Below are 57671 nucleotides of genomic sequence, written 5' to 3' on the forward strand. Positions count from 1 at the left end.
CATCAGACACAACCCCCTTTTCATTCTTTTTTATTCGAGTGAACATTTTTAAACCAAAATCACAATTTTTCTTATATTTTTCGATCGAATTTGTTTTAATAATAGGAGAACAACTAAACTATATGCTCATCTTTATGTTGCGCGTTCTATGACGCAATCATTTTAATGGCTGTATTATTTCGCTCTAACAGCGATTAAGGACTTATATGCATTACTCAAATTTTATCTTGCTTGGGTTGTTAACTGCTGGAGCATGTTCATCAGTAGTCGCACAAGACACTCCTAGCGATTCAGCCAATCAAGCTAATGCTGTAACAAGCCAAGTCACTGCTGAGCAAAAAACCTCTACGATTCAAGCTATCAAAGATTTAAAACATCTGACCAAAGATGACTTAAAAGTAAATGCGAATGCAGCACAACCTGATTCTGTTAAAGACCCTTTACAACCATTGAATCGCCAAGTCTATGCATTCAATGACATGTTAGACCGTAACTTATTAAAGCCTATTGCAATTCAATATGTTGCTAAAGTGCCAGAACCTGTGCGTAGTCCTTATCGCCAATTTCGCAAAAACTTAGGTGAACCTTGGAATGCAGTTAACCAGTTAATGCAAGGTCGCCCAACGCGCGCCGCAAAAACTTTAGGCCGTTTTACAGTGAATACTTTAACGACTTTGGGTTTTGCTGATCCAGCACGTCGTTTGGGTTTAAGCACTGAAGAGGAAAGTTTTGGTGTGACTCTAGGCTATTATGGTGTTCCATCTGGTCCTTATGTGATGTTGCCTTTCTTTGGTCCAAGTACATTCCGTGATGGTTTTGGTTTAGCCGCCGATAGCTATGGTCGTCCACAAAAATACTTATTAGATGATCATGAAGGTATTTATTGGTCAACCAATGTATTACAGGCAGTTGATGCACGTTCTCAAATTCTTGATATTGAAGAAAGTCTAAAAGGTGACAAGTACGCAATGATTCGTGATTTCTATTTACAACGTAAAGCTTTCCAGATCGCAGAAAAGCGTGGCGACTCAAATGATGTTTCTTTCATTAGCGATGAAGATGACACTGATGACAGCTCTTCCCATGAAAAATGATTAATTTAAAATAATGTTTTACAAACTTATGTATTGCCAGAGAATTTAAACTCTGGCAATACTATATCCAAGGTCATCTTTCATCTATGATGAATTTTAAATGATCATACAAAGGATTGGCTATTCATCTATGTATTTCATACAACCCACGCGTTCCGTACCTTGTTTAGATCAAGCTTTAACTGAGTTACCGAGTTTGCAGATCATTCAAATTGACGATTTGGATTTGTATGATCAAACCATCATTGCAATTGCCGATGTACAAGACTTTTTAAAATATCAGTGGAAACTCCCAACAATTGTACTTGCATTTGAACATGAAGGCACAGCGTTAGCACAAGCATGGGAACAAGGTGCATTAGCAGGTTGGATTTGGGATAGTCTGCCAAAAAATCCGATTCATTCTTTGTTTAAAATAGATGCTCAATACAAACGCAATCAAGATAGCCGAGATCTACCCTCTGCTGCCGAATTACAAAAGCGTCTTTTACCAAATCCAATCGAATTGCCAAATTATCAATTTGAATCCCTTTTTCAACCATCTGCTTATTTATCTGGGGATTGGTATGATTATTGGCGTTTAAATGATGAAGAAGTATTGTTCTATCTGGCTGATGTTTCAGGACATGGCGTCACCAGCAGTTTATTAACCTCATGGATGGCAGCCTTTCATGGCCGTTCAAAAACACCAAGTCAATTGATTCAAAAGCTGAATGCAATGTTGGTGCAAGAGAATATTGAAAAACACATTACCATGGTGGCTGGGATATTAAACTTAGTCACCCATGAAGTGCGTTGGTCAAGTGCAGGACATTACCCTCCCCCCATTATTTTTGAACCGAATCAACCGCCTCAGATTTTAACGACCAGCAGCTTTCCACTTGGCCTGACTGAAGAGCTTGAAGTCGAAGAACACCACTGTAAATTAAGTCGCCATGCGCGGTTCATTTTATGCTCTGATGGTGCCTTGGAACCATTTGATGGTGGTCTGAACGATCAGTTTAATCAATTGGTCGAACATCTTCAAAATGACTCATTCAAAGCCCCTGAACATGTAGCAGATGACATTGCAATTTTGAGCATATGCCGAATGAATTAACAATAAAATCAATACCTTAATTAAATCACACTCTCCAACCACTTGTGTCTCCAATATCACTATGGGATAATTTCATATCCTTTCTCTGAAAATGGCATTTATATGTCAACAGGTCATGTTGAATATGCAAGTTTGAACGGAACGCATATTTTCAAGCTTATTGGCGAAGTGCGTGCTCACTCTTGTATAAGTCTAGACAAACTACTCAATCGAATTGAACAACAGCAAAATGTTGTTGGTGCAATCGTTGACTTAACCGAAACCACGTTTATTGACAGTACTGTTTTAGGTATATTGGCAAAACTAGGTTTAAAGCTTAAGCAAGTTCATCACATACAAGCCGTTATGCTCTCGACAAATCCAGATATTACAACCTTGGCCAATAGCATGGGGCTTGGGCAAGTATTTGTGATTTTAAACTACTGTGGTGATCCAAGTGTATGTACATTGGAGCTTACAGAAGAGCAAGTGACGCATAGCGCAATGCTCAACACTGTGCTCGATGCACACAAAACACTGATGCACTTGAACGAAAACAACCAAAATATGTTTGAACCATTGGTTAAGCAATTGCAAAAAGAGCAAGATTGCTTAAATCTCGACGTACAAAAACAAAATGCTTGATCGTTAAACTCAGTATCGTGATCTCCCTATGACCTTACTTTCTGTTGCGCAGATGAATTCTCAAAATGACATTGAAGCAAACTTCGATGTCATCGAATCATTACTTCAACAAAGTAAGGCTCAAGGCGCTGAGCTGATTGTTTTCCCCGAGAATTTTGTTTGCTTTGCTGCAGGTAAGCAGCGCGAAACTGCAGCACAATTCGAAGCAATTCAAGCACGCTTAGAACAATTAGCGCATCGTTATCAAATCTGGATTGTTGCAGGTACACTCCCATGCCCTTTCCGTCCAGATGGCTCGGTCATTCAAGATGGTCGTGTTCGCACGGTCAGCTTATGTATTAGTCCTGAAAGGACTGAAGCACGTTATGATAAAATCCACTTGTTTGATGTACAAGTTGGTGATGCTGTAGGTGGTTATCAGGAATCTAAATTCTTTGAACCAGGCGATCAAGTGGTGGTTGCCAAAACTCCTTTTGGCAATATCGGACTCATGGTCTGTTATGACTTACGCTTTCCTGAACTTGCTTTAAGTCTGCGTCAACAAGGTGCAGATATTTTAACGGCTCCTGCGGCATTTACTTACACCACAGGTCAGCTTCACTGGCAACTGTTACTACAAGCACGCGCCATGGACAGCCAGTGTTATGTCTTAGGCGCCGCTCAGCAAGGCTGGCACGGCGAACAGCGTCAAACTTGGGGACATGCAGGTATTACGGATAGTCGTGGACAACTGTTGCAAAGTATCGATACAGATGGACACGGTTTAATTAGCACAGCATTTGATCTTGAGACACAAAACAAACTTCGTCTTGCAATGCCGTTAATGCAGCACCGTAAGATTATTGCCTATTAACTCCCTCTTCATCTTTACACCACTTTCAACACACTGCTGTACAAAATACAAACACATAAGATCAATCTGACTGCAATGATCAACTTTTATAAATGCCTGATCTATAGAATCATGATTTAATACAAATTATTGATCATAGTAGAACAAAGTCAGCCAATTTTGGGCTAGCTATGATGTAACATCATCCGTTAATTCTTATTAAGTTTTATACATGTTTAGATTTATTGTTATTTTCTTTTTTTTGGGGATGGCTGTACAACTTCACGCGACATCTGTGGATGTAGATGGTGATGAATCAACTCAATCATCTCGTGTTTTGTCTACGCCGCAAAACTTATCACTCAATGCTTTTGGGCAATGGATTATTGGCTGGGGAACAGGTGCTGAAGGCGCAAGGCAGAGATTAGACAATATTCAACGTGAAGACGTTATGGTCATTAAACAAAAAGGCACAACCTTAGAAATGATCAAAGCATGGCAGCAACATTTTGAACTTGAAGCTCAAAATAATCTCAATAACCCCACCGCGCGTTACCGAGCAAGATTGATGAAAAAAATTGCTGAACTTTGGTAATTGTCAATTTAAGTGAGCGATAGAAAGCATAAGTTTTTACAGCTTGTGCTTTTTCATTTGAATTGATACTGAAACTACTTAGGTAATCGATTAGACCAAGATATACTGCATCTATTCAATTATTATTTGAGGACTGCATGGGCGAAGAACATCCGCAACTGTTATTAGATAATCAGTTATGTTTTCTGATTTATTCGACCAATCTTGCATTGAATCAGGTTTATCGCCAATTACTCGCACCACTTGGCTTAACCTATCCACAATATCTAGTGATGTTAGTCCTATGGGAAAAAGATCGGCTCACCGTCTCGGAGATTGGTGATCGTTTATTCTTAGAGTCTTCAACATTGACCCCGCTCCTTAAAAAACTTGAAATAGCTGAACTCATTACCCGCACACGATCCAGCAAAGATGAACGCCAAGTGATTATTACCCTGACCCCACAAGGTCAAGCTTTACAATTACAAGCGACTGATATTCCAAACCAACTGGCTCAAGCCGCCTCGTGTACACCTGCAACCTTATCCGAGTTGAAAGCGCAACTTTCAGAACTGCGTACTAACCTAAACAAATAAGTTTAAAATTTACACAACAGCAACTTGCTTTTTAATTTATATCGTGTACGATTTAATTGTACTCAATATTATTTAGGAATAATAATCATGTCTTTAGAACAAGTCGTTTATCGTGCAAAAGCGAAAGCAACAGGTGGTCGTGATGGTCGTGCAACGTCCTCTGACGGTGTTTTAGATGTGCAATTAGGAGTGCCAAAAGAAATGGGCGGTGCAGGTGGCGCAGTCACTAATCCAGAACAATTGTTTGCTGCTGGCTATTCTGCATGTTTCTTAGGTGCAATGAAGTTTGTAGCGAATCGCGATAAATTTAAAATTAGCAAAGATGCCTATGTTGAAGGTGAAGTCGGCATTGGTCCGATTCCAAATGGTTTTGGTATTGAAGTGACCTTGAATGTGTATTTAATTGGAATGGAACAAGCAGAAGCAGAGCAATTGGTTGCGGCTGCACATATCGTTTGCCCTTATTCAAATGCAACACGTAACAATATCGACGTTACTTTCAATATCGTGACGACTGCATAATCCGAATACTCAAACAAAAACAGCATGGTTAAACCATGCTGTTTTTTATTCGTGAATCGATTTATTCTTCCGCAGCTTCATTGGTGACACGAAGTACTTCTTCTAATGTGGTTTTTCCAGCCAATACTTTAAGTAAACCATCATCACGAATCGATGCAGCATGACGACGTGCATAATTTTCCAATTCATACTCAGCGGCATTGCCATGAATCAAACGGCGCATCGATTCATCGACTGGTACAATTTCATAAATTGCGGTTCGCCCACTAAAACCAACGTGTGAACATTTTTCACAACCATGTGGTTCAGGCAATTCCATATGTTCATCAACTTTGAGATGCTGAAATACTTGTCGCTCAAAATCATCAGCCTTACGCCACGTGACACAATGCGGACATAAAGTGCGAACCAGACGCTGCGCAATCACCCCAATTAGTGAACTAGCAAGTAAGAACGGTTCAATTCCCATATCTTTTAGACGTGTTACCGCACCAATTGCCGTATTAGTATGCAGTGTGGATAACACCAAGTGACCAGTCAAAGAGGCTTGTACTGCAATTTCCGCAGTTTCCAAGTCACGAATCTCCCCGACCATCACCACATCTGGATCTTGACGCAACATCGCCTTGAGCGCACGTGCGAAGGTCATATCCACTTTGGTATTGACCTGTGTTTGACCAATACCTTCCAATTGATATTCAATCGGATCTTCGGCAGTCAAAATATTACGCGTATGGTCATTCAAATCTGACAATGCTGCATACAAGGTGGTGGTTTTACCTGAACCCGTTGGACCTGTCACCAAGATAATGCCATGTGGTCGATGAACCAGTTGCGTTAAACGATCATAGTCATTTTGCATCAAGCCCAAATGAGTCATGTTCAAGCGTCCCGCTTGCTTGTCCAGCAAACGCATGACCACACGTTCGCCATGCGAAGACGGTAAAGTTGAGACCCGCACATCCACTTCACGCCCTGCGAGACGTAATGAAATACGACCATCTTGTGGAACACGCTTTTCCGCAATATCCAGTTTCGCCATAACTTTGATACGTGACACCAACAATGGCGCTAATTCACGGCGTGGCTGAACAATTTCACGTAGTTGACCATCGACACGTAAACGTACCGAGAGTTTTTTCTCAAAGGCTTCAATATGAATATCGGAGGCACTGACACGAATCGCTTCGGACAATAAAGCATTGATTAAGCGAACAATCGGTGCATCATCTTCCTGATCCATCAAGTCTTCCGCTTCAGGTACTTGATCCGCCAAACTCAATAAATCTGGATGATCTTCTAAGCCTGCTGCAACCTGCTGCGACTCCCCAGTATCCCCTGCATAACTGGAACTCAGTAAGGCATGAAACTCTTGATCAGTACAAAGTTGATCATGAGCTGATTTCCCCAAAATTCGACGAGCTTCCTGCAAAGCAATACGCGCGGTGTCCTTGCGTCGTACAATAAAAACTTGATCGCCTTCATAACGTAACAAAACGCCATGTCGTTTAGCGAAACTATAAGGAATTTGTATTTGTTTAAGTATTTGCATCACACAAATAATGATAAAAGAAAGCAGTGAGTGTACTCTAAGCAGATTACAGCGTGAAGTCTGTTTAGCATACTCACACAGGAATTTTGCATCTTGTCTCAAAATAATCAATATCAAGCTCCCCATTCTGACGCTCTGAAATGGTGGGGCGAACAACAATTCGAAATTCAACAGGCCAAAGCGTGGCAATTCGGTTCATTGCTCTTTCGTCTCACCCGCGGCATCAAAGAATGGCGTTTGGAATATCATCGCCCTCAATTTCAGTATGACTATGAGCAGCAGTGGCGAATATTGAATGATATCGAATTTGCCATGCCGCCTCCGGCAAAAATCGAACGCTATATGTTCCACAAGACCAATGGTACCTTCCATTTAATGCCGCGGTTGGCGGATCGCTCAGTGGTGATTCGACCTGTTGACCCGATTTATATTCCTGCGGGTCAGCGTGGCACCCTGTATATCAGTACCCCCTTGTGGATTGCGGGTTTGGTTGACGGTCTTTCTGAACCTCTATTTGATATTCCCGTGATTCAACCGAAAGATACTTGGTTTGGTAAAGACCCACAAAATGGTGAGATTTGCTACGCGACCTCTGTAGATGGTCGTATTGATTTGAATCTCCTCAAACCGCGTGCTTTCCGTGCGGTGACCCCGATTGAATTCCACAACACCAGTCACCATCAACTGCGTTTTGATCGCATGAATGTACCCGTCCCTGCACTGCCATTATTTTATAGCGAAAGTACAGGCCGTTTATGGACCTCACAAATCAAAGTCTATTATGAGGGTACTGATCATCCAGCGCGTATTCGTATTGAAAATAAGACTCCAACCCAAGCGGGTGAAGTCACCTATGTGCATCCCCCTCGTGCACCAGGCAGTACTTTATTCAATATGTTTGATTCATTTTTTTAAGGGGGTCGCGATGCCAAATTCGAATATTCCCAAAGATGTTGCCGGCAGCCTAACCAGTGTTTTCACCAACATTAACTTTGAGCGACTCAGTGAAATCGTGGTCGCCATTATTTTATGTTTTATCGGCTTCCTGATTGCACGTTTGGTTTCAAATGCCTTTATTCGCACGGTAGGTAGCCGCTTTAATGCGCATCAGCGTTTGTTATGGCGTCGGGGTATTTTTTACTTCATCTTCTTGCTATTCATTATGACCAGCCTCAGAGAAGCTGGTTTTAAACTCAGTGTGTTTTTGGGTGCAGCCGGGATCTTAACCGTTGCCTTAGGTTTTGCCTCACAAACCTCTGCCAGCAACTTGATCAGTGGTCTATTCTTGATTGGTGAAGGCTCATTTGAAGTCGGTGATACCATTCAAATTACCTTAATTCGAGGTCAAACCATCGAAGGTGAAGTGATTTCAATTGATTTACTCTCGGTGAAACTGCTCACACTGGACAATGTTTATATTCGTTTGCCGAATGAACAACTTATCCGAACCCCTGTGATGAACTTATCCAAATACCCGATACGGCGTATTCCAATCACTTTGGCAATTAACTTTCACGAAGACATTATTAAAGTGCGACATGTTCTATTAGAAGTGGCAGCCAAATACCCGCTGGTGATGGATGACCCCAAAGCCACGGTCACAGTGACAGCGTTTAGAGAATCATCCATTGAGCTTCTATTCGCGGTATGGTGTCGTCAGGAAAACTCGCTCAAAGTACGCGATGAAATGCAGGAACGCATCCGCAATGGCTTCTTGGAAAATGAGATTGAGATTCCTGTACCGAAGATGGGCCTGATTGACCGGCCCCTGCCCTTAGAGAATGATGAAGTTGATCAATATGCCAATCAAAAAGAACTCAAAAAGGAACAGAAAGAGAGTTAACTCTCTTTCTGAGTCTGTTCTATCGCAGGAGGTAAAGGTGCCAGATAAGCAATCACTAGCATGACAGCCCCCGAACCAATAAATGAAATCACACGGGTTAAGGTGCCGCTTTGCGATAGATCCAATAACAACAGTTTCGCTACCACAATGGCTAACAAGGCCGCACCAACAAACCAGATTTGTCGGATGTGGCGGCGGCTGGAAAAAGTCATCAGAATAAAGGCCAAAATCACCCATAGCAGTGTCAAACTCAGTTGCACATCGCCATTCGACCAGATTGCTGTCCCCCAGAATGGTGTGCCCAGATAATGGTGCATGGCACGTACCACCACACTGCTCAATACCAATAAGCCAATCAAAATGGTGGTGACTTTAAAGCCCCATTCCATCGAGCGCTCTGCACTAAAGTCATGCTGATAAATGATCCAGATCAGGCCTGCAAACACCAGTAAAGACAAAAGATCGGTAGGATTGAATAGCGGTAAAGCATAATACTGTTCAGCCGAATACGGATCTAGACTGACCAAGACGAGCCACAACAAACTAAGACACCAAACAGGAGGCTGATGTAACAGCTGAGTATTTTTGGTCGCTAGTAAAAATATTGTAAAAACTACTGGAATTATGGCAAATCCAATCAATGGCATAATTGGGAAAAAAGCCAAACCTATAATCGCTAAATTGAGCCAAAAAATTGTTGCCCAAATCCCAAATCTACGCTGATCAACATTAATAACAATAGAAGCCAAAATAATCGTTGCCACAGAAAACTTTGCTTGCTGTAAACCTGTTGGCCAATGTAATTGCTGATAAATATTTACAGCGAAACTTTCAACATAAGCCAACGCAACCAGTGCACCAACAAATAATAGCTGCAAAGCATCCCACGAAGTTTTTGCATAACGTTTTACAATGAGACTAAAAACTGCAAGTAATCCACTTGCAACCATTAGATAAGGGCTCAAACCATGCCCTTGCCAATGCCTAAACTCAACCCAAGCGATTGCACCAGCATACATTCCCAAGGTAAGAAAAACGCCACTCAACATTTTGGCGCTAAAATATTTTTCCACTTGCTGATAGCTGAGTAAATAAAATGCCGAAATAAATTGAGCAAGCGCAAAAATCGCGGTACTTAAAATTGGAAAATGATCGTTTGACCACACTTGGAACAGCAGCGCCACTGAACTTAATAACACCAGTGCCACACCAACATAACGGCTTAAACGATATCGCTCGGTCACGCCCCAGACAATCAGTGCAGTTCCCTGAATTACCCAACCTGTTGAAGTCCAATGCGCCCCTTTGGCCAATGGGAAAATCAACGCAACGAAGACCACAGCAAGAATAAAGAAACTTTTTGCCAAAATTGATAATTGTGGATGCTGGCGTTTAATCCAGATATTTAAACTGATATAGACAATCGCGAGTGCAACCGCTCCCCAAGTGAGTGCTGAAGTCGAGTTATGCATTAAATAAGCATGTAGCGAAAAGCCCAGTACAGGAACACTAAAAATCAGACCTACATCTAAAATAGGTTGTAAACGCTCAGGGGGCTGAGCTGTTTGTTGCTGCTCATTCTGAGCTCGCAACATCAATTGGCTATAACGAATACTCAGCCAGATAAATAAAGCAATATGCAGCCAGAGAATGATATCCAAGGTATCAAACTGTGCAGTTTTTGCATAAATCCCGATAGTCGAACCACCAATAAACATGGTGGCGAAGAAAGCAATTTGATGCAGAATTTTCCAGGGTTGAATAAAATTCAACGCTGCCACGGCTAAGTTAATGACAAAGTAATAGCCAAACAAGAAAATCACATCAGGATGGTTTTGTGGAATGACCAACGGAGCTAGATAGGCCATGGTCAATGCCAACATGGCTAGATACAAAGCGTGTTGTTTTAAGCTTAAGTAAACGGTCGCCAATAATAAAATCACAAATAAAATACTAGCCGTGATTAAGCTGGCAATCACTGCAAAATGGTGTGAAAAAATTAAGGTCAAGAATACAACTGCTAGACCGACACCTTGTAGAGCCACCGCAAATAATTGATTTTTCTTTTGCAGTAAATATCCTGCAACAGTAGTCGCAATCCCAGCAATCGTAATAAAGCCCAGTTTCACACCTAAGCTAAGTTGCCAATGTTCACTGGCAAAACGTAAGAGTAAAATCACACCGACCATTAAAATGGCGACAGCAACACGGAGAATCGGATTGCCATGTATCATCCAGTCCAATGCAGGCTGCCACCAAGCAGGTTGTTTGGACTCAGAAGAATGAGCAGCAGAGGTAGAGTTCTCAAGTATTGGACTTTGAACTGATTCAGGTCGAGCCTGCATCCAAGCTGGCTGCTGCTGTTCCACAATTGCAGAGTTTGAAGCTGTCGTTTCAACCCATTCAGCAGATTGACCAATACTTGAGGTTTGTTGTTGTGGCTGAATAGAAATATCTGGATTGAGTGATTGTGTTGCAACCTGCTCTAAATGCAGCAATCGGGTTTGAAAAGCACTGATGGTTTGGATCAAACACAACAACAAAACCAATAAAGCGCCACCCGCCAACCACATCCATGTATTGGCATAGGCAAATAGTGCGACGAGTGCTGCGCCATATATCACAATTTTTTGTACGCCAATACCAGCCCCTAATGCAGAATAGCTCGGTGCAGCTTGTTCGAGTTGAAGCAAACGCCGATGAATTTCAGACAGAATGTGCACAATTACAACGGTCAGGCCGATTGCAGCGGCGACAATCGTCCCTTGCCATTTAAAGGCAATTGCACAAGCGAGCAATACAGTCAGCGCAATTAAAACAATGACGATTCCCTGTTTGTCTTTTTTATACATAGACTTATATCAATTATGATAGCTTCATTGCCGTCATCTTACTTGATCACTAGATAAGCAGGTATTGTTACATACAAAATACTGCAAATTTTCAACGACACAGCTAGCCGTACTCTTCCACGTTCAGATAAGACAGCCACGGCTTTTTCACGTAAAATACCAATTAATTTATAATTAGGATTTGCGCAATGCCACCTTTTGTCTTGGTAGACGGGTCTTATTTCTTGTTTCGTGCTTTTCACGCCTTACCACCATTAACCACGTCGACTGGCTTACATACCAATGCAATACGTGGTGCAATTTCAGCGATCCAAAAACTGATGCGTCGCACTCAGCCTACCCATATGGCTGTGATTTTTGATACGCCAGAACCAACCTTCCGTCATAAATTATCTCCAATCTACAAAGGTGATCGCCCAAGCATGCCTGAGGAGTTATCTCAACAGATTCCTTATTTACATGCGTTGATCAAAGCGCAAGGTATTCCTTTGTATTTTCTCGCAGGTGCAGAAGCGGATGACATTATTGGGACTTTAACCAAGCGTGCCTTGGCAGAAGGTCATCATGTTCTCATCTCGACGGGCGACAAAGACATGGCGCAGTTGGTCAATGAACATGTCAAACTTGAAGATAGCTTCAAAGAGCGTGTGTTGGATGAAGCGGGTGTTTTTGAAAAGTTTGGTGTACATCCAAATCAAATTATCGATTACCTTACCCTGATGGGCGATGCGTCTGACGGGATCATGGGCGTTCCGGGTGTTGGCGCAAAAACAGCGGCGAAGCTGCTAAATGAATACGGCACATTGAACAATATTATTGCCAATGCTGATCAGCTTAAAGGCAAACTCAGCCAGAATATTAAAGATAATGTAGACAACATCAAAGTTGATCATCAACTTGCCAGTATTGTCTGTGATCTCGATCTTGCCTTAGATTGGCACGACCTTAAACTCGCCAATCCTAATGTGGATCAACTCCGCGAGCTCTATACTGAACTAGAATTCCGTAATCAGTTACAGTCGCTGGATCACCCCAACAATCCAAATAGCTCTGCTTATCAACAAACCTCGCAAAGTATTGCCAAAGCTGAACAAAAAGCAGAACCTGTGGTTGCTGAGGATCACGCCAATCTGTCTAGCCAAGATGATCAACTCGGTAATGCGACTTATCATACGGTATTGAACCAACAAGATTGGGATGCCTTATTGCAGCGTATGCAGCAAGCCGATCATTTTGCGATTGATACAGAAACCACCAACCTCGATTATCGTGTAGCGGAACTGGTGGGTTTCTCTGTCGCATTTGATGCCAAAGATGCCTATTACGTTCCTGTTGCACATGATTATGAAGGTGCCCCTGAGCAACTGAATCGTGAACAGCTTCTCGCTCAGATCAAACCGATTCTTGAAAATGAACAAGTACGGAAAATTGGTCATCATCTCAAATATGATGCGCATATCTTTGCCAATCACGGTATCACCATTCAAGGCTGGTATTTCGATACCATGCTCGCTTCATATGTATTGAATGCTGCGGCAACGCGACATGGTATGGATGATGTCGCTCGACTTTATCTCAGTCATTTGACCACGACTTTTGAACAGATCGCTGGTAAAGGCGCAAAGCAAAAAACCTTTAATCAAATCGAACTTGAAGTCGCAGCACATTATGCAGCCGAAGATGCGCATGTCACTTATCGTTTGTATGAAGTACTCGCAGCAAAACTGAAAGCCCATCCGGAACTGGTCAATATTCTGCATAATATTGAAATGCCTGTTGCTCGAGTGCTCACAGGCATGGAAGAAGATGGCATTAAGCTCGATCATCAATTCCTCGATCAACTCAGTGTCGAGTTTTCAGAAACCATTCAAACGCTGGAAGCTCAAGCAGCAGAACTAGCAGGTGAAGCCTTTAATGTTGCCTCACCAAAGCAAGTCGGTGAAGTCCTGTTTGAAAAGCTAGGACTCAAAGGGGGTAAGAAAACTGCAACAGGTCAATACAGTACCAGTGAAAGTATTTTAGAGAAAATCGAACATCCATTGGCTGAAGTCATTTTGGAACATCGTGGCTTGGCAAAACTCAAAAATACCTACACCGATCGCCTGATTGAACAATCGCATGACACGACACATCGTGTACATACCAGCTATCATCAAGCTTTAACTGCAACAGGTCGCTTGTCTTCAACCGATCCAAACCTGCAAAACATTCCAATTCGGACTCCGATTGGGCGTCAAATTCGTAAAGCCTTTATTGCACCTGAGGGCCGAGTGTTACTCGCAGCCGATTATTCGCAAATTGAACTGCGTTTGATGGCACATTTCTCTCAAGATGATGCCTTAGTCCATGCCTTCCAACAGGGTCAGGACGTGCATCGCCGTACCGCATCTGAAGTGCTTGGCATTGCCATTGAAGATGTGACCAATGACCAACGTCGCCAAGCCAAAGCGGTTAACTTTGGTCTGCTCTATGGTATGTCTGAATTTGGTTTAACCCGTCAGCTTGGCTTTAGCCGTGAAGAGTCACGTAGCTATATCGCACGTTACTTCCAGCGTTATCCGGGCGTATTGGATTATATGGAACGTACGCGTCAGATTGCACGTGAACAAGGTTTTGTTGAAACCATTTTAGGTCGTCGTCTATACACACCAGACATTATGGCAAGCAATAAAATGATCAAACAAGCAGCTGAACGCGCGGCAATCAATGCACCTTTACAAGGCAGTGCGGCGGATATTATTAAACTTGCCATGATTGCAGTGGATAAAATGCTACCTAAAGATCAAGCTAAGCTGTTATTACAAGTGCACGATGAACTTGTGTTTGAAGTGGATGCTGCGATTGCAGATGAACTGTCCAAGCAGATTGCTGAAGTGATGCAATCGGTATTAGAAATTTCAGTGCCGTTTGTGGTTGAAGTTGGGCAAGGTCCAAACTGGGATGCTGCCCACTAAGCCATCCACACACTCGAAGAACAAAATGTTTCTTGCAGACAGGGGATAAACTCCCCTGCGCTACAAGAAAACTGAAAATAAAGAATATCTGATAAAAATTAATTCGTATAGGAGAAAGGAATGCAATATGTCCTTTAATCAAGTTCAATTTAAGCGCTTTCACTCTATTGATTCATTACGCTGTATTTCAATCTTTTTGGTTTTACTGCATCACTTCAATATCCCTTATAAGCTCTTTGACACCTCGATCAATTTTCAGATTTTTGGTGAAAACATCACCACGCTTTTAGCCCGCAATGGTAACTATGGTGTCACCATGTTCTTTGTCATCTCGGGCTACCTGATCACCTCACACACCATCAAACGCTGGGGTACATTACATCAAATCAATACGCGAGACTTTTATATTTCACGATTTGCTCGCATCATGCCAACCTTGATTCTGCTGATCTGTCTGGTCAATCTCTTCGGTGCATTTGAGCTTAAACCTTTTATGACTCAGGCACCCAATGGCATTGTCGTCGCTCAGTCAACAGTTAACCTAGCAGCACTGACCTTTTGGATGAACATCCTGATTATTGAAAATGGTTGGGTCAACTACGCGCTTGGCGTGTTATGGTCTTTATCTGTGGAAGAAGTGTTTTATCTACTTTTCCCATTGACAGCACTGCTATTTAAGAAGAAGCCCTACTTTCTATTTGTTTGTTTCGCGCTGATTCTATTCGCGCCGTATTTTAGATATTTACATTATGGTGAGGAAAGTGGTGCATACCTCTACCATTACTTCTCTAGTTTTGATGGAATTGCCTTTGGCTGTATTGCAGCACTGATTGCACCGCAATTTAAGCTGCAAGCCGAAACTTGGTTAGGGTTGAAATACCTTGCCATTGCGACCATGTTCATCATCTATTTTTCTGCACCGATTAAACAAAACTGTATTTGGGGCGTTAGCCTATTTGCACTTGCGACAGCGATCGTGATTGTTGCGAATGTGGCAAATGAACACAGCACCACGCAGACACAGCGGTTTAAGTGGTTACAGGAGATTGGCAAGAATAGTTATGAAATTTATTTATTCCACCTGATTATTTTAGGTTTTTTTAAACTGTTTTATACGCCAGCAGTCACAGAAGGCAACATTAAACTGATCTTATTATTGGTCTATTTTGTCCTTGCGATTGGGCTAGGTGCTTTCATTGCACGCTATTTCTCCAATCCACTCAATCGAGCCATACGGCAACGTTTGATCAAGAAATAAAAAATGGGCATAACGCCCATTTTTTATTGAATCAGATTGGCTTAAAGACCAGTTAATAGCACTTTAGCTGCTTCATTCATCAGAATCTCAGCCACGTACAAAGCCAAGAACGCCAAAATTGGAGACAAATCAATCATCCCCATATTCGGCAATAAGCGACGGAATGGTGCAAGCAATGGTTCAGCCAATTCTTGAATCACTTCAATATAAGGCGAGCGCGACTGCGTAAACATCACTACCCAACTTAAAATGATCGTTGCAAAAATCAAATAACGACAGAAACGAATCAAATCTTGAATCATGGTCACAAATGTCGTGATCACTAGATACACCGCACTATGTGGCATCTGCCCAGACAAATACATCAGACCAAACATTTTCAATAAATACAGCACCACCAACAAAGCAACTGCCGCTAAATTGACACGGCCTTTACCAATCGTCGGGAAAATGCGGCTAAACACATCCACAATCTTGGTGGCTTTCACGGTTGAAAGCACCACAGGATTGTATGGACTGACTGCTGCCAATTGCATTAAAAAACGGAAAAAGACCAATAAAATTGCAACATTGATCAAAACACCAAAAATTAGCGCAGAACTTGCACCCATAATTGTCTTATCCTACTTAAACCGATTTAGTCTTGTCACTCAACTCTTGCGCTAGCTCTTGGCTACGCTTCTGAGCTGCTGCAAGCGCTGCTTGAATATTTTGTGAAATCTGCGCACGATCAAACACCTCTAAAGCTGCTTGCGTTGTACCATTTGGAGAGGTCACATTTTTACGTAATTCTGCTGGAGAATTTGAGCTGGTAATCGCCATTTGTGCCGCACCCAAAGCTGTTTGCAAGGTCAATGCCGTCGCCACTTTTTCATCGAGTCCCAAGTTTTTGCCAGCACGAATCATACTTTCCATCAAATAGAAAAAGTATGCTGGGCCAGAACCAGAGACTGCGGTTACTGCATCAATTTGAGCTTCGCTCTCCACCCAAATGGTTAAACCCGTCGCCGCTAAAATTTGACTGGTTAACTCACGATCTTGAGCATTTACCGCTTCAGATGCATAAATGCCATGTGCACCTGTTTGTACCAATGCTGGCGTATTTGGCATGACACGGACAATACGTTGACTACCACCAATTAAATCTGAAATCGTTTGAATTTCAGCACCCGCAATAATTGAGATCACAAGTTTATCTGACAATAAACCTTTTAATGGTTGTAATACCGTTGCCAAAACTTGGGGTTTGACCGCCAATACCACAACGTCCGCATTTTTAATTGCGTCCACATTGTCTGTTGTGGTTTGAATATTTTTTTCTTCTAAGATGTGACGAATTTGTTCTACAGGATCAGAAACTGTAATGCGCGTTGTGGGTAAACCACGAGATAGCAACCCACCAATCAAGGCCTGTGCCATGTTGCCGCCGCCAATAAAACAAATATTTTGGTTCAATGTTGTCGCCATGTCCTACTCATCATACGAAAAAGACTGCTGAAAAACGTCATTACAGTCAGAAATTAAACTTGGTTGCCAACCGCCCTGCTCTAAATAATCAGATTGCGCCAACCAAAAACCCTTTGGGCTAAAAACCCCAAGCATAACATTATCTACGACTAATATTTGAATTGTATGACGTAACCAAGGCAAAATCTGTAGCTCTTGAATGGCTTTTTTCAGAGGCCAATGTCCAACACGACCATAAAGATGAATTTTTTCACCCCCCTGTCGTTTAAGCAACCTTAACTCTCGCCCTAAAAGCCGAGATGAAAGACCAATCTTTTGAGTTTTAATCTTAAATTGTCCAGCCGCAACATTGATGATTTCACCCATATCAAACTGTTGTGACAACGTATCTGGAAAGGAAAATAATTTTTCTGCGTACAGCTCATCGTGGGTCAAACGATATAACGTCTTCTGATAGCGAACGAAATAATGTTGATTGATATGTAAGGTTGCCTGCGCATCTGGCTTTGCAAGAATGACCTCATGCTGCAATCGCTGCACCATCTCATAACTTGGTCGATATTGATCCGCTCCCTTCATCCAAGTCGATAACAATTGACGTTGCCGTGCAGCCGAGAGCTGCTGCAACTCGATCAGATCAAGTACACGATCGGTCGCACAGTGTTGCCAATCCTTCTGCAATACTTCATCCAGTATTTCCGCAGCATCCTGCATCAAAGAACTGGTCCGTGCTACAGCTGCCTGCATTCTGGGGAAGCGTTTTTGTAAGACATCCCATAATTCTTCTCGACACCACGCCCGATCGTAGTGCGTATCATGATTAGTTGGGTCTGTCACATAGGCAAAACCAAGTTGCTGCGACCATTGTTCAATTTGCTCGCGACTCACATCTAAAAATGGTCGCCAAATGGTCATATCTTGACGAATATCAATTTGCTGCATCGCAGCTAATCCATGCACGCCTGCTCCAGAAAACAAGCGTAATAATAGCGTCTCAGCCTGATCCTGCTGATGATGGGCCAAAACTAAAATTTCATTGGATTGTAAATGCTGTTGATACGCTTGATAACGCGCTTGACGCGCTTGCTGTTCCAAATTGCCTGTCGCAACGTCTACTTGCTGGATAATACACGGGATATTTAAGGCATCTGACTGCTGCTTTACAACACGACCCCATTCGGCACTCATTGCTTGTAGTTGATGATCAACATAAATCGCACGGGTTTGAGTCGGAAAAAGTTCAGACATTAGAAACAGCAACAGCATGGAATCCATGCCGCCGCTACACCCAATCAAGAATTGAGTTTGTTCAGAAAAATGCTGTGTTTGTGCTAAGACGCGATGCCTAAATTGCTGCTGCCAAACTTCATTAAACGTTGATAACGTGCGTCGCATCGTTCTTGTGCATCCATCGGTTGCAATTCATCTAAAGCTTGTTTTAACACATCTTTCAAATCATGCATGACTTTTTCAGGCTGCAAGTGTGCACCATCACCTTCATCCACAACATATTCAACAATGCCTAAAGCTTGAAGTTTATCTGCAGTTAGAGAAAGTGCTTCACTCGCTTGTGCTGCTTTATCTGCGGTTTTCCATAGAATAGACGCACAACCTTCAGGTGAAATCACCGAATAAATACTGTGTGACAGCATAATCACACGATCGGCTACACCAATACCGAGAGCACCACCTGAACCGCCTTCACCAAGAATCGTGGCAATCACAGGCACTTTTAAACTTGAAAGTTGTGCCAAGCTGGTTGCAATCGCTTCTGCTTGACCACGTTCTTCAGCCCCTACACCAGGATATGCACCCATGGTATCGACGAAAGTAAATACAGGTAAATTGAAACGCTCAGCCATATCGAGTAAACGTTGTGATTTACGATATCCTTCTGGATTACACATCCCAAAGTTATGCTGTAGTTTTTCACGTGTGCTGCGACCACGATGTTGACCAACGACCATCACAGGTTGTCCGTCAAAACGTGCCAAACCACCGATCATGGCACCATCATCACCAAATAAACGGTCGCCGTGAAGTGCATCAAATTCAGTAAAAATTTCACTGACATAATCTAGAAATTGCGGACGCTCAGGGTGTCGTGCAATTTGAACCGTAGCCCAAGCCTTGGACTGAGTCGCTTTATTTTTCATAAGTCAAGAATGGTCCATAATAATATGGTTAATCAACAAATTTGTCTGACTGAATATTTAACTCAATGTCCCAGTGCTTAAATTGCACCTGCTCATCATGCAGGTCTGCAACCAATAAAGGCCATTGTTTAGCATCGCCAGAAACGCTGAGTTGCCATTGTTGATCATTTACAACACTCAGTTCAATGGCAGGAAGCATCTGATCACTACGACTATGGTTCAGTAAAACTGCAAGACGAAGTAATAAGCAAAGGTAGATTAAATGACTACCACCGACCTTTAAAACGTCATTTTTTGCATCTGCACGTAACTTACGACGATGGTGTGAAACCAAGTGTGAAAGATGATTTTGATCAATTTGTGAGAAACCCGGAATATCCGAATGTTGCAATAAATATGCCCCATGACGGTGATAACCACCATGGCTAATCGCTAAACCGATTTCATGCAGATAAGCTGCACGACGTAGTAAGTCACTGTCTTCAGTCGTTAAATTTAACGCATCGGCAACACCATCAAACAACTCTTGTGCCGTATTGACCACCCGTTCAGCTTGTTTGGGATCTGCGTTATAACGTCCCATAAGTGCTTGCACACTGCGGTCACGAATATCTTCATGCTTAAAACGACCGAGCAAGTCATACATCACGCCTTCACGTAATGCACCGTCAGAATATGCCAATTTGTCGATATCTAAGACTTCAAAAATGGCATACAAAATCGCAAGGCCGGCTGGCAAAACTGCTCGACGGTCTTCACGTAGACCTTCAAAATCAATTTCAGAAATATGTTTAAATTTGAGCAAACGATCTTTTAATTTATATAAACCATCACGGGTCAGGTTTTCTTGCTCATCACTTAAACCGAGATTAACCGCAATCTGACGACAGGCTTTAATGGTTCCGCTTGATCCGACGACGGTATCCCACCCCACAGATTTATAAGTATTGGCAATAGCGGACATTTCTTTGCGTGCAGCAACCACGGCTTTATCAAATGCTTTGCTGGTAATTTCACCATCAGGGAAATAGGTTTTACTATAGGCCACACAGCCCATTTGTAAGGATTCGGTATGCAGTGGTTCAAATTCCTCACCGATGATAAACTCGGTTGAACCACCACCAATATCCACGACTAAACGTCGACCACCATTGGCCATGGTATGTGAAACGCCCAAATAAATCAGACGCGCTTCTTCACGACCCGCAATAATTTCAATCGGTTTCGGTAAAATTTCGGCTGCTTTTTGGATAAATTCGTGGCCATTTTTTGCTTGTCTTAACGCATTGGTTGCCACGATACGTAAACGATTCGGTTGTACTGAGCTCAAACGCCCAACAAAACGGGCTAAACATGCCAGTCCACGCTGTTGCGCGGCTTCGGTTAAATTCTTATTTTCATCAAGCCCAGCTGCTAACTGTACTTTTTCTGACATTGAAGCAACTTTCTTAACTTCACCGTGATCAACACGAGCGATTGCCAGATGGAAACTATTCGATCCCATATCAATCGCAGCAAGTAATTCTTCATCAATCAGAAAATCAGACATTATTCATATAAACCCATGCTCAATTCACGCATTAGAGTAATTCACATGCTTACAATTTTAAAGTCATTTTAAGCAATAAAAGTACTGTATTTGCGCTTTTACTTAATAAATGATTGTAGAAGTCGATGATCAACATCGTGAGCATCCATTAGACTTTTCGTTTTCAAACTTGAATAATCAGAACAAACCCTTACATTGAGTAAAGTAGCAATGTAATATTCATCGTGATGATGATTAAATTCGCACTTTATTTCTTAAATTTGGAGCAACCTCATGTCTGCGACTATTGTTAATACAACTGATGCAAACTTCCAAGCAGATGTTTTAGATGCTGAAACTCCTGTACTTGTTGATTTCTGGGCTGGCTGGTGTGCACCTTGTAAAGCAATTGCACCTGTTCTTGAAGATCTATCAACTGAATATGCCGGAAAAGTAAAAATCGTTAAAGTTGACGTGACTGCATGTGAAGATACTGCTGTAAAATATAACATTCGTAATATCCCAGCATTATTGATGTTTAAAAATGGCGAAGTTGTTGCTCAACAAGTTGGCGCAGCGCCGCGTTCAAAACTTGCAGCATTCATTGACCAAAACATCTAATTCGATTGTCACACGGTCAATACAAGAAATACGCGATTGATTGAATCGCGTATTTCTTAGTAAAAATTGACAATTTACTTGATTTCCTCTATATTTCTGGATCAAGAAGCTTTGAATGGAATCTACTTCATTGCGCTTCTTACAAGACAAAACATAAGATCGCCGCTCGGCAATAACAATTGTTTTCACATTTCTCTCTGAAACAATGAACCAGACTACTGAATCGTGGTTGTGTAAATACAATTACCTCAGCATGTATGTATGCGGTCGATTTTTTATTCTTTCCCTAACGTAGTCCTCCACTTATTCCATTCTGTCTGACCACTTATGAACTTAACTGAACTCAAGAAAAAACCCATTGGCGAACTCATTAAAATTGCGGAGTTTATGGGCCTTGAAGGCATGGCACGTAACCGTAAACAAGATATTATTTTTGCCATTTTAAAACGCCACGCCATGAACGGCGAAGAAATCTTTGGTGATGGTGTTCTCGAAATTCTTTCTGATGGTTTTGGCTTCTTACGCTCTGCTGCTGGCTCATATCTAGCAGGACCAGATGACATTTATGTCAGCCCATCACAAATTCGCCGCTTTAATTTACGTACCGGTGATACGATTACTGGCACAATTCGTCCACCGAAAGAAGGTGAACGTTATTTTGCTTTATTAAAAGTAAACCAAATTAACTACGATACGCCTGAAAACTCACGTAATAAAATTCTATTTGAAAACCTTACCCCATTATTCCCAACTGAACAGTTGGTGATGGAATTGGGTAACGGTACAACAGAAGACTTAACCTCTCGTGTTGTCGATCTTGTCGCGCCAATTGGTAAAGGTCAACGTTCTATTATTGTTGCGCCGCCAAAAGCGGGTAAAACAATGTTATTACAAACCATTGCGCAATCGATTGTCCGTAATAATCCAGAAGTTTTCTTAATTGTACTTCTAATTGACGAACGTCCTGAAGAAGTCACCGAAATGGAACGTACTGTTCGTGGTGAAGTTATTGCATCTACATTTGATGAAGCACCTGCCCGCCACGTTCAAGTTGCTGAAATGGTGATCGAGAAAGCGAAACGTCTAGTTGAACACAAAAAAGATGTTGTGATTCTCCTTGACTCGATTACTCGTCTTGCACGTGCTTACAATACTGTAGTGCCTTCATCAGGCAAGGTATTGACTGGTGGTGTAGACGCACATGCTTTAGAACGTCCAAAACGTTTCTTCGGTGCTGCACGTAATATTGAAGAAGGTGGTTCACTCACCATTATTTCTACTGCTTTGATTGAAACTGGCAGTAAAATGGATGATGTGATCTATGAAGAGTTTAAAGGTACAGGTAACCAAGAGATTACCCTTGATCGTCGTATTGCAGAGAAACGTGTATTCCCTGCAATGAATATCAAGAAATCTGGTACTCGCCGTGAAGAACGCCTCATGAGCGAAGAGAATCTTCGTAAAGTTTGGATTCTACGCAAGTTATTACATCCGATGGATGAGCTTGCGGCGATGGAATTCTTATTAGATCGTATGAAAGAAACCAAAACCAATGATGACTTCTTCGATCAAATGAAACGAAAGGCATCGACTTAAAGTCCAAAGAAAAAGCTACCTTAATGGTAGCTTTTTTTATTTGGTTGACACGCTTACAGAATATTTACACATTCTTCTAAAAATCATGAAAATAACCAATCTATTGATTTATAAGTTTATATTTAAAAATTGATATTATTTTTTTTCAATTTACCGATTCAAATCATATAACTCATAGTTATTTTCTATCAAAAAATAGCCAAATTCTGCCCATTTTTGTCGTTTTGTTGGACAGAACAGTAGTAATTCATGAATTGCTTTGATAGGATAGCTACAGACCAGTTAGGCTGCTCCCTGCGTTGTTACCTAAAGCGTTTAGGAATAATAAAAGCACAAACAGACTAGCTCAGGTTTTTTTTAATCTCACAATTTTATGAGAGTGATGCCATGTTATTCAAAAAATTCGCTGTTGTTGCTGCTATTGCTACTACTTTAGCTTTCGTTGGTTGCTCTAAGAAAGAAGAAGCGCCAGCTACTGACGCTACTGCTGCTGCATCTGAAGCTGTAGAAGCTGCTTCTGAAGCTGTAGAAGCTGTTGATGCTGCTGCTTCTGAAGCTGTTGCTACTACTGAAGCTGCTGCTTCTGACGTTGCTGCTGCTGCTTCTGACGTTGCTGCTACTGAAGCTGCTCCTGCTGAAGCTTCTGCTGCTCAATAATCTAGTTTTAGATTATCGAAAAAAAGAGAACCTTACGGTTCTCTTTTTTTATGCCTAACATTTCTATAAATAAAAGATTGGCATAAAAAAAGCAGATCAATCGATCTGCTCATTCCCAACGCGCTGTCTAAATTTCTGACCCGCTCTGAACGTGACCACTCGACGTGCAGAAATTGGAATTTCCTCACCTGTCTTTGGATTACGTCCTGGACGTTCACGCTTATCACGTAACTCGAAATTACCGAAGCCAGAAAGTTTGACTTGTTCGCCAGCAATTAATGCTTGGCTAATTTCGTCAAAAAATAACTCGACCATTTGTTTTGCTTCGCGGCGATTTAAGCTAGTAAGCTCACTTAAATGGTCCGCCATATCTGCTTTTGTTAATGCTGTCATGAGGCCCTCAATGTCGCTTGGTAAGTGTCTTCCAACACTTGAATAATGTTATCCATACCAGATTTAATTTCAGCATCTTCAAGCGTACGAGTTGGATGTTGCCATAACACTGCAAAAGCTAAAGAGCGCTTGCCTTGTTCAACCCCTTGGCCCGTATACACATCGAACAACCATGCTGAGTCGAGTAACTCACCACCAGTCTGCTCAATTAACCGCTGAATATCTCTTACCTCAATATTATCAGAGATTAAAAGCGCAATATCACGTCTAACCGATGGAAAACGTGATAATTCTGTAAAATTAGATACATAAGATTGCAAAACTGCCTGTTGATCCAGCTCTGCGACCCAAGTTATACCCAAATCGAGTTCATTTTCCAATGATGGATGTAGACGACCTAAATAACCAATCGATTGTCCATCCACCAAAATTTCTGCCGATTGGCCAGGATGCAACCATGCACGCTCTGTACGAACAAAGTCAGCACCAATACGACCAGCGGCTAAAATCTCTTCAATCTCACCTTTAAAATCAAAGAAATCCATTGATTGAGGTTTTGCATGCCACGATTCTGGTACACGAGCACCAACCGCAATCAATGCTAAAGTTGGGATCTGTTTTAGATCATGAATATTTTGCGCACCCTGATAATCAAAACGTAGGCCCAACTCAAAGAAACGTACACGCTGCTGTTGACGGTTTAAGTTGTACTGTACACACGGAATTAAGCTAGACAACAAAGTACTACGCATTGCAGCCAAATCACTTGAAATAGGATTGGCAAGCATCAGTGGCTGTACATCTGGATTTAATTGCTTCTCAAGTTTTGCATCGGCAAAGCTAAAGCTAATTGCTTCTTGATAGCCTAATGTCACCGCAGTTTGACGTAATTGTGCAATTTCAAAACGGTCTTGGTACTTTTCCAGTTTTACATCAATTTTTGGCAAACTAATTTGAATGTTGTCATAACCGTGAATACGGGCAACTTCTTCAATTAAATCTTGATAGATTGCCATATCATAACGATGCGATGGTGGAACAACACGCCACTCACCTTCAGCTTTGCTTTCAACCACACAGCCCAAACGCGTCAAAGCATCGGCAATAAAATCACCAGCCACAGCATAACCGAGTAATTGATCAACTTGTGCTTGCTTCAATACAATTGCTTCGCGCTTTGGAAGCAGTTCTGCCTGTTCAGCAACAGTCACTGGACCAAACTCACCACCAGCAAAGGCTTGAATAAGCTCAGAAGCACGGTGCATAGCAATCATTGGCAATTCAAAATCCACACCGCGTTCATAACGTTGTGATGAATCCGTATGTAAACCAAAACGACGTGCACGACCTGCAATCGCTAAAGGCGCAAAGAATGCACTTTCAAGGAAGATGTCTTGGGTATCATCAGTTACCGATGAATCTAGCCCCCCCATAATTCCCGCAATCGCTAAAACTTTTTGATCATCTGCAATGACCATCATGTCATCTTGCAATTCAACTTCTTGATCATTGAGTAACGTCAACTTTTCTTGTGACTGCGCTTGGCGGACTTGAATCGAACCTTCAATTTTTGCCAAGTCAAAGGCATGCATGGGTTGACCCAATTCAAGCAACACATAGTTAGTAATATCCACCAAAATGCTATGGGTACGAATACCTGAACGTGCAAGAGCTTGCTCCATCCACTCAGGAGTTGCTGCTTTGACATTCACATTTTTGATAATACGCCCTAAATAACGTGGTGTACCTTCAGTGCTAATCGTTACCGCTTTCTCATCAGTAATTGATGCAGGAACAGCCTGAATCTTTGGTTCATTTACTTCAAGCTGGTTAATCACCGCGATTTCACGGGCAATACCGCGAATACTAAAGCAGTCACCACGGTTGGGTGTGATACTAATATCAATGACATTGTCATCAAGCTTTAAATATTCACGGATATTGATCCCCACTGGCGCATCAGCGGGTAGTTCCAATAAACCGTCAATTTTGTCTTCTAAATCAATTTCAGAGGCACCACACAGCATACCTTGTGATTCCACACCACGCAGCTTGCCTTTTTTAATTTTGAAATCGCCTGGCAGTACGGCACCGATCGTTGCAACAGGTGCTTTCATACCCACACGAACATTTGGCGCGCCGCATACAATTTGTAATGGCTCACCAGAACCAATATTAATTGTGGTGACACGTAAACGATCTGCATCTGGATGTTGTTCAACCGTAAGGACTTCACCAACAACCACACCGGTAAATGGTTTTGCAACAGGTGCTAACTCATCGACTTCCAAACCTAACATGGTCAATTGATCAGAAAGTGCTTCGCTATCAATTGCAGGGTTCACCCAGCTACGTAACCAATTTTCACTAATTTTCATTTGTATAAACCTTATTTAATCCTGAAAAAATGTTTAGGCAAACTGGCGTAAAAAACGCACATCATTTTGGTAGAACATACGCAAATCATTGATGCCATAACGCAACATTGCAAAACGCTCTACCCCTAAACCAAAAGCAAAGCCTTTGTATTTATCAGGATCAATCCCTGCAGCACGCAGTACATTTGGATGCACCATGCCACAACCTAAAACTTCTAACCAACGACCACGCTCATCCATAATATCTACTTCAGCGCTTGGCTCAGTAAATGGGAAATAAGATGGACGGAAACGTACTTTCAAATCTTTTTCAAAAAATTCATTTAACAGGTTAATCAATAAACCTTTTAATTCAGCAAAGCTGGTATTTTCTGCAACGTATAAGCCTTCGATCTGATGGAACATTGGCGAATGCGTTTGATCCGAGTCACAACGATATACACGACCTGGACACACGATGCGAATTGGCGGCTGACTGGTTTCCATGGTACGAATTTGTACACCCGAGGTATGGGTACGAAGCAAATGCGTTGCATCAAAATAGAAGGTGTCATGCATAGCACGAGCTGGATGATGACCCGGAATGTTTAAGGCTTCAAAGTTATGATAATCATCTTCAACTTCAGGACCATACGCAATTTGGAAACCAGCTTTGGTAAAGAACTGGCAAATACGCTCTTGTACCTGAGTTACAGGATGAATACTTCCCATACGCTGACCGCGGCCCGGTAAAGTAATATCAATGGTTTCACTTGCTAATTTTTTTGCAAGTTCAGCTTGTTGTAATGTCTGTTGACGCTCAGTCAAAGCTGTATTGATTGCTTCACGCACAGCGTGAATTGCAGCACCTTGTACTTTTCGCTCTTCAGGATCCATTTTTCCAAGTGCTTTCGACTGCTCTGCAAGCTGGCTTTTCTTCCCTGTAAATTGCACACGGACTTGATCGAGTGCAGCAAGGTCTTGAGCCGCTGCAATGGCAGCAAGCGCTTCAGTGGTCAGGGCTTCCAGTGACATAGTAACTCTCAAAGCAACAAAATATAGAAATATAATAAAACGCTATAGTTTATCAGCTTTTTACCTATTTTATGAAGCTAAACCGCTGTTTAAATAGCATCCTTTTTCAGGCTCGAATCTGAAGATAAAATCGTCAGTTTTACCGATCAATCATTTAAATTTTCGTAAAAAATAATCAATAATTGAATAAAATGTATAAGATATCAATATCGTCAATGAGAAATAACAACGATGGCGCTTGATCAGATCTGGAAACAACAGCTTACACTTGTGACTTATGGCAATGGGTTCCTCGCAGGTGAACTCAATTTTAGTCGCTGGATTGAACATCCGATTTTCAATCAAAATCGACTGCTTTTTAGGGATTTACTCTCCCAGCACCTGTTAGCACAACATTTCCAGATTTGGCTTGAAGGCTTAAAAAAACAAGGGGTTAAAAAACTCAGCCTACATTTATCCAGCGTACTCAATGATGAGCAAAATCCCAATGCCAATGTAGAGCTGCTTCCCTTCGCACATTTTATTGTGAGCCATCAAGGCAATAAAAAAACCGCATGGATTTGTGGACAGGAACTGGCTGAATGGGACAACAGTGATCAAGCCTTTGATATACCCGCATCCCAACAAACAACACTCCGCCAAGAAGCATTTTGGCGATATGAATTGAATGATAAATTCGCTAAAAAAATTGATGCTGACTTACAGAAAGTGAATTGGAATCAGGTGGCCATTTTCTTAGAGAAAGAACTATTTGACAGCAAATATGCAGAACATTTTTCTGAACCAGAACAACAGGACCTGCCTTTCTATGGCTATGAATTGGATTCGACCAGCCCACCAAACCCGCAACTCGCATTGATTCCAACCGATTATCCTGCTGATTGTGCGCATCGCCTGTTACATCGTACTCAAGCTTTGGCTGATTATTTGGAGCAACAAAGACAACATCCTTATCATGCGACAGGTGAATTGATTAGTCCTGAAGAACAAATCAATTTGCGTAATTTCTCCCAGAAGACTGATGATTTATTTGCAAAATTGATTGTGAAAACAGCAAATCATTATCAAACGGCCCAACTGACAGCAGAAGAACCTGAAATCATTGACCGAACCATGGAAATCCCACATCAACTAGATAAAACTCAACATCATAAAGTTGGTACATCAGGTGTAATTAAACTGATTATCCTGACTGTAATTATCTGTCTACTTGCTTATTATTTTGGTCTGTAGCAACACCATGCATAAAAAAACCTAGATCACACCATCTAGGTTTTTCTTTTATCGTTTTAGAAGGTGGGGCGAATTCTGATAATCACTTTATGCCCGCCATCATGCTGATTAACAATGTGATGCACATTTTCAATTTCACCTTCAACTTCAGCATCTGGCCCATAAAAAATTCGGATGGTTTCACCCTTTCTAGGCACAATACTCAGTTCTGTTTCAAATGCACCTTGCTGTAACCCTTCTACACTCACTAACATATTTTTATCCTGATGCTGTTTTCTTTACTGTAAAAAGATTTCAGCGTAAAAGTCTAATCGAACATGTTTTGGTTATGTAATCATTAAATAAATCAATAGATTATCTTACTCATCATAATCTAAATCATCTTCATCCATATTGAGGAAATCAGGTTCAGGGGTTTGTTCAAATTGCACGGCGAGAATATCTGTGTGTTGAAGTAAACTGGCTTTAGCGACGCGATGCATTCCATCCATCACACGCCCTTGTGCACATAAGATAATTGGATAACTCAGATCAGCATCTTGAATCAGTTGAAAGTGCTCAATGATTTGTTGTGTTGTTGGATATTGATCTGGAAACCAATAGGCTTCGTTTAGCTCTTGAATATCAGCCAGTAAAACCTTCTTAGGCATCAAGTTTTTCGTCAACTCAAGCAAATGATGAACATCCCAGATATAGAGATCTTGTCCAATATTGCGAAAATGATATTGTTTTCTCATTACTTTTTGATCACTCTATCGCCAATTCAAAATGATTATAATAGGAAGAAGAGTGTATCTCCATTTACCAAGAATTTACCGTCAAATCGCATTAGTCAGTTATGGAAATGAATTTTTAACTGGCGGCGTAGATTCCGAGCTTTTAGACCGCCACCCTTTACTCTTCACCCACTTTCCTATTTTACGAAATATTGAGCAAGGTAATTTACTAGCAGGCTCTGCTTCACATTTTTTAAGTTTTCTGAAATCACAAGGTCTAGAAAAAATCAGTTTACATTCGGCATCCAATCTCTCAAATTATTTGAACGAATCGAAACTTTTTAATTTCACCCAAAGTGATAGTGACTTTTGTATTGTCTGCCATTTTCCTCAACAACAGTTAAAAGCACTGATCCATTGTGAAGAAAAATCACTTTGGCAAAGCTATGATAACGATGGATACCCATTATACTCAGACTATAACAATTACCATGACAGCGTTGAAAACTATGTGTTGATCGATCTTCCTGTCGTGGCTATTTCGAGTATTGCTGACGATTTAAAACCTATCTCTTGGCAAAGCTTTTTCAATGAATACCAAGAAAAAATCTATCATTTTGCAGTGGCTCGACGCTTTGGAAGTTACCCTGTTCCGTTGACTGATAATAATTGCTATGAAGGCGATATGTATCAAATTGAAGAACAGTTCCCAGTACTCCCCTATAATCTGAAAAAGAATTATGCCAGTATTTTAATGCTCAATGCTGCTCGCTTAAAAAGTCAGTTTGATAATGAATCTCATATCAAAAATGACAATGGGGATTACTGGCACATGTCTGAAACTGAAAAACTAGAATTTGATACTGCACGTAATACACTCGAAGAATTCCACATCCTTATCTTAAAATATACGGCCAACCAATATCAGAACTCAAATATCAGTCATTACCATGACCAACACAATGCTTTTAAATTTTCTCCTAAATCTCTAGATACTATCGAATTTTCAAGCACTCCTCCTCCATTGGCAGAGCATGAAACTTCTTCATTTACAGAACCTCAACCCCACTTTCATTGGTCAGGAATCATAAAATTTCTATGGTCCATGCTATGGTGTTATTGTGCGTTATGGACCTTAGCTTATTTCGCAGTTGATTGGGGTAATCTTTTTATTCTGGTTCTTGCTTTTATCTATGCCATATATAAAGTACTTAAAAAATTAGCCAATGAAAAAGACCACTAAAAAGCGGTCTTTTTCATTTTGTGCCTATAGCAACTGAGCACGCACCTGCATAAGTGCAAAACCAAGTAAATTTAATCCCTGCCATTGGCTCGGGTCTTGGATATGCTGGTGATCTTGTGCCATACCAATCCCCCAAATCTTATCAACAGGCGATGCTTCAACCAAAATACGATCATGCGTGGCAATCAAGAAATCTCTTAATTCAGGATGCTGTGAAAATTTGGCAAAGTTTGCCTGTACCACAATATCAAAACGTTTTTCTTGCCAAATCTGCTCGTCATAGTTGTGCACTTTGCGTCCTAACTGCTTTGCATCATTGGGATGCTTAACTTTTAAGATTTGTGCAAAAACATCTTCATCGTTAAAGAGTTTTGCTTTTTGCGCCATCATATAATGTTCCGCTGTGAGATATTCAACACCCTCCTGTTTGAATGGCGATGGAAACCACTGGCTAAAACAGCTTTTGTCTACATGGTTGGTTTGCTTTGGGGTATGTCCCCAGAAATATAAATATTTAAATGGGCAACCTTGTTGGACTTGTTGAATTAAATCATTTAAAAATTGTTCATCTCGCATTATCTATCTCTGATTATTATCTATTATTGAAAATCCAATTCACTAAAAATAAAAAAGACCGCTAAAAAGCGGCCTTCTTTGAATCTCTAAGCTTATGCAGCTAATGCGCCTTTAGCTTTTTCAGCTAAAGCAGCAAATGCAACTGCATCATGCATAGCGATGTCAGCTAATACGCGACGGTCGATGATCACTTGAGCTTTTTTCAAGCCATCGATCATACGGCTGTATGACAAACCGTTAAGACGAGCACCAGCATTGATACGCGCAATCCATAAAGCACGGAATTGACGTTTCTTTTGACGGCGGTCACGGTAAGCGTATTGACCAGCTTTGATTACCGCTTGGAACGCTACGCGATAAACGCGTGAACGAGCACCATAGTAACCTTTAGCGCGAGCAAGAATTTTTTTGTGACGACGATGAGCCACTACACCACGTTTTACACGAGCCATTTATAATCTCCTTAGATGTATGGGCACATAGCACGAACTGATGCAACGTCACTTACGTGAACCATTACACAGCCGCGCAATTGACGGATACGCTTAGCAGATTTTTTGGTCAAAATGTGGCGTTTGAACGCTTGTTTACGCTTAAAGCCGTTTGCAGTCGCTTTGAAGCGTTTAGCTGCACCACGGCGAGTTTTCATCTTAGGCATAACAACCTCTTTTGAACACCTGTTCGGAACGTTTGCACCATTGCAAAAACGACCTGCAGGTAAGGGAGCCAGTATTCTAAAGCATAGCAAGCTAAAACGAAAGTAAAATGCTCATTTTTTGATAGTAAATCGTCTCTTTTCTATAAACGTTATTTTCTATAACCAATTCTCAAATTACGAGAAACATCCACAAAATTAACACCTATAATAAATACAAGCTCTTAAATTCAAAAGAATATGACTATACAAAATGATGCTTTCGCTGCATTACGGTACCGAGATTTCTCTATTGTGACCGTTAATCAATTCTGCTTAACACTGGCAATTTTGATTCAGGAAATTATCGTCGCCTATTCACTTTATCAAATCACCCGTGATCCACTCACCTTGGGTTTCATTGGTCTGGCAGAAGCGATTCCATTTATCACGCTGTCTTTATGGGGCGGTTATTTCGCCGACAAATTGAATAAACAGACCATTATGAAAATCTGCTTATTCTTTTCGATTCCATTACCTTTAATTCTCTGGACACTGTTTCATTTACACGGCTTAGAAAAAATTGGTATCAGCACGCTGTCTTGGGGTATCTATGCCGTGATTTTTGCTTTAGGGACCATTCGAGGTTTTTATAATCCATCGGCAACCTCACTTAAACCTTTTCTAATTCCGCGTGAACTGTATGCCAATGGTGCAACATGGACTACAATTGGATGGCAAAGTGGTGTGATCATCGGTCCTATGCTCGGTGGTTTTATGCTGGCATTTCTGGGACGTGAAACCAGCTTATTTGCTGTTACGGCTTTATTGGCCACCTGCTTCATCTTAATTACGCGTTTACAAAATCGTACTTTCCCTAAAATGGAAACGGAGAATGTACTACAAAGCCTGACTGATGGTTTCCGCTTTATCTGGAAAACTAAAATCGTTTTATGGGCAATCTCACTTGATCTAGTATCGGTTCTATTTGGTGGTGTGATTGCGTTATTGCCAATTTTCGCTGAGGAAATCCTAAAAGTCGGCCCTGAAGGTCTTGGCTATTTACGTGCCGCTCCATCTATTGGTGCTCTCATCACCATGATTGCACTCACCAAATTTCCTCCGATGCAACATGCATGGCGAAATATGTTATTAGCGGTAGCAGGTTTTGGTATTTTTACCATTCTGTTCGCCTTCTCAAATCATATGTGGCTTTCATTATTTGCCTTAGCCATGACCGGTGCTTGTGACAGTGTTTCAGTCGTGGTTCGTCAAACCATCTTGCAAATTTTCCCGCCTGAAAATATGCGCGGTCGTGTCGCGGCAGTGAATGGGATGTTTGTTTCTTCAAGTAATGAACTGGGGGCTTTTGAATCAGGTCTCGCAGCCAAATACCTCGGCACAATCACGGCAACTATTCTTGGCGGTTGTATGACACTTGCTGTAGTAAGTTACTGCTGGTTTAAAACCAATGACTTATTCAAAGTCGATATTACGAAAGGTTCGGATCACTAAATAAAAGGGAAAGAGCCCATCTTTCCCTTTCTCATTAAAAGAGACCGAGATATAAAGCATATAACGTTAAATAACGGCCGCCTTTAGCGATGGTGACAATCAATAAAAATCGCCAAAAGTTCTCTTTCATCAACCCAGCAATCAAGGTAATGGGATCACCAATCACAGGAGTCCAACTTAGTAATAAGGAATAAAAGCCATATTTATGATAAATCTGCTGTGCTTGTAACAACCGTTGCTCTGAAACAGGAAACCATTTTTTATCTTTAAAGTGTTCAATCTTTAGTCCAAGCCACCAATTCACACAGGAACCTAAGACATTACCAATAGTCGCAACCAAGATAAGATAGAAAGGATTGGATAAACCTTGTATCAGCAAGGTCATTAATACCGCTTCTGACTGTAAAGGTAATAAGGTGGCAGCACCAAAGGCGGAGAGAAACAATAACAAATAAGACATCAAAACAAGGTTCTCTTAAACTCGGAGCCACACATCATCAAGAGCAGACCATATAACGTGAACGCTATGGATTCAAGGTTAATTTTGCCCAAGTCGCTTCAAGCATCTCCTGCGAAAGATCAATCCGAAAAACGCTTTTAATGGTTTGTTCAAAATCATCCAAAGTGGATAACTCTTTCTTGTCAGAGCTTTCTTTGCCATGTGTTCTTAAAACACGATCTTTTAAGGTCATTCGCATTTCTGCATTGGCAGTAGATAACATTAAATACTGGGTAAATAAGGATTCAGGCGAAGTCGAAATGTACCAGTTTGCAACTACAGCATCTGCATCTGCAATTTGTTGGTTGGGGTTAATCGAATAGACATTGATCCATTGATTATGAATACAGACTTGCAACATATAAGTCATTTCCGTCAGCACGGTCGCATCCAAACCACTCTGTGCAAGCTCAACAAATCTAAAAGGTTCGAGTGGTGTCTGCTGTGTTTCACCAATTTGATCAAGTGATAAAACCGTGGTCGGGGTCATCCCTCCAAATCCAGGATCATACAAAAACAATTGCTGATCAATACATACCAGTGTGACCAAATGAGTTCTCACCGGAGTACTGACAGGCGAACTTTGATAATACACTCGACCGAGTACGTTATATGCCTCATAACCCAGTTCAGTTAAAACAATTCTGGTTAGGGTACTGTGTTCTAAACAATAGCCTTCACGATTTTCAATTAATAATTTTTGCGCAAGTGGGTCTGACGCTAATGAAACCTCCTCTCCTAAAAAAGAGGATAAATTACCAAAAGGAATAGCTTGTACATGAAGACTTAATAGGCTTTTTAGATTAGCCAAAGTTGGAGAGAAATCTCCCTCAAAACCAAGCTTTTTTAAATAAAGGTCTGATATTTTTGCTTGCATGATGCTTTATCTTTGATGAACTTAAATCATCGTAGCTTGAACATGCATAGACTAGATGAAAAATTACACAATTATAAAATAGTCAGGCTTACATGCCCGAAATCATGGCTTTTGCAAAGATTAATTTTTAGTTTTCGCTTTTTTAGATCGAGTAGAAAAATACATAACTGAAAAAATGAATGGAAAAACAAATAACAGCCAAAAGGTAAGATCAGATCTAATAATTTTTTGGTACAGGCTAAGTTGCATTTCTCCCGCAGAAACCGCAGCCCAATCAATAGAGACCGTATGATCAAGATAGCTACATAACACTAAGGATAAACTTAAAAAGCCAGCAAAAAACCAGCTACTCCAATATGAATTTTTGGTCTCTAGCTGTAGCCAAGCAAAGAGTGTAGAAAATAAGAGCCCTAAAACAGTAATAAAAGCAAATACCAAAACCGCTAAATGACTCTCTGAATAGAGCTTTTGCAACTGAGCACAAAGGATTGCTGTAAGCAACAACAATCCCATCGCAATCGCCCAATGCTTTAAGTAGCAGTGTCGTCCAATACCTTGATTCATCCAACTTTGATCGACAAGGCTTTTTGTATTGCAGGGCGAGCTGTTAAGCGTTCAATATAATCTTGCACATACGGATAGTCTTCAAGTTGAATGCCCTGCCATTCGTAACGCAATGCCCAAGGTAAGATCGCCATATCCGCAATCGAGTATTCGCCTGCTACAAACTTTTGACCAATCAACTGTTTGTTTAAGACACTATACAAACGCTTGGTTTCATTGACATAACGATCAATCGCATAAGGAATACGTTCAGAGGCAAACTTATTGAAGTGGTGATTTTGCCCAAGCATTGGACCAAATCCCCCCATTTGCCACATCAACCATTGTTCAACCTCGACTCGCTCTTGCTCATCGGTCGGATAGAACAAACCTGTTTTTCGACCTAAATATTGTAGGATCGCACCCGACTCAAATACTGAAATCGGTTCACCTCTTGGACCATTTTGATCGACAATTGCTGGAATTTTATTATTGGGAGAGATTTTTAAAAAATCAGGCTGGAACTGATCATTTTCCAAAATATTGATTGGAAAAATCTGATATTCGAGCCCCATTTCTTCTAAGGCGATTGTTATTTTATGGCCATTGGGTGTACCCCAATAATATAAGTCAATCATTTTATATTGTCCTATTCATCGTTATCTTGACTGTTGTTGCGTTATAGCACACTTCCTACTTATTGATCAGTAGACAAGCACGAAAAGAAACAATAAAGCGGTGTTTTCAAAGACAATGTTGCAAAGATTTAAGCTTGATTATCCAAGAATTCTTTGGCTTTCTCTCCAACGAATTTACGACCAGCATTACTGCCATTGATCCACTCTTCCACAGAGAACAAATCAAACATCCCGACTTTAAATAAGGTGGGTACAGCTAAAATCAGTTCATCTTCAACCGTACCTCGAACGCCTGCATTATATAAATTAATATTGTGCAGCATGGTCGCGACGGTACCGGTTTGTACTCGACTACCATCTTTGAGTTTAACTTGAGGCAGAACTTCGCCTTCTTGCACCACTTTTTGATTAATTTCAGAGAGTTGTTGAGTACCAGTAATTGTAGACATATCTTATTCCTATTTTTAAATAGTGTAATTATCAACAAACCCTATCATAGCTTGTTTTCATCTGTTCCAATGATGCTGAGAATTTTTTTAACAGATTTATCTCGAATTAGGTTATACATTTTTAGGCATAAAAAAGCACCGCTGAGAGCGGTGCTTTTTTTATAAGAAAAATTACTTTTTCTTTTTCGGACCAATTAACATGCCCATTTGACGACCTTCCATCTTCGGCGCTTGTTCAATCACGCCAAATTCAGCAACGTCTGCTTCAATTTTTTGCAATTGAGCCAAACCAAGCTGTTGATGTGCCATCTCACGACCACGGAATCGCAAAGTGATTTTTACCTTATTCCCTTCTTCAAGGAAACGTAAAATTGCACGCAATTTAATTTGGTAATCACCTACATCCGTTGCAGGACGTAATTTGATTTCTTTCACTTGCACTTGATGCTGTTTTTTCTTCGCATCTTTTTGCTTTTGCTTTAAGTCAAATAAGTGCTTGTTGTAGTCCATGATTTTACAAACAGGTGGTTCTGCATTCGCCACAATCTCAACAAGGTCAAGATTAGCTTCTTCTGCAGCACGCAATGCTTCATTTAATGAAACAACACCTTTTTGTTCTCCATCTGCAGCGACGAGGCGTACTTCTTTCGCACGGATCTCATCGTTAATTGCAGGACGGTTACTTTTAGCACCTTGTTGTTGGTTACGGTCAGGCTGTTTAATCTTTATTACTCCACGATATACCGGCCACGTTCGGCAACGGCAGATTTCACTAAGTCAATAAATGCATCTACTGACATAGTACCTAAATTTTTTCCTGAGCGAGTACGCACATTGACTGTACCTTCTTCAACTTCTCGATCACCGAGAACAAGAAGGTAAGGAATACGCTCTAGGGTACGCTCACGAATCTTAAATCCGATCTTTTCATTTCTCAAGTCAGAAATAGCACGAAGACCATTTTCTTTGAGTTTTGCGACCACTTGCTCACTTGCTTCCGCTTGTGAATCCGTAATATTCATGACACAAGCTTGGATTGGTGTAAGCCATGGTGGCATGAAGCCCGCATAGTGTTCAATTAGTATACCAATAAAACGCTCGAAACTGCCAAGAATTGCACGATGAAGCATGACTGGTTGATCACGATCATTGTCTTCAGTGACATAAGATGCATCTAAACGGATTGGTAAGTTGAAGTCACACTGGATTGTACCGCATTGCCAGATACGGCCTAAGCAGTCTTTCAATGAGAATTCAATTTTCGGACCGTAGAATGCGCCTTCACCTGGTTGTAAGTCCCAAGCCAAGCCAGCATCATCTAAAGCATCTGCTAAAGATTTTTCAGCCAAGTCCCAAAGTGCATCATCACCCACACGCTTTTCTGGACGTGTAGACAATTTCATTTGCACGTCTTCAAAACCGAAGTCTTTATACACATCCAAAGTCAGCTTAATAAAGTCTGCAACTTCTTTACCAATCTGTTCTTTGGTACAGAAGATATGGGCATCGTCTTGAGTAAAACCACGAACACGCATAATGCCGTGCAAAGAACCTGATGGCTCATTACGATGACAAGAACCAAATTCAGCTAGGCGAATTGGTAAATCACGGTAAGATTTCAAACCTTGGTTAAAGACCTGTACGTGACATGGGCAGTTCATTGGCTTGACTGCATAGTTACGACTTTCAGAGTGAGTCGTAAACATATTTTCAGCATAGTTTGCCGCATGCCCAGACTTTTCCCAAAGCGTAAAGTCTACGATTTGCGGTGTCTTAATTTCTTGGTAACCATTGTCTTGCTGAACTTTACGCATGTATTGTTCAAGCACTTGGTAAATCGTCCAACCGTTCGGATGCCAGAACACCATACCCGGTGCTTCTTCTTGCATATGGAACAAGTCTAATGCCTTACCAATTTTACGATGGTCACGCTTTTCAGCTTCTTCAATACGTTTGATATAAGCAGCTAACTGTTTTTTATCAGCCCAAGCAGTACCATAAATACGTTGTAGCTGTTCATTCTTCGCATCACCACGCCAGTAAGCACCAGAGATTTTAGTGAGTTTGAATGATTTTAAGAATTTAGTGTTAGGTACGTGTGGACCACGGCACATATCTAAATAGTCTTGATGGTAGTACAAGCCCATTTGAGTTTCATTCGGCATGTCTGCAATCAAGCGTAACTTGTATTCTTCACCGCGTGCTGTGAATTCAGCGATCACATCTTCACGTGGTGTCATCTTTTTGATGACGTCATAATCTTGGTCGATGAGCTTTTTCATGCGCTCTTCAACTGCAGCCATATCATCCAAAGTAAATGGACGTGGCATCCAGATGTCGTAGTAGAAACCTTCTTCGATCACAGGACCGATCACCATTTTCGCTTCTGGGAACAATTGCTTAACCGCATGTCCTACCAAGTGCGCACATGAGTGACGAATGATTTCTAAACCTTCTTCATCTTTAGGGGTAATAATCTGAACTGTCGCATCTTCTGTGATTAAATCACAAGCATCCACCAAGCGATCATTGATACGGCCAGCAACAGTATTCTTTGCAAGACCTGGACCAATGCTCTGAGCAAGTTCCATCACAGAAATCGGATGATCAAACTGTTTCTGATCACCATTTGGTAAAGTAATGATTGGCATAATAAAATCCTTAAGGAGTGATGCCCTATACGAAGGAGCATATCACCGCGAGATTATGTATTGAGGCAAGCCTCAAAAAATAAAAAACGGCGGATAAAAAAGTATCGAAGATTTTACACGGGTTTAGCTATGGATGAAACCTCTGAACCAGAAAAACCCGAGATCAGTTCAGATTCATCTCCGACTAAAGCCTAAATGATTTAGACTCGATGACAGTCTAGGTTAATACCAATAAATGAAAAGAACGGAAATGGAGCAAGACACATGGTAAGTGCATATGACGAACTACCCAGAAATCCAGCAAATTTTGTTGCTTTATCACCCTTACGCTACTTGGAACGGGCTGCTTATATTTATCCCAATCAAGCTGCAATTATCCATGGCCAACGCCAAATCACATGGCAGCAGACTTATCAGCGCTGCCGTCAGTTTGCACATCAGCTCCGTCATTTAGGTATCCAAAAGAACGATACTGTTTCAGTGCTATTGCCCAATATCCCTGCCATGATTGAAGCACATTTTGCAGTGCCGATGGCTGGCGCAGTTCTGAATACCTTGAATACCCGTCTCGATGCCAAGACCATTGCATTTATGCTGGAACATGCTGAAGCTAAAGTGCTATTGGTCGATCCTGAATTTCGTCAGGTTGCAGAAGAAGCACTCAAGCTTGTTCCACAGGACATTATTGTGATTGATGTCTTTGATACTGAGTTTGATGGTGAACAAATTGCAATTGGTCAATTTGAATATGAAGCATGGATAGCACAAGGTGATCCTGCCTTTGAATGGTTACTGCCTCAAGATGAATGGGATGCAATTAGTCTGAGTTATACCTCAGGTACCACAGGCAATCCTAAAGGTGTGGTCTATCATCATCGTGGTGCTTATCTGAATGCCGCAAGTAATATTTTGGCCTGTGGTATGAAACCTCGTGCTGTATACCTTTGGACCTTACCTCTATTTCATTGCAATGGCTGGTGCTTTGCTTGGTCAATTGCAGCCAGTGGCGGTACTAATATTTGTCTGCGTCGTGTCGATCCGGCATTAATTTTCAAATACATTGCAGCATACAAAGTAGATTATTTCTGTGGCGCACCAATTGTATTGTCCATGCTCATCAACACGCCAAGCGAACAGAAAACGGCTTTTGAGCATGATGTTGAAGTTATGGTGGCAGGTGCTGCACCACCTGTAGCAATCATTGAGGGGATGCGCAATATCGGTATTAACGTCAATCATGTTTATGGTTTGACTGAAACCTACGGTCCTTCTGCCTTATGTGCTTCACAGGCTGGCTGGAGCGATTTATCCATTCAGGAGCAAGCACAACTCCACTCTCGCCAAGGCGTGCCTTATCCTTTGCAAGACAGCATGCGTGTGCTTGATCCAGACACCATGCAACCGGTGCCCAATGATGGACAAACCATGGGTGAAATCATGTTCCGTGGCAACATCGTGATGAAAGGTTATTTGAAAAATACCCAAGCCACAGAAGAAGCATTTAAAGGTGGCTGGTTTCACACAGGTGATTTAGCTGTGAGTCATCCTGATGGTTATGCCAAAATTACGGATCGCTCGAAAGATATTATTATTTCAGGTGGAGAAAACATTTCCTCGCTCGAAGTTGAAGATGTGCTTTATCGTCATCCTGCTGTGCTCACTGCCGCAGTGGTAGCCAAACCTGATCAACGCTGGCAAGAAGTGCCATGTGCTTTTATTGAACTCAAACAAGGAGCATCCGCATCAGCCGAAGAAATCATTGCCCATTGTCAAAAAGAACTCGCTCGATTTAAAGTCCCAAAAGATGTGGTGATTACTGAGATCCCCAAAACTTCGACAGGGAAATTACAGAAATTTATTTTAAGAGAATGGGCAAAGGAGCGCGCGGCAGATAGCTCAGCAAACTCATAATCAAAAAAAGAAGTTTCCTTGGAAACTTCTTTTTTTGTTTTAACCTTGTTCAGATAACAAAGCAACTTGTTGTACGTAATTCACAAATTTAAGCTTAGAAGCTGCAAGGTCTTCTTCACTCACCTGTTGTTTCATATCACGGTGAATTCGCAATACATGCTGGCGTAAGGTATGGCGTTCAGATGCATTAAACACCTTACTAAACTCATTGATCACTGGATCACCTTGGTCAATCATACGATCAACCCAACGCATTAATTGCATTTGTTTTTTAGCACCTTGCTGCGGTGTTAAATAAGATAAAATGATGGTTTCATCTTCATTTCGCAATAATTTACCGATACGTAAAAATTGACGACGGCGTGCTTCATGCGCACTAATATTTTGTATTTCAAGTAAAGCATCAATGAGACGCTCATCAACTGGAAGTTTCTGAATCTGTTTTTTATTCAGTTGAGCCAATTGCTCACCCAAAGCTGCCATTCGCTGCACAGCTTTTTTTTGCTCAGTTCTACTCGCACGTCCTTCTAATGACTCAAAATCTTCATCGGTATAACGTTGGGTACCACGTGCCACTATTACTCTGCCTCGTAAAATTTTGCTGCGAACAGCGTTTGAATTTCTTCCAGTGCCTTATCTTCATCAGCACCTTCAATCACCAATCTTAATGTGGTGCCTTTACCCGCACCTAACATCAACAATGACATAATATTTTTTGCATCGACCAATTTATCGCCCTTACCAATTTGGATAGAAGAACGAAACTTGGTCGTCACTTCAATTAGTTTACCAGATGCGCGAGCATGTAAGCCGAGTTTATTAATTACATCAATTGTTGTGTCTATCATGACCAGTGCTTCATTTCTCTATGTAAGATTTGGACAGCCCATTTTGCCTCAAGGGCTTGTTTGAGTCTATCTACGATATAAACCGAACGATGTTGCCCGCCCGTACATCCCACAGAAATGGTCATGTAATGGCGATGCCCTTCTGCAAAAGCAGGCAACCACTTGTCTAGAAAAGTATAAATATCTTCAAACATCTCATTGGTTTGTTGACTACCTTCTAAAAAGCGGCGTACAGGCTCATCTAAACCTGAAAAACGGCGTAATTCTAAATCCCAATGTGGATTTGGTAAATGTCGTACGTCAAAAACATAATCTGCGTCTAACGGAATACCATGCTTATAACCAAAGGACTGTAAAATGACGATTAAATTATCTGACTGCCCAAGCTTAGACAATAAAATATGTTTTAAATCATGAACACTTTTATCCGTTGTATCAATATGCACCGTGGAACGGAATTGTATCGGAATGAGCAATTGCTTCTCTTCCTGAATACATTGCAACAGACTATTAAAGCGACTCGCCAGAGGATGTGGTCGACGTGATGCACTAAAGCGCGCAATCAAGTCCTGATCCTGTGTGGTTAGATAAATAATATCAACCGTGCCGTGCCGTTGTAACTGCTGAAACACATGATCAAACTCTTGCATATCCGCACGGGTACTTCGGATATCGACGCCTAATGCGAGTTGCTCCAGATTATTTTCATGATCAAGTTTTGCCACAATTTCAGGCAATAACGCCAAAGGTAAATTATCTATACAATAATAGCCCAAGTCTTCAAGCACTTGCAGTGCAGATGATTTTCCTGAACCGGATTGACCTGTAACGATAAGAATACGCTTCATGGCGTTTTGCCCTTCATTTTTTATGTTTTAAAGTCGATTTGTAGGTTATCAATCAACCGTGTTGAACCAAGCTTGGCTGCAATAAATAACACCAAGTTTTGGTCAAATTGTTGAATAGGTTGCAAGTTGGTTTGTCGAGCTTCCACATAATCCACAACAAAACCCACTTGTGTCAATTGAGCAGAGATATTTTCTAACACTTGTGACAAAGCTTGTCCTTCATGCAATTGCTGTTCGGCTTGTTTGAGCAATTGGTAAATCGTCGGTGCAACAACACGTTGCTGTTCAGTCAAATACCCATTACGCGAGCTTAAAGCCAAACCATCTTCAGCACGGACAATCGGCACACCAATGACTTCTAATGGCATATTCAGGTCTTGTACCAACTGGCGAATCACCGCCAATTGCTGATAGTCCTTTTGACCAAAGAAAGCAAAATCAGGTTGGACGATATTGAACAGTTTGGTGACCACAACTGCAACGCCGTCAAAGTGACCTGGACGTGATTTCCCACACAGGTCATCGGTAATTTGACCCACAGTAATATTGGTCAAACGTGGTTGAGTGCCATACATTTGCTCAACCGTTGGGGCAAAAATAATATCGCAACCAACATCTGCCAATAAACGGCTATCTTGCTCTAAAGTACGTGGATAGCTATCAAAATCCTCGCCTGCACCAAATTGAATTGGATTGACGAAAATACTCACCACCACCACATCACACAGTTTTTTTGCTTCACGCACCAAGGTCAAATGACCTTCGTGCAAGTTCCCCATAGTTGGCACAAAACCAATCAATTTTTTTGAACTGCGCGCAGGCGCAAGTGATGCAGTTAAGCCTTGTATTGTTGTTTCAGTTTTCATGAATTAAAGCTCAACTTGGAAAGTATGTTCCTTGGCTGGAAACGACTGGTCTTGCACTGCGGCATGGTACGATTTAAACGCATCAACAATCGCGGTTTCACCCGCTTGTTCTTTCATAAAGTTGCGCACAAAACGTGCTACGCGACCAAAGGTCAAACCGAGCATATCTTGTACCACCAAAACCTGACCATCAGTTTCATTGCCCGCGCCAATTCCGATCACTGGCGTATTCGGGAATAATTCAGCAATTTCTTTACCGAGTTGAGCTGGGACACATTCAAGCAATAAAACCGCCGCGCCCGCCTCAACCACCGCTTGGCAATCAGCAATCAATTGATCCGCGGCTTCGCGTGTTCTTGCTTGAAGCTTATAGCCGCCAAACACGTGCACAGATTGTGGTGTTAGACCTAAATGGACACAGACAGGAATACCATTACGGGTTAATACCGTCACCAACTCGCTAAGCCAAGCCCCACCTTCAATCTTGACCATTTGTGCACCGACTTGCATTACAGTCTTGGCATTTTTCAAGCCATCTTCAAGCGTTGCATAGCTCATAAATGGTAGATCAGTCATGATTAAGGCATGCGCATTACCACGACGTACAGCTGCGGTATGGTAAGCCATATCTTCGACAGTGACAGGAAGTGTAGAGTCTCTGCCTTGAATCGCCATTCCTAGAGAGTCACCGATTAAAATCGTATCAATTTCAGCCAATTCCATAGCTTTAGCCATACTTGCATCATAGCAAGTAAGACATGAGAACTTGCGTCCTTCGGCTTTAAACTTTCTTAAGTCACTTAGACTAATCATGATGATGTCCTCTACAGGCGTTTCCAGAACGAAACAGTCTTAAGCAGTTGCCCAAGACTGGTCTGCTATTACAGTCAAGTTTGCTTGCTGCACCAGTTCTAAATCTTTTAATGGATGTCCATTTAATTGTAAATGAGCATCTAAATCTAATAAGGGAATAATCACAAAATCACGTTGCAAGAGCCCCATGTGCGGCACGGTCAAACGTTCATTTTGGATCTGCTCTTGACCGTAGATTAATAAATCCAGATCAAGGGTCCGCTCTCCCCAACGTCGTAATCGGACACGTCCCGACTCTTGCTCAAATTGTTGTAATTGATCAAGTAAAGCAAGTGGTGCTAGCGTGGTGTCCAGTTGAACAACGGCATTTAAATAGTTGGGTTGATCTTGTGGTCCCATCGGCGGACTTTGATACAGTCGCGATACCTGTACAGCTCCCAAGGTCGCGAGCTTCGCAACAGCTTCACGCAAAATCTGCTGCGAATCGCCTAAGTTACTGCCTAGACCAATATAAGTACGAATGGTCATTGCGTTGGCCCAAAAACCACTTGGCTAAGATCACGTTGTACACGTTTACGCTTGAGGATCGGGTGATCGGCATTGATTTGACCTGAAGTCGAAGATGCTTTCTCAATAAAACGACTGGCCGATTCATCAGCTCTAACACGCTCTTTTTTGCCTCGACGACTTCTCGGCTCAGGTACATTGACTAAAGGCTCAATTTCAGTAGTCTTCGGCTCATCCACCTCAGCTGCTTTACGACGTGTCTTACTACGTTGACGGTTGTATTGACGAATCACAGCTTCTTTTTGGTCTGTGGTCATTTCTTGGTAGGCTTCCCACCAAACGCCCATACCGTCAGTACTGCTATCACCTGATTTTTCCCGCAACAGCAGGAAGTCAAAGCCTGCACGGAAACGCGCATGTCCAGCCAGTGCTTCGATTTGTTGTGGTTTTGGATTGAGCAAACGGGTTTGCATTTCCCAAACTTCACGAATAAAGGTTTCAGCAAAACGCGGAATGATGGTGCGCGTCGCTTGACGCTTCAACACATCCAAACCAGCTTGTGCACGCGCTTCCGCAGGCACAACCCCTTTACTTAGATAGGCATCACAACGCTCTAGAAAGGGTTTCCACAACAATACAGCATAGAAAAATGCTGGATTAATGGTTTTACCAACTTGAATTCGCTGATCGGTATTCCGTGCTGCACGCTCAATAAAAGCGGTAAGATTCGGTGGAATTTCAGCAAAAAGCTGTTTCCAAACTCCAAACTCAATCAACATCGGTAGAACACGGGTCAGATGTCCCATAGTGAATAGTTTTTGAGACTCATCATATAAACGATGTGGCGAGACATCACGCAACAATTGCGTCATCTCAGCATCAAAAACATCAAGAATGGATTGATCAATTTTAAAATTCAATTTTGCGGCAAAGCGCAAAGCACGCAGCATGCGTACAGGATCTTCTTCAAAACGCTGTGCAGGTTCACCAAGGAAACGTAAAGTACGTGTATTGATATCATCTACTGCATGGCAGAAATCAAGTACAACCCCTTTTCGTGGCTGGTAATACAAGGTATTGATCGAAAAGTCTCGACGAGCAAAGTCTTGCTCAATCGTTCCCCAGTTATTATCACGAAGAATCATCCCAGATGCACTGGTGACTGCTTTTTTCGGCGGAGCACGGAATGTCGCAACTTCAATCAGTTCGCGACCAGAATAGACATGTGCTAACTCAAAACGTCGTCCGATAATCCGGCAACGTCGACCAAAAACCTCTTTGACTTGGGCTGGTGTAGCATTAGTAACCGCGTCAAAATCCTTTGGATTAAGACCTAACATCATGTCTCGAACACCACCACCCACAATATATGCCTCGTAGCCTGCTTTTGTCAGGCTATCAATCACATCTAGAATTGAGGAAGGGAGTTGAGTTGTGGACAAACCACATTTTGACGCACGCAAAGTTTGCAAAAGACACTGTCTCCTACGTCAGGACGTAAATAACAATTTGTCGCTAATCATAGCTCTAACACACACAAAGGGCAATTTATTCTGTTGGAAGTTTCAACAGTTCAGTCTGCCTAATCAATCCGATTTCGACAGTTCTAAGTTCATAACATGAGCCTTGCTCTGTTTTTTTCAAGTAATTTTGGCCCAATACCTTTGATATTCATTAACTCATCAACTTGTTTAAAGCCACCATTTTTTTGCCGATACTCCATAATGGCTTGCGCCTTTTTCTCGCCAACACCATTTAACAGCTGTAATTGCTGCAAACTTGCTTGGTTCAAGCTGATTTTATCGCGCTGCAGATTTATAGATGATGGAACTTGCTTTGAAGTGTGCTGCTGCGTTGGTCGAGATAAATAATAATTATTGTCTGACTGCTTCGCCAATTGCTGATCACGCGCTTGCTGCTGTGCTTTCCATTGCTGATAAGATTGGTCAAACTGCTGTGCGTGGAGGTGTGAAGCACCTCCCAAGCAAAGAATAAAACCTATAAAAAAATTAAGTTTGCTGCGGAGATGCGGCAACTTCATTGTCTTTCTCCTGAGATTTTAATTGTTGTTTAGCTTGCTCCCAGAGTTCGTCCATTTCAGCCAAACTCATTGCTTGCAAGTCTTTCTGTTGTTGTTGAGCTTGTTGTTCAATAAAAGCAAAACGGCTTCTAAATTTATGGATTGTTGCCAGTAGTGCGGTCTCACTCGACACCCCCAACTTTCGCCCCACATTGATTAAAGAAAATAAACAATCACCGAACTCTTCTTGAATATGATCAACATCTTGGCTTGTTATCGCCTGTTGTAACTCTTCTAACTCTTCATCTAATTTGGCATAGGCATCATCCACACTTTCAAAATCAAAGCCTAACTGAGCGGCTTTGCTCTGAATTTCATGTGACTGAACCAAGGCTGGCGCATGTTTAATCTCATCTAACCTTGACTGTATTTTACCTTGTTTTTCTTGCTGTTTGATTTGTTTCCACAACTCACCGACCTGCTCGGAATCCAAATTTTGATATTTTTCAGCCTGAAATACATGCGGATGGCGACGAATTAATTTTTCACTAATGGCTTCCACCACATCTTGAAAGTTAAATAATCCTTTTTCATCAAACATTTGAGATTGAAACACCACTTGCAATAATAAATCACCGAGTTCATTGCGGATTTCATCCACTTCACCAGAGCGAATTGCAGCCTCAACTTCATATGCCTCCTCAATGGCATATCGTGTCAAACTTTCTGGGGTTTGTTGTTGATCCCACGGGCATTTTTGTCTTAACTCTTGCATGATTGCCAATAATTTTTCCATGATGATCTCCAAACCCAAATAAGCAAATTGTTGCAGCACCAAGCTGCATATGCGTAATATACACGCACGCAAAAATTATCAATATAAAGCAAGGGAAAGTCATGCCATATAGTGTTTTTATTAGTGGGGCCGCACAAGGAATTGGTGCTGAAATCGCACGTTTATTTCACCAAAAAGGTTTCAAAGTTGGCATCTATGATATCAACGAAGAACAAGCTCAAGTCTTAGCTGAACAACTTGGAGAGAATGCCAAGGCAGGTTATCTCGATGTCAGTAATCATCGTCAATGGCAGATCGCACTACAAGAATTTAAAAGCTGGGCCGGTGAACTGAATATCTTGGTCAATAATGCCGGAATTCTCTACTCAGGTGCGTTTGAAAACACCCCCATTCAATCACATCACCGCACCATTGATATTAATATCAAAGGCGTTTTGAATGGTTGTCATGCAGCCTTGCCCCATCTGCAACAAGCCCACTATGCTCGTGTGATTAACCTTTCTTCAGCATCCGCGATTTATGGTCAAGCTGATTTAGCATCTTACTCTGCCAGCAAATTTGCAGTTCGCGGTTTAACGGAAGCCTTGGATGTCGAATGGCAAAAGTATAATATTCGCGTCTTAGACGTTATGCCGCTATTTGTACAAACCAATATGGTGAAAGACATGGATGCGGGCAGTATTCAAAATATTGGTGTGGATTTAACCCCTGCTGATGTGGCGAAACAGGTATTGCATTTAGCACAACAAAAAGACCATGCCCTAATCCCAACCCACACACCTGTTGGGATAAAAACCAAATTGATGTATCAGCTCTCCAGTATTAGCCCACAGTTTTTAAACCGACTCACCAATATCTTTTTAGCGAAACGTTAGATATAAAAAAGCTGCATCGAAATGCAGCTTTTTTATTTTATTGTCTAGCTTCCTTGAACCAAACGTCTGGCACTGATAATCCCTGGTTGCTGCTCTAAACGAGCCAACAAACGTGACAGTTGTGCCAAACCTTTCACTTCAATCAACAACTTCATATTGGCGATACCATCCGCCTCAGAAATGGTATTAACCTGACGAATATTGATTTGGTCTGAGAAAATCACTTGTGTCAGATCTTTCAGTAAACCACGGCGATCATAAGCTTCCACCACGATCTGAACGCTCTGACCACGGGTCGGCTGCATTTCCCAATCGGCTTCAACAGCACGTTCAGGTTCTTGGGTGGTCATACGTAAGTAGTCTTGACACGCAATCTTGTGAATACTGACCCCACGATTCAAGGTGATATAGCCGCCAATCGACTCGCCATGTACCGGCTGACAACATTGTGCAATATGCAATTCAACATTATCCAAACCATCAATTAGAATCCCATGTGCCGATAATGTATGACTAGCACGTGGGTTTAATGCAGGTTTTAACACCAGTTCTGGCTCGTCTTGATCCAAGTGCATCTGGCGATTCACTTGATTCATCAAGGCATGCAAACTGATATCACCACTAACCAATGCCACCAGAATATCATCACCAGATTTCAGGTTGAAATGTGATGAATAATCTTTGAGATCAATACTTTTCGGGTGAATCGCTAAACGGGCCAACTCTTTATTGAGTAACTCACGCCCAACTTCAACATTCTTACTGCGATCTTGTTGTCTAAACCAATGACGTAGCTTGTCACGTGCACGTGCGGTTTTGATATAACCCAGCGAGTTCACCAACCAATCACGGTTCGGTTCACGATCTTTCTTGGTTAAAATCTCAACCTGCTCACCGGTCTTTAAGGTGTAGGTTAAAGGCACATAACGCTGGTTCACACGGGCGGCATAGCACTTATTGCCGACTTCGGTATGCACATGGTACGCAAAGTCTAGAACAGTTGAACCACGTGGTAACTCTTTGATGTCACCATCACGGCTAAACACATAGATCTTTTCAAAATTCTCAAAATCTTGAATTTGATCAATGCCATTCGACTCGTCATCTTCACCATGTGGGGTGGTTTCAGTACGCTCTTGATAATGCTCAAGCACAGCACGTAATGAATGCAAACGATCATTAAAGGAATGATCGGTATTCTTGGCACCTTCTTTATAGTTAAAGTGCGAGCACACCCCAAGCTCTGCTTCGTTATGCATCTCAAAGGTACGGATTTGTACTTCTAAAGACTTATTCTCAGCAATCACCGCGGTATGCAATGAGCGATAACCATTGGCTTTCGGATTGGTGACATAGTCATCAAACTGGTTGGGAATATGACGCCATATCTGATGTACGATACCCAAAGCGTGATAACAATCTGGGACACTTTTCACCAATACACGCACTGCACGGATATCATAAAGCTGATCGAAGCTCAGATTTTTGCTTTTCATTTTTCGATAAATCGAATAAATGTGCTTCACACGCCCTGTGATTTCGGCCTGAATATCATAAGCCGCCAATTCAGTTTTGAGTTTATCAATCACGAACTGAATATATTGCTCACGCTCCAAACGCTTTTCATTCAATAAAGATGCAATTTCTTTATAACGTTCTGGCGCTAAATAACGAAAGGCAAGATCTTCCAATTCCCACTTGAGCTGGGCAATCCCTAAACGGTGTGCCAATGGAGAATAAATGGTGAGAATTTCGCGTGCCACACGCTCTTGACGCTCTTTGCTTGCTGTCGCCAGCTCACGTAAAGCATAGGTCCGCTCTGCCAGTTTGATCAGGACAACACGAACATCTTCCGTCACTGAAATCAGCATTTTATAAATGCCATTTAAATGTTCGCGCTGGTTATTATTAAAATGATCTTCTAGACGTTTATTCTTTTCAATCAACTCAGACAGTTTACCCATTGCAAGTGTGCCTTGGACCAAAGCCAAAACTTGCTCGCCAAACTGTTGTTGAATATCCTCTAAGGTAATCAACCCTTCACGTACACTACGATACAACACCGCCGCTGAAAGCGTGTCTTCATCGACATGTAAATGGGCCAGAATATCCGCCATGCCAATACCAGTACTAAAGGTATTGATCCGATGATTTCCCGTTGCTTGTAACTCTTTTGCTAAGGTCAGCTCCGCAACCTGTTGAAGTTGCTTCAGCTCTGCCCCATCCAAAATACCACGCACTCGATCTAGCCAAGAGACTAGACTACTTTGCGCTTCAGCGGCATGTTCTACAGTCGCTTCCTCAGACAGCTCTTGAAGCCGTCCAGGTAACTGCTCACGTACTGTGACCATACCTTTCTCCTCTGGATATGTAACTCATTTTTTAATCGTTTATCTCTTCGATTTTTTCAAGCCGTTCAATTTTTTCAAACAGGGCAATCGATTCAACATGTTCAGTATGCGTAAACATGTCCATGACTGCTGCTTTCTTCAATTGATAGCCATATTGTGCCAGTACACCTGCATCCCTTGCCAGTGTTGATGGGTTACATGAAACATAAACGATTCTTTTCGCTCCAAAATTAGGTACATATTGCATAACTTCAAATGCGCCCGATCGTGGAGGATCAATTAATAATGCATCAAATCCCTGTTTCGCCCAAGAATGATGCGAAAAGTCTTTTGTTAAATCTTGTGAAAAGAACGCCGCCTGAGACAAATGATTTGCTTGCGCATTCTCAGTTGCTCTATTGACCATCTCATCACTCGCCTCAACGCCGACCACTTGACCTGCCTCACCCACACAACGTGCAATCGGTAGAGAAAAATTACCTAACCCACAGAATAGGTCAAGTACTCTTTCCCCTTTCTGTAGTTGAAGCAATTCACATGCCAACTGAATCATTTGTGCATTTACACCACTGTTGACCTGCGTAAAATCTAACGGTGAAAATGCAAATTTGACTGCAAAATCATCCAAACTGTAATGCAAACGCATTTCTGCCTGTGAATCATCTACGCGATGTAAACTATCCGCCCCTTTTGGCTGCAAATACAACTGCCATCCTTTGAGTAACGTAAATTGACGTAATTGGTTGACATCCGACACATTTAATTCGTCTAAGTGGCGAATTAATAATGCAACCTCAGAGTCTCCCATCGCCAATTCTATATGACCAATATGCGCTTTGCCTGTAAGACTTTCGAGTAGTTTCTTAAGTTCTGGTAAACATTCAGATAAGGTTTGATCAAGTACCTTACACTGCTGAATTTCAGTTAAATGATTACTATGATGCTCACGAAAACCCATCACCAAACGATTTTGCTTGGCAATATAGCGCACCCCGATTCGGGCACGGCGACGATAATCTGCTTTAACCGAACGAATCGGATCAAGCCATTGTTCAGGTTGTAATCCTGCAAAATGTTGCAAATGCGATTTTAAAACATTCTGCTTTAACAAAATCTGTTCAACAGGATGAATGTGCTGCAAGCTGCAACCGCCACACACCCCAAAATGTGGACACGTTGGATCGACGCGACTTTCAGCCGCTTCACTTTCCAACGTGATCATGTCCGCCTCTTCTAGACGCGAAGTTTGATTGGTAATTTTTGCCTGCACCGTTTCCCCGACAAGGGCATAACGGATAAAAACTTTCTTGCCGTGTTTTTCTTTAGGATGATCTGGATGTGTCCCATAATGCGCAATACCACGCCCCTCATGAGAAAAAGCTTCAATCTGAAAGGTGTATGTTGGATATTGAGCTGGACGTTGTTTGGCTTTGTGTTTCAAAAGATGAACCTAATTTTTTGGCGCAAAAGTATCTGCGGTGAATACAGTATATTGCGATGTTTGCTGCCATACCTGTAAAAATTCTGTTTGTTGCGTTTGCGTTTGTAAATAAGCAATCGTTGATTGCAGTAACTGCTGGTGATCTGGTTGATTCAATTGGCCTTTTAACAATAACCACCGAATATAGAGCAACCATGTATTCAATACATCGCCTTCACAATAACTGGTCAACTCTAACCATTGTTTATTACGTACATATTCAGGCACGTGATAGCCAGTTTCACCGCGTTTCCCAGGGAAACCGAGTAGACAAGCCATATCATCCAATTTTTGGAAATTACGGCCATTAAACATTGCCATCACATCCATCAAATCAACATGACGATGGTGGTAACGGTTCTGATAATTATTAAAGCGCTTTTGATGATCAATTTCACCTTGATCAAATAGGCTCGGTGCAGACAAACCATGATACATAGCGCGAAATAGAATCACAGGCAAATCAAATTGCGAACCATTCCAACTGACTAATGTGGGTTGTTTCTTGTCAAAGATCGATAAGAATTTTGCCAACATTTCAGCTTCGCTATGCTGCTCCTGACTAAATGAAAATAGACGAAAGCCTTTCTCATCAACCCACAATCCAGAAATACACACAATTTCATGCAATGGTAAGCGTTGAAAATCTATCCCTGACTCTTGGCGACGGATTTTGGTCAGTGCCTGTTCAACATCTGCTTCGGGTAAATCAAGATGATAAAGATGTGCACCTGCCTTTAAATCGGTCAGTGTCTCAATATCAAAAACTAAAATCGGAAAACGTAAATTCATCTTAGAATTCCCTTACAGAACTGCATTACAGCTCTCTTCAATAAAGGGGGAGCTGTAATTATAACAGTGTAAGGCCAGATGTTAATCTTCATCTTGTACTGAGAATAATCCCGTTGATAAATAACGATCACCGCGGTCACAAATAATGCAGACAATCACCGCATCAGGATATTCTTCAGCAATCTTAATCGAAGCCCAAACGGCACCACCAGAAGATGTTCCTGCACTAATGCCTTCAGTACGTGCCAGCTTACGCATGGTTTTTTCAGCTTCAATCTGTGGAATATCAATGATGCGATCGACACGACTGCGATCAAAGATAGTTGGCAAATACTCTTCTGGCCAACGGCGAATCCCAGCAATGCTTGAACCGTCTGATGGTTGTAAACCCACAATTTGAATATCAGGGTTTTGCTCTTTGAGATATTTAGAGACACCCATGATGGTTCCTGTTGTCCCCATTGAGCTAACAAAATGAGTAATCTCCCCACCCGTTTGCTTCCAGATTTCTGGACCTGTGGTCAGGTAATGCGCTTCGACGTTGTCTGGATTACCAAACTGGTTTAGCACAAAGCCTTTGCCTTCTGCCTGCATTTGCAAAGCAAGGTCGCGTGCACCTTCCATGCCTTGCTGCTGCGTGACTTCAATCAGCTCTGCCCCATAAGCCAACATCGCATCTTTACGCTCTTGGCTCATATTGTTTGGCATGATCAGCTTCATTTTATAGCCGCGCATAGCCGCAACCATCGCCAAAGCAATCCCAGTGTTGCCACTGGTTGCTTCGATCAGGGTATCCCCTGGCTGAATCTGCCCACGTTTTTCCGCTTGCACAATCATGTTATAAGCAGGGCGATCTTTGACTGAACCTGCTGGATTATTACCTTCTAATTTTGCTAATACCGTGGCTTGGGTATGACACGCTAAACGTTGCAAACGTACTAAAGGGGTTTTACCGACATAATCGTCCAGTAAAAATTCATCTGCTAAAAAATCAGTTTGCGTATTCGTCATGATCGACACCGATATCAAGGTGGCGCCTATTGTATGAAAAAAATAGAGATACTGCACCTTTTCACTATGCTTTTTATTGGCAAGCAGATGTCCTTGATTTTCACAAAGCGTGCTAAGATGTTGCGCAGAATGATAAATCTGACCGTACTATGTCAAATTTCAATAAGACCATATCGAAACGCTTACGCCTCAATCATGCTTATGGGCAATTGATTGCACTGATTTTAGTGCCGATTGCCATCTTGACAGGTGTTGGTATTCTTTGGGTTTTATCCGAAACGACCAGCTCCGCAAAATCACAACAACGCTCTGATGCTTCAGCCATTTTGGCGCGCTACCATCAAACCGCGAATGATTTATTAAAATTGGTTCAAGAACAACCCGATCAGTATGATCGTGCTCAAAACATCATGCAGAAGATGTTTGATGAAAAAAACCTACAGCGCGCAGTACTGATTGATAATCGTGGTCAGACTTATTTAAGCGTTGGCTATCAAAACAATCGCTTTTGGCCAAACTTTCCAGAAAACAGCAACTTCTTTGGCCCAATTGCACACAATCACAACAGCATTTATGGTTCGAAGCTCGACAGTGGCGACCCTAATTCTGTTTGGCTCATGATTGAATTAGACAACCAACCTCTTGAATTGGCTCGCTATAAAATTCTACTGTCCTTGGTCGTGACTGGGCTGATCACCATACTGATTCTACTGTTCTGTTTAAACGTGTTCTCTCGTCGTTGGCTTGCACCGCTGTATGAAATTCGCATGCAAATGCAACGCCTCAACGCCGACACCCTTGATCAGCATATTGTGGTGAACAGTACCGGTGAACTGCGTTTGCTACAGCGTGATATTGCCAATGTGGTGAAACGCCTACACTTTAGTTTCTTAGAATTAAAAGAACATACCGAGCAAACCGAAGAAGATTTACGTCGAACACTGGACACCTTAGAAGTCCAGAACATTACTTACCGCCAAGCACGTGACCAAGCGATTTCATCAAACCAATCCAAGTCGGTGTTTTTGGCCAACATCAGCCATGAACTCAGAACACCACTGAACAGTATTGATGGCTTTATTCACTTACTGCTGCGCCAGCAAAATCTGAGCAATGAGCAAAATCTTTATTTGCAAACCATCCGAAAATCATCTGCACACTTATTGGCACTGATTAACGATGTATTGGATTTCTCTAAAATTGATGCAGGCAAACTCGAACTTGAAACTGCACCGTTTGACCTTGAAGAAGCCATTTTCGATGTGATGGATATGCTCTCGCCTTTGGCGGCACAAAAGCATATCAATATGGCCTTTTATTACGCAGAGAACATTCCAAAGCATGTAGTCGGTGATGCCTTACGCTTTAAACAGATTCTAACCAACCTGATCTCCAATGCGATTAAGTTCACGCCTGATGGTGAAATCATTGTCCGTGTGCGTATGGAAGATGATGAGATCGGACAATGTTTACTACATTTTAGTGTCCAAGACAGCGGTATTGGCCTGAGTGGTACAGATCGTAAAAAGTTATTTGAATCATTCTCTCAAGGCGATGCTTCCGTTACCCGTCAATTCGGCGGTACGGGACTTGGTCTTGCCATTTCCAAACAGCTGGTGCATTTGATGCACGGTCAAATTGGCTTTGAAGATAACCAAGAACGTGCACCGACAGAGAAAGGATCAACCTTCTGGTTCACAGCTTCATTTAAAGTTGAAGAACAAGATGAGTTTGTGGAGCATCCACGTTTCGACCATTTGCAAGTGGTGTCGTATCTTGCCCACCCAGCAACGGCCAGCGTACTGCGTTCATACCTCGAAAATTATCATGTTTCACATATTGAAACACAGTCGATTCTGGACCTATTTAGCCGTTTAAATCACCTGAATCAGCAGGAAAATACATGGCTGATTGTAGATCATAGTGGTGATACAGAGGCTTTACTCAAAGAGATTCGTCAACGCTATCATGGCAACTTAGCGGTTTATGGCTACCAGATGAGTCTTGAGCCAAACATGCTCAATGAATATCGTGCTCGCCCACTATATCAACCGTTAAGTCGTCGTGAGTTGATCCAGTTACTCGGCAATGAGCCTGTTTTTGAGCAAGAACCAGAAGACTTTAATGGTCAAGGTTTACACATCTTGGCTGTGGACGATCATCTGCCTAATTTGATTGTACTTGAAGCCTTACTCGGTGAGCTCAATGTCACCACCACCAAAGCCTTAAGTGGACAAAAGGCCATCGACATCATTCAAGAACGCATCGAACAAAAATCACCACCGTTTGATTTGGTATTTATGGATATTCAAATGCCAGTGATGTCGGGGATTGATACCACTCGCGCCATTCGCTCATTGGAATCAACGCTTGATAATGGAATGCAACTGCCAATTATTGCACTCACAGCACATGCTTTGGCAGATGAAAAGCAGAAACTGCTCAAAGTTGGTATGAATGATTATGTGACCAAGCCGATTCAGATGGAGCAAATCATTCAAATTCTGACGCACTGGACCAAAAATAACTTCAGTGCCCAACCTGTGAGCATTGAACCAAAGCGTCCAATTGAATCAATTGATCCTCAAATCCTGAATTGGCAACAAAGCGTGCAGCTTGCAGCCAACAAAGAAGATCTGGCACAAGATTTATTAAATATGCTGGTGGATAGTTTCGATACGGAACTGGCGGAAATGCAGCAATTGATTGAGATGGAAGATTTTCCACAACTGGAACATGTCCTACATCGCCTCTATGGCGCGACCCGCTATGTCGGTACGCCAAACTTACAGCAAGTGTCAGGTGAGTTTGAACAATTTGTCTCGACCTTACGTAAAGAACGCCGTAAAGCAGATGATGTGTTTATTCGTGAAACCACGCATCGTTTCAATGAACTCAGTACGGCGATTGAACAAGTGAGACAAGCCGCCAACTTAATCCTACATGCCCATGACTCCTAAGACAGCAAGTTAGGACATGGGATAATCAATGATTAAAATACAGGCCGTCTTTTTTGTGACTGCCCTGTCATGTTTCAACCTAAAAACTCGTGCTATGCTGCCTCATCAAACACAATAAGAGTAAGGCAGATGGCACTTTTACGCGTTGAAAAGAACAATGGAATCGCAACAGTTTCTCTAAACCGACCGGACAAACGTAATGCAATGAGTTTTGCATTACTCAAAGAGCTGGTGGCAACTGCCAAAAAAATTGAAAAAGATCGTTCAATCCGCTGTGTCATCTTAACGGGTGAAGCCAATGTATTTAGTGCTGGCATCGACCTTTCTGATTTAAACAATCCTAAAAATACCGCATTTGCTGCATGGGAACTGATCAAACCAGGTCAAAGCCTGTTTCAAAAAGCATTCT

The 57671-nt window shown here is 41.7% G+C and carries 56 protein-coding genes (1 of these 56 running past the window's edge); 21 read left to right on the forward strand and 35 right to left on the reverse strand.

Annotation, left to right across the window (positions count from 1 at the left end; all coding sequences use genetic code 11):
• Positions 1–206 precede the first annotated feature (206 nt).
• The 7 genes from A7P54_RS01900 to A7P54_RS01930 all read left to right on the forward strand — a co-directional run bounded on the left by A7P54_RS01900 (position 207) and on the right by A7P54_RS01930 (position 5341).
• Complete coding sequence (locus A7P54_RS01900) at positions 207–1094, forward strand: VacJ family lipoprotein (RefSeq protein ID WP_171548490.1); 888 nt, start codon at positions 207–209, stop codon at positions 1092–1094.
• Positions 1095–1224: 130 nt separating this feature from the next.
• Entirely contained in the window at positions 1225–2193 is a 969-nt protein-coding gene (gene gigA / locus A7P54_RS01905) for an RsbU family protein phosphatase GigA (protein ID WP_005207100.1), read from the forward strand.
• A gap of 102 nt (positions 2194–2295) precedes the next feature.
• Complete coding sequence (gene gigB, locus A7P54_RS01910) at positions 2296–2817, forward strand: anti-anti-sigma factor GigB (protein WP_005207099.1); 522 nt, start codon at positions 2296–2298, stop codon at positions 2815–2817.
• A 28-nt stretch (positions 2818–2845) separates the two neighbouring features.
• The gene (locus A7P54_RS01915; RefSeq protein WP_171548491.1) at positions 2846–3670 is read left to right on the forward strand and encodes a carbon-nitrogen hydrolase family protein; all 825 of its coding nucleotides are present in this window, start codon (positions 2846–2848) and stop codon (positions 3668–3670) included.
• A 211-nt stretch (positions 3671–3881) separates the two neighbouring features.
• Positions 3882–4244, forward strand: a complete 363-nt coding sequence (locus tag A7P54_RS01920; protein WP_171548492.1) for a DUF4951 domain-containing protein — start codon at positions 3882–3884, stop codon at positions 4242–4244.
• 137 nt (positions 4245–4381) lie between these two features.
• Complete coding sequence (locus A7P54_RS01925; RefSeq protein ID WP_171548493.1) at positions 4382–4819, forward strand: MarR family transcriptional regulator; 438 nt, start codon at positions 4382–4384, stop codon at positions 4817–4819.
• Positions 4820–4906: 87 nt separating this feature from the next.
• A complete protein-coding gene (locus A7P54_RS01930; RefSeq protein ID WP_004804511.1) occupies positions 4907–5341 on the forward strand; it encodes an organic hydroperoxide resistance protein in 435 nt (144 codons plus the stop codon).
• Between the two features lie 61 nt (positions 5342–5402).
• On the opposite strand, the gene gspE is transcribed toward A7P54_RS01930, so the two are convergent.
• A complete protein-coding gene (gene gspE / locus A7P54_RS01935) occupies positions 5403–6893 on the reverse strand; it encodes a type II secretion system ATPase GspE (protein WP_004804510.1) in 1491 nt (496 codons plus the stop codon).
• A 93-nt stretch (positions 6894–6986) separates the two neighbouring features.
• Here gspE and A7P54_RS01940 point away from each other — a divergent pair, with 93 nt between their 5' ends.
• Together A7P54_RS01940 and A7P54_RS01945 are read left to right on the forward strand one after the other, a co-directional pair.
• Positions 6987–7808: a hypothetical protein gene (locus tag A7P54_RS01940; protein ID WP_171548494.1), complete on the forward strand. Its 822-nt coding sequence runs from the start codon at positions 6987–6989 to the stop codon at positions 7806–7808.
• Between the two features lie 10 nt (positions 7809–7818).
• Positions 7819–8736 (forward strand): mechanosensitive ion channel family protein, encoded by a 918-nt coding sequence (locus A7P54_RS01945; protein WP_004655618.1) that lies wholly within the window; start codon positions 7819–7821, stop codon positions 8734–8736.
• On the opposite strand, the gene A7P54_RS01950 is transcribed toward A7P54_RS01945, so the two are convergent.
• Positions 8733–11588 (reverse strand): DUF2339 domain-containing protein, encoded by a 2856-nt coding sequence (locus A7P54_RS01950; RefSeq protein WP_171548495.1) that lies wholly within the window; start codon positions 11586–11588, stop codon positions 8733–8735. The genes A7P54_RS01945 and A7P54_RS01950 overlap by 4 nt on opposite strands.
• Before the next feature lie 188 nt (positions 11589–11776).
• On the opposite strand from A7P54_RS01950, the gene polA reads away from it, so the two are divergent.
• A complete protein-coding gene (gene polA, locus A7P54_RS01955; protein ID WP_171548496.1) occupies positions 11777–14542 on the forward strand; it encodes a DNA polymerase I in 2766 nt (921 codons plus the stop codon).
• Positions 14543–14669: 127 nt separating this feature from the next.
• A complete protein-coding gene (locus tag A7P54_RS01960) occupies positions 14670–15800 on the forward strand; it encodes an acyltransferase (RefSeq protein ID WP_171548497.1) in 1131 nt (376 codons plus the stop codon).
• A 41-nt stretch (positions 15801–15841) separates the two neighbouring features.
• Here the strand turns inward: A7P54_RS01960 and A7P54_RS01965 are convergent, their stop codons facing one another.
• The 5 genes from A7P54_RS01965 to ppx are packed head-to-tail and all read right to left on the reverse strand — an operon-like array spanning position 15842 to position 20972.
• Complete coding sequence (locus tag A7P54_RS01965) at positions 15842–16411, reverse strand: YggT family protein (protein ID WP_005184711.1); 570 nt, start codon at positions 16409–16411, stop codon at positions 15842–15844.
• A 16-nt stretch (positions 16412–16427) separates the two neighbouring features.
• Entirely contained in the window at positions 16428–17267 is an 840-nt protein-coding gene (gene proC, locus A7P54_RS01970; protein WP_004804503.1) for a pyrroline-5-carboxylate reductase, read from the reverse strand.
• A 3-nt stretch (positions 17268–17270) separates the two neighbouring features.
• Positions 17271–18662, reverse strand: a complete 1392-nt coding sequence (gene tilS, locus A7P54_RS01975; protein ID WP_171548498.1) for a tRNA lysidine(34) synthetase TilS — start codon at positions 18660–18662, stop codon at positions 17271–17273.
• Positions 18599–19423 (reverse strand): acetyl-CoA carboxylase carboxyltransferase subunit alpha, encoded by an 825-nt coding sequence (locus tag A7P54_RS01980; RefSeq protein WP_005146510.1) that lies wholly within the window; start codon positions 19421–19423, stop codon positions 18599–18601. Before A7P54_RS01980 ends, tilS begins: the two co-directional genes overlap by 64 nt.
• 28 nt (positions 19424–19451) lie before the next feature.
• Positions 19452–20972 (reverse strand): exopolyphosphatase, encoded by a 1521-nt coding sequence (gene ppx / locus A7P54_RS01985; RefSeq protein WP_004804500.1) that lies wholly within the window; start codon positions 20970–20972, stop codon positions 19452–19454.
• Between the two features lie 273 nt (positions 20973–21245).
• On the opposite strand from ppx, the gene trxA reads away from it, so the two are divergent.
• The 3 genes from trxA (at position 21246) to A7P54_RS02000 (ending at position 23825) form a co-directional block, all read left to right on the forward strand.
• Complete coding sequence (trxA, locus tag A7P54_RS01990; RefSeq protein WP_004804498.1) at positions 21246–21572, forward strand: thioredoxin; 327 nt, start codon at positions 21246–21248, stop codon at positions 21570–21572.
• Positions 21573–21899: 327 nt separating this feature from the next.
• Positions 21900–23168: a transcription termination factor Rho gene (gene rho, locus A7P54_RS01995; protein WP_004804496.1), complete on the forward strand. Its 1269-nt coding sequence runs from the start codon at positions 21900–21902 to the stop codon at positions 23166–23168.
• 387 nt (positions 23169–23555) lie between these two features.
• The gene (locus A7P54_RS02000) at positions 23556–23825 is read left to right on the forward strand and encodes a hypothetical protein (RefSeq protein WP_005207085.1); all 270 of its coding nucleotides are present in this window, start codon (positions 23556–23558) and stop codon (positions 23823–23825) included.
• 96 nt (positions 23826–23921) lie between these two features.
• Here A7P54_RS02000 and A7P54_RS02005 read toward each other — a convergent pair whose 3' ends face one another.
• The 3 genes from A7P54_RS02005 to pheS are packed head-to-tail and all read right to left on the reverse strand — an operon-like array spanning position 23922 to position 27610.
• Positions 23922–24218 carry an integration host factor subunit alpha gene (locus A7P54_RS02005; protein ID WP_000126166.1) on the reverse strand — a complete coding sequence of 99 codons (297 nt, stop codon included), beginning with the start codon at positions 24216–24218 and terminating at the stop codon, positions 23922–23924.
• Positions 24215–26596: a phenylalanine--tRNA ligase subunit beta gene (gene pheT, locus A7P54_RS02010; protein ID WP_171548499.1), complete on the reverse strand. Its 2382-nt coding sequence runs from the start codon at positions 26594–26596 to the stop codon at positions 24215–24217. The genes A7P54_RS02005 and pheT overlap by 4 nt, the downstream gene beginning before the upstream one ends.
• Before the next feature lie 33 nt (positions 26597–26629).
• Positions 26630–27610 (reverse strand): phenylalanine--tRNA ligase subunit alpha, encoded by a 981-nt coding sequence (gene pheS, locus A7P54_RS02015; protein WP_005146537.1) that lies wholly within the window; start codon positions 27608–27610, stop codon positions 26630–26632.
• 231 nt (positions 27611–27841) lie between these two features.
• Between pheS and A7P54_RS02020 the strand changes: the two genes are divergently transcribed.
• A complete protein-coding gene (locus A7P54_RS02020) occupies positions 27842–28843 on the forward strand; it encodes a hypothetical protein (RefSeq protein WP_171548500.1) in 1002 nt (333 codons plus the stop codon).
• A gap of 56 nt (positions 28844–28899) precedes the next feature.
• Here the strand turns inward: A7P54_RS02020 and A7P54_RS02025 are convergent, their stop codons facing one another.
• Both A7P54_RS02025 and A7P54_RS02030 read right to left on the reverse strand, forming a co-directional pair.
• On the reverse strand, positions 28900–29097 hold the full coding sequence (locus A7P54_RS02025; RefSeq protein WP_004655648.1) for a hypothetical protein: 198 nt from the start codon (positions 29095–29097) through the stop codon (positions 28900–28902).
• 105 nt (positions 29098–29202) lie between these two features.
• The gene (locus A7P54_RS02030) at positions 29203–29580 is read right to left on the reverse strand and encodes a hypothetical protein (protein ID WP_171548501.1); all 378 of its coding nucleotides are present in this window, start codon (positions 29578–29580) and stop codon (positions 29203–29205) included.
• Between the two features lie 52 nt (positions 29581–29632).
• Here A7P54_RS02030 and A7P54_RS02035 point away from each other — a divergent pair, with 52 nt between their 5' ends.
• Positions 29633–30802 carry a hypothetical protein gene (locus A7P54_RS02035; protein WP_171548502.1) on the forward strand — a complete coding sequence of 390 codons (1170 nt, stop codon included), beginning with the start codon at positions 29633–29635 and terminating at the stop codon, positions 30800–30802.
• Positions 30803–30826: 24 nt separating this feature from the next.
• Here the strand turns inward: A7P54_RS02035 and A7P54_RS02040 are convergent, their stop codons facing one another.
• The 3 genes from A7P54_RS02040 to rpmI all read right to left on the reverse strand — a co-directional run bounded on the left by A7P54_RS02040 (position 30827) and on the right by rpmI (position 32036).
• Positions 30827–31378 (reverse strand): NADAR family protein, encoded by a 552-nt coding sequence (locus A7P54_RS02040; RefSeq protein WP_005207078.1) that lies wholly within the window; start codon positions 31376–31378, stop codon positions 30827–30829.
• A 92-nt stretch (positions 31379–31470) separates the two neighbouring features.
• A complete protein-coding gene (gene rplT, locus A7P54_RS02045) occupies positions 31471–31830 on the reverse strand; it encodes a 50S ribosomal protein L20 (RefSeq protein WP_004664213.1) in 360 nt (119 codons plus the stop codon).
• A gap of 11 nt (positions 31831–31841) precedes the next feature.
• Positions 31842–32036 (reverse strand): 50S ribosomal protein L35, encoded by a 195-nt coding sequence (gene rpmI / locus A7P54_RS02050; protein ID WP_004804484.1) that lies wholly within the window; start codon positions 32034–32036, stop codon positions 31842–31844.
• Positions 32037–32273: 237 nt separating this feature from the next.
• On the opposite strand from rpmI, the gene A7P54_RS02055 reads away from it, so the two are divergent.
• Positions 32274–33527 carry an MFS transporter gene (locus A7P54_RS02055; protein WP_005207075.1) on the forward strand — a complete coding sequence of 418 codons (1254 nt, stop codon included), beginning with the start codon at positions 32274–32276 and terminating at the stop codon, positions 33525–33527.
• Between the two features lie 34 nt (positions 33528–33561).
• On the opposite strand, the gene A7P54_RS02060 is transcribed toward A7P54_RS02055, so the two are convergent.
• The 7 genes from A7P54_RS02060 to thrS all read right to left on the reverse strand — a co-directional run bounded on the left by A7P54_RS02060 (position 33562) and on the right by thrS (position 39184).
• Entirely contained in the window at positions 33562–33987 is a 426-nt protein-coding gene (locus A7P54_RS02060) for a YqaA family protein (protein ID WP_005312281.1), read from the reverse strand.
• A gap of 64 nt (positions 33988–34051) precedes the next feature.
• Complete coding sequence (locus A7P54_RS02065; protein ID WP_171548503.1) at positions 34052–34903, reverse strand: arylamine N-acetyltransferase; 852 nt, start codon at positions 34901–34903, stop codon at positions 34052–34054.
• A gap of 120 nt (positions 34904–35023) precedes the next feature.
• Complete coding sequence (locus A7P54_RS02070) at positions 35024–35467, reverse strand: hypothetical protein (RefSeq protein WP_171548504.1); 444 nt, start codon at positions 35465–35467, stop codon at positions 35024–35026.
• On the reverse strand, positions 35464–36084 hold the full coding sequence (locus A7P54_RS02075) for a glutathione S-transferase N-terminal domain-containing protein (protein WP_004804476.1): 621 nt from the start codon (positions 36082–36084) through the stop codon (positions 35464–35466). The genes A7P54_RS02070 and A7P54_RS02075 overlap by 4 nt, the downstream gene beginning before the upstream one ends.
• Positions 36085–36212: 128 nt before the next feature.
• Positions 36213–36533 (reverse strand): hypothetical protein, encoded by a 321-nt coding sequence (locus tag A7P54_RS02080; RefSeq protein ID WP_033133840.1) that lies wholly within the window; start codon positions 36531–36533, stop codon positions 36213–36215.
• Positions 36534–36704: 171 nt separating this feature from the next.
• On the reverse strand, positions 36705–37256 hold the full coding sequence (gene infC / locus A7P54_RS02085) for a translation initiation factor IF-3 (protein ID WP_081400781.1): 552 nt from the start codon (positions 37254–37256) through the stop codon (positions 36705–36707).
• Positions 37257–37261: 5 nt separating this feature from the next.
• The gene (gene thrS, locus A7P54_RS02090) at positions 37262–39184 is read right to left on the reverse strand and encodes a threonine--tRNA ligase (RefSeq protein ID WP_005312273.1); all 1923 of its coding nucleotides are present in this window, start codon (positions 39182–39184) and stop codon (positions 37262–37264) included.
• Between the two features lie 264 nt (positions 39185–39448).
• On the opposite strand from thrS, the gene A7P54_RS02095 reads away from it, so the two are divergent.
• Entirely contained in the window at positions 39449–41095 is a 1647-nt protein-coding gene (locus tag A7P54_RS02095) for an acyl-CoA synthetase (protein WP_171548505.1), read from the forward strand.
• 39 nt (positions 41096–41134) lie between these two features.
• Here A7P54_RS02095 and yjgA read toward each other — a convergent pair whose 3' ends face one another.
• The 9 genes from yjgA to mazG form a co-directional block, all read right to left on the reverse strand.
• Positions 41135–41671 (reverse strand): ribosome biogenesis factor YjgA, encoded by a 537-nt coding sequence (gene yjgA, locus A7P54_RS02100; RefSeq protein ID WP_005207061.1) that lies wholly within the window; start codon positions 41669–41671, stop codon positions 41135–41137.
• 2 nt (positions 41672–41673) lie between these two features.
• Positions 41674–41943, reverse strand: a complete 270-nt coding sequence (locus A7P54_RS02105; RefSeq protein WP_004804467.1) for an HPr family phosphocarrier protein — start codon at positions 41941–41943, stop codon at positions 41674–41676.
• Positions 41940–42791, reverse strand: coding sequence for an RNase adapter RapZ (gene rapZ, locus A7P54_RS02110; protein WP_004804464.1), 852 nt, complete (start codon positions 42789–42791; stop codon positions 41940–41942). Before rapZ ends, A7P54_RS02105 begins: the two co-directional genes overlap by 4 nt.
• 20 nt (positions 42792–42811) lie before the next feature.
• The gene (gene panC, locus A7P54_RS02115; protein WP_005207059.1) at positions 42812–43657 is read right to left on the reverse strand and encodes a pantoate--beta-alanine ligase; all 846 of its coding nucleotides are present in this window, start codon (positions 43655–43657) and stop codon (positions 42812–42814) included.
• Positions 43658–43660: 3 nt separating this feature from the next.
• Positions 43661–44470 (reverse strand): 3-methyl-2-oxobutanoate hydroxymethyltransferase, encoded by an 810-nt coding sequence (panB, locus tag A7P54_RS02120; protein ID WP_171548506.1) that lies wholly within the window; start codon positions 44468–44470, stop codon positions 43661–43663.
• Positions 44471–44509: 39 nt separating this feature from the next.
• Positions 44510–44998: a 2-amino-4-hydroxy-6-hydroxymethyldihydropteridine diphosphokinase gene (gene folK, locus A7P54_RS02125; RefSeq protein WP_171548507.1), complete on the reverse strand. Its 489-nt coding sequence runs from the start codon at positions 44996–44998 to the stop codon at positions 44510–44512.
• On the reverse strand, positions 44995–46449 hold the full coding sequence (gene pcnB, locus A7P54_RS02130) for a polynucleotide adenylyltransferase PcnB (RefSeq protein ID WP_216077019.1): 1455 nt from the start codon (positions 46447–46449) through the stop codon (positions 44995–44997). Before pcnB ends, folK begins: the two co-directional genes overlap by 4 nt.
• Positions 46450–46589: 140 nt before the next feature.
• A complete protein-coding gene (locus tag A7P54_RS02135) occupies positions 46590–47018 on the reverse strand; it encodes a ComEA family DNA-binding protein (RefSeq protein ID WP_171548508.1) in 429 nt (142 codons plus the stop codon).
• Complete coding sequence (mazG, locus tag A7P54_RS02140; RefSeq protein ID WP_005312258.1) at positions 46987–47793, reverse strand: nucleoside triphosphate pyrophosphohydrolase; 807 nt, start codon at positions 47791–47793, stop codon at positions 46987–46989. Before mazG ends, A7P54_RS02135 begins: the two co-directional genes overlap by 32 nt.
• Before the next feature lie 101 nt (positions 47794–47894).
• Between mazG and A7P54_RS02145 the strand changes: the two genes are divergently transcribed.
• The gene (locus A7P54_RS02145) at positions 47895–48668 is read left to right on the forward strand and encodes an SDR family oxidoreductase (protein ID WP_171548509.1); all 774 of its coding nucleotides are present in this window, start codon (positions 47895–47897) and stop codon (positions 48666–48668) included.
• Positions 48669–48712: 44 nt separating this feature from the next.
• Here the strand turns inward: A7P54_RS02145 and A7P54_RS02150 are convergent, their stop codons facing one another.
• The 4 genes from A7P54_RS02150 to cysM form a co-directional block, all read right to left on the reverse strand.
• A complete protein-coding gene (locus A7P54_RS02150; RefSeq protein WP_171548510.1) occupies positions 48713–51019 on the reverse strand; it encodes a bifunctional (p)ppGpp synthetase/guanosine-3',5'-bis(diphosphate) 3'-pyrophosphohydrolase in 2307 nt (768 codons plus the stop codon).
• A 31-nt stretch (positions 51020–51050) separates the two neighbouring features.
• Positions 51051–52460, reverse strand: coding sequence for a 23S rRNA (uracil(1939)-C(5))-methyltransferase RlmD (gene rlmD / locus A7P54_RS02155; protein WP_171548511.1), 1410 nt, complete (start codon positions 52458–52460; stop codon positions 51051–51053).
• Positions 52461–52469: 9 nt separating this feature from the next.
• Positions 52470–53291, reverse strand: a complete 822-nt coding sequence (locus A7P54_RS02160; RefSeq protein WP_171548512.1) for a 3'-5' exonuclease — start codon at positions 53289–53291, stop codon at positions 52470–52472.
• Between the two features lie 81 nt (positions 53292–53372).
• Positions 53373–54302: a cysteine synthase CysM gene (gene cysM / locus A7P54_RS02165; RefSeq protein ID WP_216077020.1), complete on the reverse strand. Its 930-nt coding sequence runs from the start codon at positions 54300–54302 to the stop codon at positions 53373–53375.
• A 149-nt stretch (positions 54303–54451) separates the two neighbouring features.
• On the opposite strand from cysM, the gene A7P54_RS02170 reads away from it, so the two are divergent.
• Both A7P54_RS02170 and A7P54_RS02175 read left to right on the forward strand, forming a co-directional pair.
• Positions 54452–57262: an ATP-binding protein gene (locus tag A7P54_RS02170; RefSeq protein ID WP_171548514.1), complete on the forward strand. Its 2811-nt coding sequence runs from the start codon at positions 54452–54454 to the stop codon at positions 57260–57262.
• A gap of 129 nt (positions 57263–57391) precedes the next feature.
• A protein-coding gene (locus tag A7P54_RS02175) for a crotonase/enoyl-CoA hydratase family protein (RefSeq protein WP_005312247.1) crosses the window boundary here: on the forward strand, positions 57392–57671 show its beginning. The gene runs 509 nt beyond the window's last position; 280 of the gene's 789 nt are visible here — the first part of the coding sequence; the start codon lies at positions 57392–57394; its stop codon lies off the right edge, out of view.

It is taken from the genome of Acinetobacter sp. Ac_3412 (assembly GCF_013072675.1).
GTDB lineage: Bacteria > Pseudomonadota > Gammaproteobacteria > Pseudomonadales > Moraxellaceae > Acinetobacter > Acinetobacter higginsii.

Bases quoted from the DNA above. Each gene is read 5' to 3' on its own strand.
- tilS (WP_171548498.1), bottom strand. From the start codon at position 18,662: ATGCGACGCACGTTATCAACGTTTAATGAAGTTTGGCAGCAGCAATTT.
- gigB (WP_005207099.1), top strand. From the start codon at position 2,296: ATGTCAACAGGTCATGTTGAATATGCAAGTTTGAACGGAACGCATATT.
- gigA (WP_005207100.1), top strand. From the start codon at position 1,225: ATGTATTTCATACAACCCACGCGTTCCGTACCTTGTTTAGATCAAGCT.
- polA (WP_171548496.1), top strand. From the start codon at position 11,777: ATGCCACCTTTTGTCTTGGTAGACGGGTCTTATTTCTTGTTTCGTGCT.
- A7P54_RS02150 (WP_171548510.1), bottom strand. From the start codon at position 51,019: ATGGTCACAGTACGTGAGCAGTTACCTGGACGGCTTCAAGAGCTGTCT.
- ppx (WP_004804500.1), bottom strand. From the start codon at position 20,972: ATGTCTGATTTTCTGATTGATGAAGAATTACTTGCTGCGATTGATATG.
- A7P54_RS02160 (WP_171548512.1), bottom strand. From the start codon at position 53,291: ATGAATTTACGTTTTCCGATTTTAGTTTTTGATATTGAGACACTGACC.
- A7P54_RS01950 (WP_171548495.1), bottom strand. From the start codon at position 11,588: ATGTATAAAAAAGACAAACAGGGAATCGTCATTGTTTTAATTGCGCTG.
- A7P54_RS01900 (WP_171548490.1), top strand. From the start codon at position 207: ATGCATTACTCAAATTTTATCTTGCTTGGGTTGTTAACTGCTGGAGCA.
- panC (WP_005207059.1), bottom strand. From the start codon at position 43,657: ATGAAAACTGAAACAACAATACAAGGCTTAACTGCATCACTTGCGCCT.
- A7P54_RS01945 (WP_004655618.1), top strand. From the start codon at position 7,819: ATGCCAAATTCGAATATTCCCAAAGATGTTGCCGGCAGCCTAACCAGT.
- A7P54_RS02170 (WP_171548514.1), top strand. From the start codon at position 54,452: ATGTCAAATTTCAATAAGACCATATCGAAACGCTTACGCCTCAATCAT.
- A7P54_RS02065 (WP_171548503.1), bottom strand. From the start codon at position 34,903: ATGCAAGCAAAAATATCAGACCTTTATTTAAAAAAGCTTGGTTTTGAG.
- A7P54_RS02095 (WP_171548505.1), top strand. From the start codon at position 39,449: ATGGTAAGTGCATATGACGAACTACCCAGAAATCCAGCAAATTTTGTT.
- A7P54_RS02055 (WP_005207075.1), top strand. From the start codon at position 32,274: ATGACTATACAAAATGATGCTTTCGCTGCATTACGGTACCGAGATTTC.
- A7P54_RS02070 (WP_171548504.1), bottom strand. From the start codon at position 35,467: ATGAATCAAGGTATTGGACGACACTGCTACTTAAAGCATTGGGCGATT.
- mazG (WP_005312258.1), bottom strand. From the start codon at position 47,793: ATGGAAAAATTATTGGCAATCATGCAAGAGTTAAGACAAAAATGCCCG.
- trxA (WP_004804498.1), top strand. From the start codon at position 21,246: ATGTCTGCGACTATTGTTAATACAACTGATGCAAACTTCCAAGCAGAT.
- A7P54_RS01915 (WP_171548491.1), top strand. From the start codon at position 2,846: ATGACCTTACTTTCTGTTGCGCAGATGAATTCTCAAAATGACATTGAA.
- cysM (WP_216077020.1), bottom strand. From the start codon at position 54,302: ATGACGAATACGCAAACTGATTTTTTAGCAGATGAATTTTTACTGGAC.
- A7P54_RS02005 (WP_000126166.1), bottom strand. From the start codon at position 24,218: ATGACAGCATTAACAAAAGCAGATATGGCGGACCATTTAAGTGAGCTT.
- A7P54_RS01965 (WP_005184711.1), bottom strand. From the start codon at position 16,411: ATGGGTGCAAGTTCTGCGCTAATTTTTGGTGTTTTGATCAATGTTGCA.
- proC (WP_004804503.1), bottom strand. From the start codon at position 17,267: ATGGCGACAACATTGAACCAAAATATTTGTTTTATTGGCGGCGGCAAC.
- A7P54_RS02040 (WP_005207078.1), bottom strand. From the start codon at position 31,378: ATGCGAGATGAACAATTTTTAAATGATTTAATTCAACAAGTCCAACAA.
- pheT (WP_171548499.1), bottom strand. From the start codon at position 26,596: ATGAAAATTAGTGAAAATTGGTTACGTAGCTGGGTGAACCCTGCAATT.
- A7P54_RS02000 (WP_005207085.1), top strand. From the start codon at position 23,556: ATGTTATTCAAAAAATTCGCTGTTGTTGCTGCTATTGCTACTACTTTA.
- folK (WP_171548507.1), bottom strand. From the start codon at position 44,998: ATGACCATTCGTACTTATATTGGTCTAGGCAGTAACTTAGGCGATTCG.
- A7P54_RS02105 (WP_004804467.1), bottom strand. From the start codon at position 41,943: ATGATAGACACAACAATTGATGTAATTAATAAACTCGGCTTACATGCT.
- A7P54_RS01960 (WP_171548497.1), top strand. From the start codon at position 14,670: ATGTCCTTTAATCAAGTTCAATTTAAGCGCTTTCACTCTATTGATTCA.
- thrS (WP_005312273.1), bottom strand. From the start codon at position 39,184: ATGCCAATCATTACTTTACCAAATGGTGATCAGAAACAGTTTGATCAT.
- rapZ (WP_004804464.1), bottom strand. From the start codon at position 42,791: ATGAAGCGTATTCTTATCGTTACAGGTCAATCCGGTTCAGGAAAATCA.
- A7P54_RS01925 (WP_171548493.1), top strand. From the start codon at position 4,382: ATGGGCGAAGAACATCCGCAACTGTTATTAGATAATCAGTTATGTTTT.
- rpmI (WP_004804484.1), bottom strand. From the start codon at position 32,036: ATGCCTAAGATGAAAACTCGCCGTGGTGCAGCTAAACGCTTCAAAGCG.
- A7P54_RS02020 (WP_171548500.1), top strand. From the start codon at position 27,842: ATGGCGCTTGATCAGATCTGGAAACAACAGCTTACACTTGTGACTTAT.
- A7P54_RS02145 (WP_171548509.1), top strand. From the start codon at position 47,895: ATGCCATATAGTGTTTTTATTAGTGGGGCCGCACAAGGAATTGGTGCT.
- panB (WP_171548506.1), bottom strand. From the start codon at position 44,470: ATGATTAGTCTAAGTGACTTAAGAAAGTTTAAAGCCGAAGGACGCAAG.
- A7P54_RS01930 (WP_004804511.1), top strand. From the start codon at position 4,907: ATGTCTTTAGAACAAGTCGTTTATCGTGCAAAAGCGAAAGCAACAGGT.
- A7P54_RS02080 (WP_033133840.1), bottom strand. From the start codon at position 36,533: ATGTCTACAATTACTGGTACTCAACAACTCTCTGAAATTAATCAAAAA.
- A7P54_RS02075 (WP_004804476.1), bottom strand. From the start codon at position 36,084: ATGATTGACTTATATTATTGGGGTACACCCAATGGCCATAAAATAACA.
- pheS (WP_005146537.1), bottom strand. From the start codon at position 27,610: ATGTCACTGGAAGCCCTGACCACTGAAGCGCTTGCTGCCATTGCAGCG.
- A7P54_RS02060 (WP_005312281.1), bottom strand. From the start codon at position 33,987: ATGTCTTATTTGTTATTGTTTCTCTCCGCCTTTGGTGCTGCCACCTTA.
- A7P54_RS01920 (WP_171548492.1), top strand. From the start codon at position 3,882: ATGTTTAGATTTATTGTTATTTTCTTTTTTTTGGGGATGGCTGTACAA.
- rplT (WP_004664213.1), bottom strand. From the start codon at position 31,830: ATGGCTCGTGTAAAACGTGGTGTAGTGGCTCATCGTCGTCACAAAAAA.
- A7P54_RS02025 (WP_004655648.1), bottom strand. From the start codon at position 29,097: ATGTTAGTGAGTGTAGAAGGGTTACAGCAAGGTGCATTTGAAACAGAA.
- gspE (WP_004804510.1), bottom strand. From the start codon at position 6,893: ATGCAAATACTTAAACAAATACAAATTCCTTATAGTTTCGCTAAACGA.
- A7P54_RS02030 (WP_171548501.1), bottom strand. From the start codon at position 29,580: ATGAGAAAACAATATCATTTTCGCAATATTGGACAAGATCTCTATATC.
- A7P54_RS01980 (WP_005146510.1), bottom strand. From the start codon at position 19,423: ATGAAAAATAAAGCGACTCAGTCCAAGGCTTGGGCTACGGTTCAAATT.
- A7P54_RS02135 (WP_171548508.1), bottom strand. From the start codon at position 47,018: ATGAAGTTGCCGCATCTCCGCAGCAAACTTAATTTTTTTATAGGTTTT.
- rho (WP_004804496.1), top strand. From the start codon at position 21,900: ATGAACTTAACTGAACTCAAGAAAAAACCCATTGGCGAACTCATTAAA.